Origin of the sequence: Mesorhizobium sp. Root102 (assembly GCF_001425625.1) — a bacterium.
Taxonomy (GTDB): Bacteria; Pseudomonadota; Alphaproteobacteria; order Rhizobiales; family Rhizobiaceae; genus Mesorhizobium.
The window spans coordinates 1-57,186 of sequence record NZ_LMCP01000018.1 but is presented as its reverse complement, the minus strand read 5'-3'; the positions used below and the strand labels follow the sequence as shown (position 1 = coordinate 57,186).

Annotated in this window: 50 protein-coding genes, 1 tRNA gene, 1 pseudogene and 1 riboswitch (1 of these 53 only partly in view); of the genes and pseudogenes, 28 read left to right on the top strand and 24 right to left on the bottom strand. The window is 63.0% G+C overall.

Features of this window, described 5'->3' with window-relative positions:
- The 4 genes from ASD12_RS17040 to ASD12_RS17025 form a co-directional block, all read right to left on the bottom strand.
- Positions 1–386, bottom strand: partial view of an Hsp70 family protein gene (locus ASD12_RS17040; protein ID WP_056588381.1) — the start only. The gene continues 871 nt to the left of window position 1, outside the view; 386 of the gene's 1,257 nt are visible here — the first part of the coding sequence; its start codon is at positions 384–386; its stop codon lies beyond the left edge, outside the window.
- A gap of 169 nt (positions 387–555) precedes the next feature.
- A complete protein-coding gene (locus ASD12_RS17035; RefSeq protein WP_056588379.1) occupies positions 556–1,347 on the bottom strand; it encodes a TIGR02186 family protein in 792 nt (263 codons plus the stop codon).
- Positions 1,347–2,270: a sulfite exporter TauE/SafE family protein gene (locus ASD12_RS17030; RefSeq protein WP_056588376.1), complete on the bottom strand. Its 924-nt coding sequence runs from the start codon at positions 2,268–2,270 to the stop codon at positions 1,347–1,349. The genes ASD12_RS17035 and ASD12_RS17030 overlap by 1 nt, the downstream gene beginning before the upstream one ends.
- A 192-nt stretch (positions 2,271–2,462) precedes the next feature.
- The gene (locus ASD12_RS17025) at positions 2,463–6,524 is read right to left on the bottom strand and encodes a peptidoglycan-binding protein (RefSeq protein WP_056588373.1); all 4,062 of its coding nucleotides are present in this window, start codon (positions 6,522–6,524) and stop codon (positions 2,463–2,465) included.
- 455 nt (positions 6,525–6,979) lie between these two features.
- Between ASD12_RS17025 and ASD12_RS17020 the strand changes: the two genes are divergently transcribed.
- The 8 genes from ASD12_RS17020 to ASD12_RS16985 all read left to right on the top strand — a co-directional run bounded on the left by ASD12_RS17020 (position 6,980) and on the right by ASD12_RS16985 (position 16,533).
- Entirely contained in the window at positions 6,980–7,438 is a 459-nt protein-coding gene (locus ASD12_RS17020) for a MerR family DNA-binding transcriptional regulator (RefSeq protein WP_082525488.1), read from the top strand.
- A 273-nt stretch (positions 7,439–7,711) separates the two neighbouring features.
- On the top strand, positions 7,712–9,502 hold the full coding sequence (locus ASD12_RS17015; protein ID WP_056588366.1) for an acyl-CoA dehydrogenase: 1,791 nt from the start codon (positions 7,712–7,714) through the stop codon (positions 9,500–9,502).
- Between the two features lie 121 nt (positions 9,503–9,623).
- On the top strand, positions 9,624–10,793 hold the full coding sequence (locus tag ASD12_RS17010) for an acyl-CoA dehydrogenase family protein (protein WP_082525487.1): 1,170 nt from the start codon (positions 9,624–9,626) through the stop codon (positions 10,791–10,793).
- 86 nt (positions 10,794–10,879) lie between these two features.
- Positions 10,880–12,088 carry an acetyl-CoA C-acetyltransferase gene (locus ASD12_RS17005; RefSeq protein WP_056588363.1) on the top strand — a complete coding sequence of 403 codons (1,209 nt, stop codon included), beginning with the start codon at positions 10,880–10,882 and terminating at the stop codon, positions 12,086–12,088.
- 14 nt (positions 12,089–12,102) lie between these two features.
- Positions 12,103–14,322 (top strand): 3-hydroxyacyl-CoA dehydrogenase NAD-binding domain-containing protein, encoded by a 2,220-nt coding sequence (locus tag ASD12_RS17000; RefSeq protein WP_056588360.1) that lies wholly within the window; start codon positions 12,103–12,105, stop codon positions 14,320–14,322.
- A gap of 10 nt (positions 14,323–14,332) precedes the next feature.
- On the top strand, positions 14,333–14,878 hold the full coding sequence (locus tag ASD12_RS16995; RefSeq protein WP_056588357.1) for a thioesterase family protein: 546 nt from the start codon (positions 14,333–14,335) through the stop codon (positions 14,876–14,878).
- 125 nt (positions 14,879–15,003) lie between these two features.
- Positions 15,004–15,672, top strand: a complete 669-nt coding sequence (locus ASD12_RS16990) for a helix-turn-helix transcriptional regulator (protein ID WP_056588353.1) — start codon at positions 15,004–15,006, stop codon at positions 15,670–15,672.
- Between the two features lie 9 nt (positions 15,673–15,681).
- Entirely contained in the window at positions 15,682–16,533 is an 852-nt protein-coding gene (locus ASD12_RS16985; protein ID WP_348271722.1) for a thermonuclease family protein, read from the top strand.
- Here the strand turns inward: ASD12_RS16985 and ASD12_RS16980 are convergent.
- Positions 16,499–18,145 carry a lysine--tRNA ligase gene (locus ASD12_RS16980; RefSeq protein WP_056588350.1) on the bottom strand — a complete coding sequence of 549 codons (1,647 nt, stop codon included), beginning with the start codon at positions 18,143–18,145 and terminating at the stop codon, positions 16,499–16,501. The two genes, ASD12_RS16985 and ASD12_RS16980, sit on opposite strands and share 35 nt — an antisense overlap.
- Positions 18,146–18,313: 168 nt before the next feature.
- On the opposite strand from ASD12_RS16980, the gene ASD12_RS16975 reads away from it, so the two are divergent.
- Positions 18,314–18,721, top strand: a complete 408-nt coding sequence (locus tag ASD12_RS16975; RefSeq protein WP_082525486.1) for a tellurite resistance TerB family protein — start codon at positions 18,314–18,316, stop codon at positions 18,719–18,721.
- Positions 18,722–18,734: 13 nt separating this feature from the next.
- Here ASD12_RS16975 and ASD12_RS16970 read toward each other — a convergent pair whose 3' ends face one another.
- Entirely contained in the window at positions 18,735–19,583 is an 849-nt protein-coding gene (locus ASD12_RS16970) for a transporter substrate-binding domain-containing protein (protein WP_056588347.1), read from the bottom strand.
- Positions 19,584–19,853: 270 nt separating this feature from the next.
- Between ASD12_RS16970 and ASD12_RS16965 the strand changes: the two genes are divergently transcribed.
- The 3 genes from ASD12_RS16965 (at position 19,854) to ASD12_RS16955 (ending at position 22,085) form a co-directional block, all read left to right on the top strand.
- Positions 19,854–20,585, top strand: a complete 732-nt coding sequence (locus tag ASD12_RS16965; protein ID WP_056588344.1) for a LuxR family transcriptional regulator — start codon at positions 19,854–19,856, stop codon at positions 20,583–20,585.
- A 97-nt stretch (positions 20,586–20,682) separates the two neighbouring features.
- Positions 20,683–21,321, top strand: coding sequence for an acyl-homoserine-lactone synthase (locus tag ASD12_RS16960; protein ID WP_056588341.1), 639 nt, complete (start codon positions 20,683–20,685; stop codon positions 21,319–21,321).
- Positions 21,322–21,335: 14 nt separating this feature from the next.
- Positions 21,336–22,085: an enoyl-CoA hydratase-related protein gene (locus ASD12_RS16955; protein WP_082525485.1), complete on the top strand. Its 750-nt coding sequence runs from the start codon at positions 21,336–21,338 to the stop codon at positions 22,083–22,085.
- A 54-nt stretch (positions 22,086–22,139) separates the two neighbouring features.
- Here the strand turns inward: ASD12_RS16955 and ppk2 are convergent, their stop codons facing one another.
- Complete coding sequence (gene ppk2 / locus ASD12_RS16950) at positions 22,140–23,048, bottom strand: polyphosphate kinase 2 (protein ID WP_056588335.1); 909 nt, start codon at positions 23,046–23,048, stop codon at positions 22,140–22,142.
- Positions 23,049–23,270: 222 nt separating this feature from the next.
- Here ppk2 and ASD12_RS16945 point away from each other — a divergent pair, with 222 nt between their 5' ends.
- The 3 genes from ASD12_RS16945 (at position 23,271) to ASD12_RS16935 (ending at position 26,478) form a co-directional block, all read left to right on the top strand.
- Positions 23,271–24,536: an ATP-binding protein gene (locus ASD12_RS16945; RefSeq protein ID WP_056588331.1), complete on the top strand. Its 1,266-nt coding sequence runs from the start codon at positions 23,271–23,273 to the stop codon at positions 24,534–24,536.
- Between the two features lie 113 nt (positions 24,537–24,649).
- Entirely contained in the window at positions 24,650–25,375 is a 726-nt protein-coding gene (phoU, locus tag ASD12_RS16940; RefSeq protein WP_056588329.1) for a phosphate signaling complex protein PhoU, read from the top strand.
- Between the two features lie 92 nt (positions 25,376–25,467).
- Positions 25,468–26,478 carry a magnesium and cobalt transport protein CorA gene (locus ASD12_RS16935; RefSeq protein ID WP_056588325.1) on the top strand — a complete coding sequence of 337 codons (1,011 nt, stop codon included), beginning with the start codon at positions 25,468–25,470 and terminating at the stop codon, positions 26,476–26,478.
- A gap of 95 nt (positions 26,479–26,573) precedes the next feature.
- Here the strand turns inward: ASD12_RS16935 and ASD12_RS16930 are convergent, their stop codons facing one another.
- The gene (locus tag ASD12_RS16930) at positions 26,574–27,092 is read right to left on the bottom strand and encodes a GcrA family cell cycle regulator (RefSeq protein WP_056588322.1); all 519 of its coding nucleotides are present in this window, start codon (positions 27,090–27,092) and stop codon (positions 26,574–26,576) included.
- Positions 27,093–27,449: 357 nt separating this feature from the next.
- Here ASD12_RS16930 and ASD12_RS16925 point away from each other — a divergent pair, with 357 nt between their 5' ends.
- The 3 genes from ASD12_RS16925 (at position 27,450) to ASD12_RS16915 (ending at position 30,705) form a co-directional block, all read left to right on the top strand.
- On the top strand, positions 27,450–28,649 hold the full coding sequence (locus tag ASD12_RS16925) for an aspartate aminotransferase family protein (RefSeq protein WP_056588320.1): 1,200 nt from the start codon (positions 27,450–27,452) through the stop codon (positions 28,647–28,649).
- Between the two features lie 17 nt (positions 28,650–28,666).
- Complete coding sequence (gene argF / locus ASD12_RS16920) at positions 28,667–29,578, top strand: ornithine carbamoyltransferase (RefSeq protein ID WP_056588317.1); 912 nt, start codon at positions 28,667–28,669, stop codon at positions 29,576–29,578.
- 119 nt (positions 29,579–29,697) lie between these two features.
- A complete protein-coding gene (locus ASD12_RS16915) occupies positions 29,698–30,705 on the top strand; it encodes an Hsp33 family molecular chaperone (RefSeq protein WP_056588418.1) in 1,008 nt (335 codons plus the stop codon).
- Positions 30,706–30,743: 38 nt separating this feature from the next.
- On the opposite strand, the gene apaG is transcribed toward ASD12_RS16915, so the two are convergent.
- Positions 30,744–31,136, bottom strand: coding sequence for a Co2+/Mg2+ efflux protein ApaG (gene apaG, locus ASD12_RS16910; protein ID WP_056588314.1), 393 nt, complete (start codon positions 31,134–31,136; stop codon positions 30,744–30,746).
- A 243-nt stretch (positions 31,137–31,379) separates the two neighbouring features.
- On the opposite strand from apaG, the gene ASD12_RS16905 reads away from it, so the two are divergent.
- Entirely contained in the window at positions 31,380–32,531 is a 1,152-nt protein-coding gene (locus tag ASD12_RS16905; RefSeq protein WP_056588311.1) for a ceramide glucosyltransferase, read from the top strand.
- 8 nt (positions 32,532–32,539) lie between these two features.
- On the opposite strand, the gene ASD12_RS16900 is transcribed toward ASD12_RS16905, so the two are convergent.
- Entirely contained in the window at positions 32,540–33,727 is a 1,188-nt protein-coding gene (locus ASD12_RS16900) for an O-succinylhomoserine sulfhydrylase (protein ID WP_056588308.1), read from the bottom strand.
- 57 nt (positions 33,728–33,784) lie between these two features.
- Positions 33,785–33,862: riboswitch (SAM riboswitch) on the bottom strand.
- 78 nt (positions 33,863–33,940) lie between these two features.
- Between ASD12_RS16900 and ASD12_RS16895 the strand changes: the two genes are divergently transcribed.
- Positions 33,941–35,035: a 2'-deoxycytidine 5'-triphosphate deaminase gene (locus ASD12_RS16895; RefSeq protein WP_056588305.1), complete on the top strand. Its 1,095-nt coding sequence runs from the start codon at positions 33,941–33,943 to the stop codon at positions 35,033–35,035.
- A 21-nt stretch (positions 35,036–35,056) separates the two neighbouring features.
- Here ASD12_RS16895 and ASD12_RS16890 read toward each other — a convergent pair whose 3' ends face one another.
- The 5 genes from ASD12_RS16890 to chvE form a co-directional block, all read right to left on the bottom strand.
- Entirely contained in the window at positions 35,057–35,386 is a 330-nt protein-coding gene (locus ASD12_RS16890) for a hypothetical protein (protein WP_162256679.1), read from the bottom strand.
- A 147-nt stretch (positions 35,387–35,533) separates the two neighbouring features.
- Positions 35,534–36,526: an AraD1 family protein gene (araD1, locus tag ASD12_RS16885; RefSeq protein WP_056588415.1), complete on the bottom strand. Its 993-nt coding sequence runs from the start codon at positions 36,524–36,526 to the stop codon at positions 35,534–35,536.
- A gap of 206 nt (positions 36,527–36,732) precedes the next feature.
- Positions 36,733–38,025, bottom strand: a complete 1,293-nt coding sequence (gene mmsB / locus ASD12_RS16880; RefSeq protein WP_056588298.1) for a multiple monosaccharide ABC transporter permease — start codon at positions 38,023–38,025, stop codon at positions 36,733–36,735.
- Entirely contained in the window at positions 38,022–39,554 is a 1,533-nt protein-coding gene (gene mmsA, locus ASD12_RS16875) for a multiple monosaccharide ABC transporter ATP-binding protein (RefSeq protein WP_056588295.1), read from the bottom strand. Before mmsA ends, mmsB begins: the two co-directional genes overlap by 4 nt.
- 122 nt (positions 39,555–39,676) lie before the next feature.
- Complete coding sequence (chvE, locus tag ASD12_RS16870) at positions 39,677–40,747, bottom strand: multiple monosaccharide ABC transporter substrate-binding protein (RefSeq protein ID WP_056588292.1); 1,071 nt, start codon at positions 40,745–40,747, stop codon at positions 39,677–39,679.
- A 313-nt stretch (positions 40,748–41,060) separates the two neighbouring features.
- Between chvE and ASD12_RS16865 the strand changes: the two genes are divergently transcribed.
- Positions 41,061–42,050, top strand: a complete 990-nt coding sequence (locus ASD12_RS16865) for a LysR family transcriptional regulator (RefSeq protein ID WP_056588289.1) — start codon at positions 41,061–41,063, stop codon at positions 42,048–42,050.
- A gap of 197 nt (positions 42,051–42,247) precedes the next feature.
- Positions 42,248–42,484, top strand: coding sequence for a hypothetical protein (locus tag ASD12_RS16860; protein ID WP_056588413.1), 237 nt, complete (start codon positions 42,248–42,250; stop codon positions 42,482–42,484).
- A gap of 2 nt (positions 42,485–42,486) precedes the next feature.
- On the opposite strand, the gene ASD12_RS16855 is transcribed toward ASD12_RS16860, so the two are convergent.
- The 4 genes from ASD12_RS16855 to ASD12_RS16840 form a co-directional block, all read right to left on the bottom strand.
- Positions 42,487–42,560, bottom strand: a tRNA-Gly gene (locus ASD12_RS16855).
- A 74-nt stretch (positions 42,561–42,634) separates the two neighbouring features.
- Positions 42,635–44,125, bottom strand: coding sequence for a hypothetical protein (locus ASD12_RS16850; RefSeq protein ID WP_056588286.1), 1,491 nt, complete (start codon positions 44,123–44,125; stop codon positions 42,635–42,637).
- A gap of 14 nt (positions 44,126–44,139) precedes the next feature.
- Positions 44,140–44,541 carry a GtrA family protein gene (locus ASD12_RS16845; protein WP_244482871.1) on the bottom strand — a complete coding sequence of 134 codons (402 nt, stop codon included), beginning with the start codon at positions 44,539–44,541 and terminating at the stop codon, positions 44,140–44,142.
- 74 nt (positions 44,542–44,615) lie between these two features.
- The gene (locus tag ASD12_RS16840) at positions 44,616–45,605 is read right to left on the bottom strand and encodes a glycosyltransferase family 2 protein (protein ID WP_200950972.1); all 990 of its coding nucleotides are present in this window, start codon (positions 45,603–45,605) and stop codon (positions 44,616–44,618) included.
- A gap of 286 nt (positions 45,606–45,891) precedes the next feature.
- On the opposite strand from ASD12_RS16840, the gene ASD12_RS16835 reads away from it, so the two are divergent.
- Positions 45,892–46,155 (top strand): DUF6460 domain-containing protein, encoded by a 264-nt coding sequence (locus ASD12_RS16835; RefSeq protein ID WP_056588280.1) that lies wholly within the window; start codon positions 45,892–45,894, stop codon positions 46,153–46,155.
- On the opposite strand, the gene ASD12_RS16830 is transcribed toward ASD12_RS16835, so the two are convergent.
- On the bottom strand, positions 46,156–47,061 hold the full coding sequence (locus ASD12_RS16830) for a histone deacetylase (protein ID WP_056588279.1): 906 nt from the start codon (positions 47,059–47,061) through the stop codon (positions 46,156–46,158).
- A gap of 133 nt (positions 47,062–47,194) precedes the next feature.
- Between ASD12_RS16830 and ASD12_RS16825 the strand changes: the two genes are divergently transcribed.
- Positions 47,195–48,535 (top strand): MATE family efflux transporter, encoded by a 1,341-nt coding sequence (locus ASD12_RS16825; RefSeq protein ID WP_056588278.1) that lies wholly within the window; start codon positions 47,195–47,197, stop codon positions 48,533–48,535.
- Here ASD12_RS16825 and ASD12_RS16820 read toward each other — a convergent pair.
- Complete coding sequence (locus ASD12_RS16820; protein WP_056588276.1) at positions 48,528–49,607, bottom strand: quinone-dependent dihydroorotate dehydrogenase; 1,080 nt, start codon at positions 49,605–49,607, stop codon at positions 48,528–48,530. The genes ASD12_RS16825 and ASD12_RS16820 overlap by 8 nt on opposite strands.
- A complete protein-coding gene (locus ASD12_RS16815; RefSeq protein WP_056588410.1) occupies positions 49,604–49,954 on the bottom strand; it encodes a DUF952 domain-containing protein in 351 nt (116 codons plus the stop codon). The genes ASD12_RS16820 and ASD12_RS16815 overlap by 4 nt, the downstream gene beginning before the upstream one ends.
- 107 nt (positions 49,955–50,061) lie before the next feature.
- On the opposite strand from ASD12_RS16815, the gene ASD12_RS16810 reads away from it, so the two are divergent.
- Positions 50,062–50,490, top strand: a complete 429-nt coding sequence (locus ASD12_RS16810) for a hypothetical protein (protein ID WP_056588273.1) — start codon at positions 50,062–50,064, stop codon at positions 50,488–50,490.
- A 124-nt stretch (positions 50,491–50,614) separates the two neighbouring features.
- The gene (locus tag ASD12_RS16805) at positions 50,615–51,274 is read left to right on the top strand and encodes a response regulator transcription factor (protein WP_056588407.1); all 660 of its coding nucleotides are present in this window, start codon (positions 50,615–50,617) and stop codon (positions 51,272–51,274) included.
- A 3-nt stretch (positions 51,275–51,277) separates the two neighbouring features.
- Here the strand turns inward: ASD12_RS16805 and ASD12_RS16800 are convergent, their stop codons facing one another.
- On the bottom strand, positions 51,278–54,766 hold the full coding sequence (locus ASD12_RS16800) for a PAS domain-containing hybrid sensor histidine kinase/response regulator (protein WP_056588270.1): 3,489 nt from the start codon (positions 54,764–54,766) through the stop codon (positions 51,278–51,280).
- 357 nt (positions 54,767–55,123) lie between these two features.
- On the opposite strand from ASD12_RS16800, the gene mscL reads away from it, so the two are divergent.
- Positions 55,124–55,546, top strand: a complete 423-nt coding sequence (gene mscL, locus ASD12_RS16795) for a large conductance mechanosensitive channel protein MscL (RefSeq protein ID WP_056588266.1) — start codon at positions 55,124–55,126, stop codon at positions 55,544–55,546.
- A 110-nt stretch (positions 55,547–55,656) separates the two neighbouring features.
- Entirely contained in the window at positions 55,657–56,823 is a 1,167-nt protein-coding gene (locus ASD12_RS16790; RefSeq protein ID WP_056588263.1) for a pyridoxal phosphate-dependent aminotransferase, read from the top strand.
- Between the two features lie 149 nt (positions 56,824–56,972).
- Here the strand turns inward: ASD12_RS16790 and ASD12_RS16785 are convergent.
- Positions 56,973–57,186: pseudogene (locus ASD12_RS16785) on the bottom strand (5-aminolevulinate synthase); the annotation flags it as partial.

The following is a 57,186-nucleotide window of genomic DNA, read 5'->3' as shown; positions in this document are numbered from 1 at the left end:
ACGAATTGCACCGGCCGGCCAAGCACGACGGTCTCTACCGTATCGCCGACAGCTGCTTCCAGCCTCTTCTTGAGATGGCCGAGGAACATGCCGACGATCTCCATGAAGCCGATCGAGCGCGCCTTGATGCGGGTCTTCTCGTGGGCCAGCGAACTGCCGAGCACGCTCTTCAGCGAACGCATCAGCCGGCCATCGATGCTGTCGGTGTAGTTGGCGATGGCGTCGCGGCCAAAACAGGTGCGGTTGTCCTCGAAGTTGAAGAACACCGCACTTGGCAGCGTGACCTGGCCGTCCTCAAGCGCGACAAGGCGCGGCTGCCCGTTACGGACCACGCCAACGGTAGAGTTTGAAGTGCCGAAGTCGATACCGCCGAATGCTGGTCGCAAAGCAGCCTCCTGTCTTCTCCAGGCATCGGATCGGCGCTCGCCGGGAGACGTGCGCCTCAGTCCGGGCAACCGGACCACTCTGCCGAATTGAATTGTGCGTGTTTGCCCGTCGGGCGGGGAGGTGCGGTCTATAGCATGATCGGCGAAAGGGAAACCCCTTTTGGACGCCTCAGTCCTTTCGGAAGATCACTCTTCCAAGCCAACCCGTCAGCATGGCCAGCGATATCGCGAAGATGCCATAGAGGAAGGAATAATTGTGGGCGACACGGAAGATCGACTGTTCGAAACCGGACTTGCGGATTTCGAGCTGGGCCGAGCTTTCCTTGATGAACAGGCCGCTCTTGAACAGGAAGGCGCGCGCCTTGTGGGTGCCGACCGGAACATTCGGCGCCAGCCTGACGGTGGCGCGGAACAGGTTCTGCGACAGGAATTGCACGCCGCCGACATTCTCGCTGTAGAGGCCGGTCGCCGACTTGCGCTCTCGCAACGCAGCGGTGAATTCCTCGATCGTCGCCGGGCTGTCGCCGGCGTCGGCGGGCTGCATGTAGAGGTTGGAGGCGCCGAGCGACAGCTGCTTGTAGCTGTTGGGCTCGGTGATGTCCTGCAGCGGCCGCGTCGTCGCCACCGAATAGGACATCGGCACGTTCTCGAAGGTCTCGGAGTCCAGATTGACCCAGACGCCGAGCACCCGGTCCTTGCGGCGTACCACCACCGGCTTGGGCGGGCCTTCGAGCACGACGATGACATCGTAGCGGCCCTGGCGCGCGACGAGTGGATCAGGATTCTCCAGCGAACCGAAGATGGTCAGGTCGGCGCCGGAAAAGCCGGCGGTGATGGCGACATTGTCGGTGGAGAGCCCGATCTGGATGCCTTCCGTCAGCGGGGTCTGCGCCTTCGCCGGCGCGGCGGCCGCAAGCAACGACAGGAAAATAGCGGTTGCGAATGCGTTCGGAGCCCTCATCAGTTGAGGTCCAAGGCAGACAGCGAATAGAGATTGGGTGGGGTGACGAAAAGATCGATGGCCAATCGTATCGCCACCGCCAGCACTAGCAGCGCCAGCAAGGCCCGGAGCTGCTCGCCGCGCAGCCTCTGACCGGCCTTGGCGCCATATTGCGCGCCGGCGACGCCGCCCGCCATCAGCAGGAAGGCCAGCACGACGTCGACCGTCTGGTTGGTGGTGGCGTGGACCAGTGTCGTATAAGCGGAGGTGAAGATGATCTGGAACAGCGAGGTGCCGATGACCACGTTGGTCGGCACTTTCAGCAGATAGATCAGCGCCGGCACCATGATGAAGCCGCCGCCGACACCCATGATCGACGACAGGAAGCCGATACCAGCGCCAAGGCCGAGCACCGGGATGACGCTGACGAACAGTTTTGAGGCCCTGAAGCGCATCTTCAGCGGCAAGCGGTGGATCCAGTTGTGCTGGCCGGATTTCTTCAGCACCGGTGCCGCACCGCTGCGCGTGGCGCGCAGCGCATTGACGCTCTCGACCAGCATCAGCCCGCCGACAGTGCCGAGCAGCACGACGTAGAGCAGCGAGATGAACAGGTCGAGCTGGCCGAGCCTGCGCAGGAAGGCGAAGACGTAGATGCCGCCGGTGGAACCGACAATGCCGCCGGCCAGCAACACCCCACCGAGCTTGAAGTCGAGCGTCCCTCGCTTCATGTGCGAAAGGACGCCGGAGACGGAGGAGGCGATGACCTGGTTGGCGCCGGTGGCGACCGCGATCGCCGGGGGTATGTTGTAGAAGATCAAGAGCGGCGTGATGAGGAAGCCGCCGCCGACGCCGAACATGCCCGACAGGAAACCCACCGCCGCACCCATGGCCAGCAGGACGAAGACGTTGACGGAAATTTCCGCGATCGGGAGATAGATGCCCACCCGTCAGTCTCGATCAGTTCTGCCTGTTGGCGAATGCAACCGTTGCGGGCATCTTGGACCGACAAGCCAATTCGTTCTTGCGCCGGAGGTGCCGCGAAGTCAAACCGCGCTACGCCGCCGAAACAAAAAACATCTCAATCAGTTAACAGGCAAATGTGTGGCAAGGGCGTCGTGGAAGCGACGCCTCTGCCGTTATTTGCGCGCCAGCAGCGCCTTGACCAGTTTTTCATCGACCTCGCCGGTCGCCGCCATCTTGTTGTCGGTCTGGAAAGCCATGATCGCGGTCTTCGTCTTCTGGCCCATCTTGCCGTCGGCGCCGCCGGCGTCATAGCCGTTCTTGTTGAGAATGCGCTGGATGTTCTGGACGGCCTTCTTCATGTCGATGCTGGCGGTCGTCTGCGGTGCGCCGTCCTGCCAGGACTCGGGAATGTCGGCCGAATTGGCTGCCGCATCCAGCGGCTTGGCCTTCCACAGTTCGGTCGCGGCGCGGGCGCGTTCGAGCTGCTCTGGCCGCAGCGCATTGGCGATCTCGTCACGCTTGGCCGCGGCATCCTTGTCACCAGTCTTGGCGACGAGCGCGAACCATTTGTAGGATTCCTCGAGGTTCTGCTTCATGCCGACGCCCTTGGCGGCGAGGATGCCGAGATTGAACTGGCTGTCCTTGACGCCGACATCTGCCGCCGCCTGGAACCAGTGCGCGGCCGATTCATTGTCGGTCACGCCGTCTGCGGCCATGGCGAACAGCACGGCCAGATTGTGCATGCCGCTGGCGTTGCCCTGCTCCGCGGAAAGCTGGTACCAGGTCTTCGCCTTCTTGATGTCGCGCGCGACGCCGATGCCCTTTTCGTAGAAATTGCCGATGCGGTATTCGGCCGGCGCGAAGCCGAGTTCCGCTGACTTCTCGTACCATTTGGCCGCTGCCACCATGTCTTCCTTGACGCCGCGCGCATCGGCATAGCGCGAGCCGATCTCGAACAGCGCCTTGGCATCGCCGCCGGCGGCGGCATCGCGCAAGGCGACCGGGCCGGCGTCGGCGGGAATGTCGAACTTTGCCGTCGCTGCCGCCGGCGAAGCGTCCGCCGGCGGAACCGCGCCTGTGGTGTCCCCGGCGGTGGTCGGCTGAGCCGCCATCGGCCGGGTGGTGGTGTCGGTTGCTTCAGCGGAGGTCGCAGCAGCCGGGGCAGGCACAGCAGAAACTGTCGTGTCGGACGCCGCCGCGTTCGCATCGGCGAGCGCAGCCGAAGCGAACGGTGCAGCAGCCGGCTGGGCTGGCGGCGCGGCGGCATCCATCGACGGCTCAGCGCCCGGCGGCGAGGCCATCGGGGTTTGCGATGCCATATCGTCCTTGGTTAGCGGTTCGGACGGTTCGGCCTGTCTGACGACCCGGTCCGGCGCGCTTTCTGCTGCCGGAGGCTGAATGTCTGTCTTTGGCTGGCCAGCGGCCTCGAATGAGGCGGTTTTCATCGGCCGTGAGGCGACGATCGGCGCGACGTCGTTGCTCGCCACTTGGCCAGGTTCGGCGAAGAAGGCCTTGCCCAGTTGCAGGGCACCCAGCGCCAGCAAGATCGCGGTTGTCCCCATCAGGATCGGCTTGCGCCGTGCCCTGAGCAAATCGCCGATCCGCAGCGCCTTCACCGGTCCCGTTATCGTCGACTGGCGCTTCAGCGCATCGGCCTCGGCGGCCGCGGCCTGTGCCGCGCGTCGGGCCGCGGCGATGAAATCCGATTTCGCTGCGTCGGTATCGCTGGGCTTGGCCGGCTGGCCGCGCTCGTCGCGCACGCGCTTCATGATGGCATTGAGGTCAGGTGCGCCGGAGCCGGGCTCCAACGGCCGGTTGGCCATTTTCGGATCGAGCGGCTCGTCGAGATCGACGCTCGGTACAGAAGCATTCGACGCCGAGCCGGCCAGCGGCGGAATGTCCGCCTCCTTCTTGCCCTTGAAGGCGCGGGCCAGCCCGCCGAACAACGATTTACGCCCGCCCGCCTGGTCGTTCTTCTCGGCAATCGTGTCGGAACCGAGCGCAGCCATGGCCGCGGCAGCGGCAGCCTCGGCGGGCGTGCGAGTGCCCAGGCCGCTATGCGTGCCCAGGCCGCTATGCGTGCCCAGGCCGCTATGCGTGCCCAGGCCGCCATGCGCGCCGAGGTCGCTGCGAGCAACCGGCTCATTGCGCAGGATGGCGGCGGCGCGGCCATCGAGATCGGCCATGTCCCCAGTCAATGGCTGGGGCTGATCGATATCCATCGACGGCGCGTCTACAGCCATCTTGGGTCGCCGTGCACCGCGCCAGTTGCTCGGCTCGACCTGTGCCGCATCCAGCAGTTCGCTCATCGCCTCGACCGGCTCGCCGGGTTCGAGCGAACCCAGCCGGTCGACGATCTTGAGCAACGTGTCGTGGATGGCCTCGAATGTTCTCGAATTGCGCTCGTCGGAGCGCCGCGTCAGCGTTTCAAGCGTCTTCAAATCCTGGGCAAGGCCGGAAACGGCGGTCGTATTGGCGCTCGAACCGGCCAGCGATTGCACTGCGTTCTCGGCCGCTTCGCGCGCCGCGCCAAGGATGGAATCGCGGGTTCCAGCGAGCGACTTTTCAATTTCGTTGAGACGCGGGCTGATGTCCTCGAATTCCGGCAGCGGCGTGCTCGGCTTGGAAAGATGGGCGGACAGGCCGGCGACCTGTGCCTCCAGGCTGCGGATCAGCGCCGGATCGATGCCGGCCACCTGCGCGGCCGATGCGTCCAGCCGGCTTGAAATGTCTTCGAGCCGGCTTTCCAGGCCGCGGATCGCCGCTTCGCCTGCGGGATCGGGAACACGCGTTTCCATGCGCTTGGCAAGCGCGGTGAAGCGGGCATCGATGGCTTCCATGATGCCGGCGCTGTCGACCTGCGGCATGCGCTGGTCGAGCCTGTCGGCAACCTCGTCCAGTCGGCGTTCGAGATCGCGGAACAGCATGTTCCCCTGTTCGATGGCGTCACCCTGGCGGCGTTCCATCATGCCCGACAGCACGTCGAAGCGTTGCTCCAGCCCGTGGAAGATGTAGTCGGCGTCGGGCATGGCGGGCGCCTGATCGATTTTGTCGGCGATGAGTGCGATCTGCTTGGCCAGGCGCTCCATCGCCTGCTCGGGCAGATTGGCGCGGCCGGCAAGCTCGTCGACCCGGCTCGACAGCGTACCCAGCCGGTCCATGACCGCGTTGCCGGGCCGATCCTGCGCCACTTCCTCGATCTGATGGGCAAGCGAGTCGATCCGCTTTTCGATGCGCTCGAAAGCCTCGTGGTCGAATGAATTGGCTTGCGCCGCGACCGTCGATGCAACGATGGCGCGGGAAATCTCATCCAGCCGCTCGTCGATCATGCCAAGCGTGTCGCTGCCGCGGTTGTCTTGCTGGCTGGCGAAATGGTCGACGGCGCCGGCAAGCGTGCGCACCTTCTCCTCAAGCGAGCGCAACGATAGCGATTCAGGCAGGTTGTTGACGGCATTGCTGATCTGCTCCAGCCGGTCGGTCAGCATCGACAGGCCGGGGTCGTCCGAGCGCTTGCGCTGGTCGGCGTCGACGCGGTCCTCGAAAGCCGTCCAGCGGCGATCGAAATCGTCCCAGCGGCGGTCGACCTTCTGCACGCTCTCTTCGCGTGCCAGCGTCTCGAGCGCGGCTTTGACCTGTTCGAGCTCGAGCCGCAGCATGTTGACGCTTCTGTCGTCGCTCTTCTCGGCCAGCGTCTGGATGGCGCCGGAAAGCCGTTCGAATTCAAGACCGAGCTCGGCGCTGCCCTTGGCCGAAGCGCCGGGCCTGGCACCCGATTGGAAAGCCCGCTCGATGTCCTTGCGCAGCGCTTCGAATTCGCGCTGCAGCCCAGCAGTCATCTGGTGGCGCAATTCCTCGCGCATGCCGCGCAACTCGCCGGCGATCTTGCCGACCATGGCCACGCCGTCCTCCTGGCCGCGCACGCGATCGATGTCATGGGCAATGGCCTGGTAAGCGGTGGCTCCCTGCTGCATCGGGCTCTTCGGGCGCAGCGTCGGCTGCGGGTCCTCATACCAGCGCTGCTGGCCAGTGGGCCGGGCGGCGGGATAGCGCGCATCGGCGCCATATTGGCGGGGATCGGGTTGGCGGAGATCGGGACGTGCCATCGGATCCTCGCGCGTCCGCTCCAGCCGCTGCTCCAGCGTCTCCAGCGACTGGTTCAACTGCTCGAGCGTGGTCTGCGGCCTGCGCTGCCTGCCGGCGTTGAGTGTATCGAGATAGGACCGCTTGCTGTTCATAGGTGCGTCCGTCTTTCAGAATGGCTGGCTCGTGGCCAGTTCCCCAAGTCCCTGTCGGAACGAAGGCGACCTGCGGCTATGCCGCGGTGGAAGACGAGCTTCCCGGGTTCTCACCCGCGCTCCGAAAAACCGTGAAAAATTCGATACAGGATAAACACGGGTAGCCGACGCGCCCACATTTCGCCCAACGTGGTAAACAACGCGTTAACCAAACTTAAGAAGTTGAAAGGATGTTGGCTGCCGGCTTGACGGTGCGGCATAAAGCTCAGCCCGCAGAACGCCCTTGCGTCATGAGGCGGCTATCGGTATAGAATTGACGTAAACGTAAAAGGCGCATTGAGCGTGCTGTTTGCGATTTGTTTGTTGAAACCACGACGGGAAGCAAGCCCCCGCTTCCAGTCAGGCGACGCACGGTCCAGGACCGCGACGCCACCAGACGGGGAAAGCCAGTGACCATGAAGCTTATCTCGGCCGGCGAGACCGCGGCCAATACCAATATGTCTGTCGAAGCCGGCGAGGACCTTGTCCGCATCGGCGAGATGGCGAAGAAATACGGAGTGACGCTGCGCACGCTGCGTTTCTACGAAGACAAGGGCCTGCTCAACCCGCAGCGTGAAGGTTCGACCCGTCTCTACACGCGCCGCGACAAGGCCCGGCTGACGCTGATCCTGCTTGGCCGCAAGGTCGGGTTCTCGCTGCGCGACGTCAAGCAGATGATGGATCTCTACGATCCGACCGGTTCAAACACCAAGCAGCTCAAGCTCGCGCTGGACAAGTCGGAAAAGCAGCTTGCCCGCCTGCAGAAGCAACGGGCGCTGATCGACGACGCAATCAGCGAGCTGAGCGGCTCGATGTCGGCGGTGCGCCAGATGCTGGCCGAGCGCACGGCGCCGCAGGCGAGCGCAGCTAACTAATCATCTGCCAATTGCCTGACGATCAAAGCCGCGTGGCCCTGCCGCGCGGCTTTTCGTTGTCTTGGCCCACCCATATAGGCTTTCGGCACTGGCTTGCGCGACGTCGCGCCGCTACGCCCATTGCCGCAATGGGCGGGAAATCTAGTCGCATCGAATAAATTGACGTTTACGCAAACGTCAATTTTTGCTATTCCGCTCCCATCATGGGTTCGCATGCCGCCACTGGCTTGTCTTCGGGGCATTCGGACCGGGTTTGCAGGGTGGAGAAAAAGCATGCCGACATACAGGGCTCCGGTCCAGGATACGCTGTTCGTGCTCAACGAGGTGCTGGGTTATCAGCGCTATTCGAACCTTCCCGGATTTTCCGACGCCACGCCCGATGTGCTCGAGGCGATCCTCGCCGAAGGCGCCAAGCTCGCCGAAAACGTCATGCACCCGCTGAACCGTGTCGGCGACATTGAAGGCTGCGTGCGTCATGACGATGGCTCGGTGACCACGCCGAAAGGCTTCAAGGAGGCCTTCGACCAGTATCGCGAGGGCGGCTGGATGGGATTGGCCGCGCCGGTCGAGTTCGGCGGCCAGGGCCTGCCCTATGCCGTGCACACCGCCGTCGCCGAATATATGGTCTCGGCCAACATGTCGCTGATGATGTATCCGGGCCTGACGCAAGGCGCGATCGCCGCGATCATCACCCACGGCACCGACGAGCAGAAGGCAAGGTGGCTGCCCAGGATGATCGAAGGCGCCTGGACCGGCACCATGAACCTGACCGAGCCGCATTGCGGCACCGATCTCGGCCTGCTGCGCACCAAGGCGGTGCCGAACGGCGATGGCACTTACAAGATTTCAGGCCAGAAGATCTTCATCTCGGCCGGCGAACACGACATGTCGGACAACATCGTCCATCTGGTGCTGGCCCGCATCGAGGGCGCGCCGGAAGGCGTCAAGGGCATCTCGCTGTTCATCGTACCGAAGCTCATGCTCGACGCATCGGGCAATCCGGGCGCCAGGAACACCGTCTCCTGCGGCTCGATCGAGGAGAAGATGGGCATCCATGGCAATTCGACCTGCGTCATGAACTATGATGAGGCCCAAGGCACACTGCTCGGCGAGGCCAATGGCGGCCTCAAGGCAATGTTCACGATGATGAACGAGGCGCGCCTCGGCGTCGGCCTGCAGGGGTTGTCGCTGTCGGAGATCGCCTATCAGAACGCCGTCGCCTACGCCAAGGACCGCTTGCAGGGCCGCTCATTGTCGGGGCCGAAGGCGCCGGACAAGAAGGCCGACCCGATCATCGTCCATCCCGATATCCGCCGCAGCCTGATGACCATGAAATCCTTCAACGAGGCCGGCCGTGCGCTGGCGCTGTGGACGGCGATCAAGTCCGACATCGCCCACCGCTCCGGTGACGACAAGGACCGCCAGGCCGCCGACGACTACACCGGTCTGATGACGCCGGTGGTCAAGGGCGTGCTCACCGACAAGGGCTTCGACCACGCCGTCATGGCCCAGCAGGTGTTCGGCGGTCACGGCTATATCGAAGAGCATGGCATGAGCCAGTTCGTGCGTGATGCCCGCATCGCCATGATCTATGAAGGCGCCAATGGCATCCAGGCGCTCGACCTCGTCGGCCGCAAGCTCGGCCTGAATGGCGGCCGCGCCGTACAGGCCTTCTTCAAGGAGGTCGGCGAATTCTGCGAGGAGAACCGCGCCGACGAGAAGATGGCGCCGTTCACCAAGGCCTTGAAGAAGGGTCTCAACGATCTGCAGGCGGCGACCATGTGGCTGGTGCAGAACGGCATGGCCAAGCCCGACAATGCGGGCGCCGCCTCGACCGACTATATGCATCTCTTCGGCCTTGTCGCACTGGGCTACATGTGGGCGCAGATGGCCAAGGCGGCACTTGGCAAGACGGGCGCCAATGGTACTCAGTCCTTCTACGACAACAAGGTTGTGACGGGGCGCTTCTTCATGGAGCGGATCATGCCGGAGACATCAGCGCATCTCGCCCGCATTTCGAGCGGCGCCGATACATTGATGGCACTGCCGGCGGAAGCGTTCTAAGTTCGACCGGCGTCTCCCTCCCTCTTGAGGGGAGGGTGGCCCGAAGGGCCGGGTGGGGTCATGCGTGAAGTGCGCCAACCTCAATTCTACGCACGTGCCTCGGGAGGAGTACCATACAAACATGACCAGCCCCGCCGAAATCCTGAACCTCCCCAAGCCTGCCTGGGCGGCGGACGAGGTCGGCATGCTCTACGACATGGCGCATCGCTTCATGTCGGAGGAGATCGCGCCGCGCTACGACGAGTTCGAGAAGAACGAGATGGTCGACCGCGAGAGCTGGCTGAAGGCAGGTTCCGCCGGCCTGCTCTGCGCCTCGATGCCGGAAGAATATGGCGGCTCGGGCGGCACCTTCGCGCATGAGAGTGCCATCATCGAGGCCATCGGCCATGTCGGCGTCGATGGTTTCGGCATCGGCCTGCACAATTCGATCGTCGCCCCTTACATCCTTCACTACGGCTCCGAAGAGCAGAAGAAGAAATGGCTGCCGAAGCTGGCGACCGGTGAGTTGATCGGCGCCATCGCCATGACCGAGCCCGGCGCCGGCTCCGACCTGCAGGGCGTCAAGACGCGGGCGCAGAAGGATGGCAACCAGTACAAGATCAACGGCTCCAAGACCTTCATCACCAACGGTCAGTTGGCGAATTTCATCATCGTCGTCACCAAGACCGATCCGGAGAAGGGCGCCAAGGGCACCTCGCTGATCGTCGTCGAGACCGACGAGGTCGAAGGTTTTCAGCGCGGCCGTAACCTCGACAAGATCGGGCTCAAGGCCAACGACACGTCGGAGCTGTTCTTCAACGACATGCGCGTGCCGACCTCCAACCTGCTTGGTCATGAGGAGGGGCAGGGCTTCGTCCAGTTGATGCAGCAATTGCCGCAGGAGCGGCTGCAGATCGGCACTGGCGCCATCGCCATGATCGAGCGGGCGCTGGCGCTGACCATTGATTACGTCAAGGAGCGCAAGGCGTTCGGCAAGGCGATCATCGATTTCCAGAACACCCAGTTCAAGCTGGCCGAACTCAAGACCGAGGCCACAATCGGCCGGGTCTTCTACAATGATTGCGTCACCCGCCACATCGCCGGCGGCCTCGATCCGGTGACCGCGTCGATGGCCAAGTGCTGGCTCAGCGACCTGCAGGGGAAAGTCGTCGACGAATGCCTTCAATTGCATGGGGGCTATGGCTACATGAATGAATATCCGATCGCCCGCATGTTCCGCGACGCCCGCGTCCAGCGCATCTACGGCGGCACCAACGAGATCATGAAATTGCTGATCGGACGCTCGCTCTAATGCATGTCGCTCAAAAGCGGTCCCCGGTTTTGAGAAATCGACAGGCATCAGTCCAAAGCCGTTCGATAAACCCAAGGAGCAAAACGATGGCTGAAGCTTATGTCTATGACGCCGTGCGCACGCCGCGCGGCAAGGGCAGGAAGGACGGGTCGCTGCACGAGGTGCCGGCGGTGCGGCTTGCCGCCAAGACGCTCGAAGCGTTGCGCGACCGCAATGGGCTGGATACCGGCAATGTCGACGACATCATCTTCGGCTGCGTCGATCCTGTCGGCGAGGCGGGTTCGGTCATTCCGCGCGCTGCTGCCTTCGAGGCCGGCTACGACACCAGGGCGCCCGGCATGCAGATCTCGCGCTTCTGCGCTTCCGGGCTGGACGCCATCAATTTCGGCGCCGCCAAGATCGCGCAAGGCGCCGATGAGATCGTCATCGCCGGCGGCGTCGAATCGATGTCGCGCGTCGGCATGGGTGCTTCCGGCGGCGCCTGGTTCATGGATCCTTCGGTCGGCCTGCCTGGCTGGTTTGTGCCGCAAGGCATCTCGGCCGACCTGATCGCCACCAAATACGGCTTTTCCCGCGACGACGTCGACGCCTATGCGGTCGAAAGCCAGAAGCGTGCCGCAAAATCCTGGGCCGATGGCCGCTTCAAGAAGTCCGTCATCCCGATCAAGGACCAGAACGGCCTGACCATCCTCGACCATGACGAGCACATGCGCCCGTCGACCGACATGCAGTCGCTGGCCTCGCTCAACCCGTCCTTCGTCATGCCCGGCGAAATGGGCGGCTTCGATGCGGTTGCGGTGCAGAAGCATCCCGAGGTGGAGGAGGTCAACCATGTCCACCATGCCGGCAATTCGTCCGGCATCGTCGACGGCGCCGCCGCCGTGCTGCTCGGTTCGAAGAAGGCAGGCAAGGCGATGGGCCTGAAGCCGCGCGCCCGCATCCGTACCTTCGCCAACATCGGCTCCGAGCCGGTGCTGATGCTAACCGGCCCCGTCGACGTCACCGAGAAGCTGTTGAAGCGCGCCAAGATGAAACTCTCGGACATCGACCTGTTCGAGCTCAACGAAGCCTTCGCCTCGGTGGTGCTGCGCTACATGCAGGCGTTCGACATTCCGCATGACAAGATCAACGTCAATGGCGGCGCCATCGCCATGGGCCATCCGCTCGGCGCCACCGGCGCGATGATCCTGGGCACGGTGCTGGACGAGCTCGAGCGCCGCGATCTCAATACCGCTTTGGTGACGCTGTGCATCGGCGCCGGCATGGGCACCGCAACCATCATCGAACGCGTCTGACGGGGAGAAAAACGATGAGCTACACCAATTTCACCCTCGATATCGACGCCGACGGCATTGCGCTGGTCACCTGGGACATGCCTGGCCGCTCGATGAACGTCTTCACCGAGGAAGCGATGCGGGAATTGAACGCTATCCTCGACAAGGTGGCTGGTGACGCCGCCATCAAGGGCGCGGTGATCACTTCCGGCAAGGACACCTTCTCCGGCGGTGCCGACATCACCCTGCTGCAGAAGATGCTGACGACCTTCGCCACTGACAAGGGCAAGGACGCCGAAAAAGCCACGAAGGTGCTGTTCGACAATGCCGGCATCATGACCGGCCTGTTCCGCAAGCTGGAGACTTGCGGAAAGCCGTGGGTGTCGGCGATAAATGGCACCTGCATGGGCGGTGCCTTCGAATTGTCGCTCGCCTGCCACGGTCGTGTCGCCGCCGACAGCGACAAGGTGAAGATGGCGCTTCCCGAGGTGAAGATAGGCATCTTCCCGGGCGCCGGCGGCACCCAGCGCGTGCCGCGGCTGACCGATCAGCAGCAGGCGCTGCAGATGCTGACCTCCGGCCAGACGCTGTCGCCCCAGAAGGTCAAGTCGATGGGCCTGATCCATGAGATTGCCGAGCCGGCCAGGCTGGTCGACACCGCCAAGGCGATGATCAGGAACGGCCTGAAGCCAGTGGCGCCATGGGACGAGAAGGGTTTCAAGCTGCCTGGCGGCCCGATCTATTCGCCCGCCGGCTTCAATCTGTGGCCGCCGGCTATCGCCATCCTGCGTCGCGAGACCTATGGCAACTATCCGGCCGCCGCCGCGATCCTCAAATGCGTCTATGAAGGGTTGCTGGTGCCGTTCGACACCGCCTTGCGCATCGAGCAGCGCTATTTCACCGAGATCATGCAGACCAAGGAAGCGGCGGCGATGATCCGCTCGCTGTTCGTCTCGCTGCAGGAACTGAACAAGGGCGCCCGCCGCCCGGCAGGCGTGCCTGAAACCAAGTTCAAGAAGATCGGCATTCTTGGCGCCGGCTTCATGGGCGCCGGCATCGCCTACGTCACCGCCAAGGCCGGCATTCCGGTGGTGCTGCTCGACCGCGATCTGGAGTCGGCGACCAAGGGCAAGGCGCATTCCGACAGCCTGATCTCGGATCAGGTGAAGAAGGGCCGCGCCAAGCCGGAGGACAAGGACAAATTGCTGTCGCTGATCACGCCGACGGCCGACTATGCCGACCTTGCCGGCTGCGATCTGGTGGTCGAGGCGGTGTTCGAGGATTCGGCGGTCAAGAAGAGTGCGACCGAACAGGCGGAAGCCGTGTTGAAGCCATCGGCGATCTTCGCGTCGAACACCTCCACCATTCCGATCTCGTCGCTGGCCAAGAATTCGGCGCGGCCGAAGAACTTCATCGGCATCCATTTCTTCTCGCCTGTCGACAAGATGATGCTGGTCGAGATCATCTTGGGTAAGAAGACCGGCGACAAGGCGCTGGCCACGGCAATCGATTTCGTCCGTGCCATCAAGAAGACGCCGATCGTCGTCAACGACACGCGCGGCTTCTACGTCAACCGCTGCGTGCTGCGCTACATGTCGGAAGCCTACAAGATGCTGATCGAAGGTGTCCCGGCACCGATGATCGAGAATGCGGCGAAAGCCGCCGGCATGCCGGTCGGCCCCCTGGCGCTGACCGACGAGACGGCCATCGATCTTGCCCAGAAGATCATGAAGCAGACCATCAGGGATTTGGGCGACAAGGCGGTCGATCCGAAGCAGATGGCGCTGATCAACACCATGGTCGACGATCACGGCCGCTCCGGCCGCAAGAACGGCAAGGGTTTTTACGATTATCCGGCCAAGCCCGCCAAGAAGAAGCTGTGGCCGGGCCTCAAGGACCTCTATCCGCAGCTTGTGCCCGAGAAGGTCGATTATGAGGAACTGCAGCAGCGGCTGCTGGTCTCCATCGCGCTGGAGGCGGCCCGGGTGATGGAAGAGGGCATCGTCTCCGACCCGCGCGAGGCCGATGTCGGTTCGATCCTCGCCTTCGGTTTTGCCCCCTACACCGGCGGCGCGCTGTCCTACATCGACGGCATCGGCGCCAAGGCGTTCGTCAAGATCGCCAAGAACCTGCAGAAGAAATACGGCGCCGAGTTCAAGGCGCCCAAGCTGCTGCACGACATGGCGGAGAAGGGCGAGAGCTTCTACCAGCGTTTCGATCCCTATGCGAAAGGCGACGTGAAGCAGGCAGCCTGACGCCGACCCAATGTATGTCTGGGCTCGGATGGCGCGCATGATGGCCACGGCACGCCGCCGTGGCCCCTATATGATGGGTGGCGAAAGCCGCCTGGCCTTTCGCTGCCTGCCGACCGACATCGATTTCAACATCCATCTCAACAATGCGCGCTACATGATGCTGGCCGATCTCGGCCGCATCGACTTGTTTATGCGTGCGGGCCTCATCAGGCTGGCGAGGACAAATGGCTGGGCGCCGATGATGGGCGGGCTGCAGACGGTCTATGCGCGCGAGATCAGGCTGTGGCGTCGCTTCGAAGTGGTGTCTTCGATCGAGACCTGGGAAGGCACCCAGGTTATCGGCAAGCATCGTTTCGTCCTCGACAATGGCGAGACAGCCGCCTTGATCATGACGACGGCCGGCGTCTACGACCGTGGGGCTCGGCGGTTTCTCGACATTGACGAGGTCGTCGCCGCACTTGGCCGAGCGGCAAACCCGCGACCTCTGACCCAAGCAGAACGGATTTTCATGACGTCGCACCAGGGTCTGCGCAGCTTGGCCAAGGGTGTCGATTGATCCCGGGAATCGGAATTTGTGGGGCCACAACCTACGCGCGGGGTTGTGGTACGGACGGTGGACAAAACGGCATTCCAAGACTAGAAGGGAAAGGTATTTTTTCCTGCTTTGAAGGAGAGCAAGACGTGCTCTCGCATGACCGTGTCTGGGCCGCCATCGATGCTCTTGCCGAGCGCTATTCGCTTTCGGCATCGGGTCTGGCCAAGCGCGCGGGGCTCGATTCCACCGCCTTCAACAAGTCTAAGCGTTCGTCGTCGGATGGCCGGCCGCGCTGGCCCTCGACCGAATCGCTTGCCAAGATCATCGAGGCGACAGGCGCTTCACTCGACGAGTTCACCGGTCTGATCGAAGGCCGGCCCGGGACCGGCAATGGTGCTTCGACCGGCCATACCGCTTCGGTCGCCCGCAGACGCTCCGTGCCGTTGCTCGGCTTTGCCCAGGCCGGCGCCGGCGGCTTCTTCGACGATGCCGGCTTTCCGGCCGGGCAGGGCTGGGATCTGGTCGAACTGCCGGCGCAATCGACCGAGAGTTCCTATGCGCTGCAGGTGCAGGGCGATTCCATGCTGCCGCTCTACCGCAATGGCGACGTCCTCATTGTCGAACCGGGCGCCATCACCCGCAAGGGCGATCGCGTCGTCGTCAAGACCACCGCCGGCGAGGTGATGGCCAAGGTGCTTGAGCGCCAGACCGTCAAGTCGATTGCACTGGTCTCGCTCAATCCCGATCATCCCGACCGCGACATTCCCATGCGCGACGTCGAATGGGTGGCGCGGATTGTCTGGGCAAGCCAGTAGGTCCGGTCGGTGCGGCTCCTTCATCATGCGCTGGCGGTCCTGATGGTCCCGGTGATGGCGGCCATGGTCGTCGCTGGCGGTCGCACGCTGAAAGGAAGCGACAGCGTCGTCACGGTGGATCAGCTCGATCCGGGCGCCGATACGATCGCGCAGGAAGGCGCCGAGACGGTGCCCGCAGAGCCGGCGACATCGGCCATAGCAGCTCCACAGCCGCCAAAGCCGGCGCTGCATTCGAGGGCGATCGATCCCGAAATCGTCGCGCCACCGGAACTGTCCGCCGAGGGGCTTGAACGGGTCGAGCCGCGCGAGCCGTTGAGCAGGCTTGCGCTGGCCGTGCCGCCCAAGCCGAAAATGCCTGACGACTGGAACGGCACAAAGCTGTTCCAGCCGGTTGCGCCGGCCGCCGGCCTGATCGAAGCGAAGGGCTACTCGGTCGCGGTTTCCGGCATCGACATCGTCAGGCAGGACGAGACCTGCAGCGAGGACGGCAAAACCTGGCCATGCGGTGTCCGGGCGCGGACGGCGTTCCGCGCCTTCCTGCGCGGCCGCGCGGTGGTCTGCACCGTGCCGCCCGAGGGCGGCCGCGACCTGATCGCCGCCGAATGCCGGATCGGCAATCAGGATGTCGGCCAATGGCTGGTCGACAACGGCTGGGCGCGCGCCGCCAAGGGCGGGCCCTATGTCGAGGCCGGCGACAAGGCACGTACGGCGAAGAAGGGCATTTTCGGGTCGGCGCCTGATCTGTCCGGCATGCCGGCGATGCTGGCCGCACCAAGCCCGGCGCCTCAGGCGCCGAGTTCGATTCTGGAAGAGTCCGGCGGGGTGGTCAAACCAGCTGACCAGCCAGCGCCCGCTCAATGAGCGCCCGCGTCTCGGCAATGCCATAGAGCGCGGCGAACGATCCGAAGCGCGGGCCGCGCTCCTGGCCGATCAGCACCTGATAGATCATCTGGAAGAAGGCACCCGAGACGCCGGGGCCGCCTTCCGGGCTCTGCTTGGAATGATCCTGGTAGCGTTCGATCCTGCGCGCGACGTTGAGCGAAGCGTTTTGGATCGCTTCGCCATTGGCGTCCGCCGGCAGCGCGCCAAGCGCCGTGTCGAGGGCTTGCAGCGCCTCGCGCTCGACCTCGTCGGCCGGGCGGAAGGTTTTCGTCGGCTTCACGAAATCGTCGAAATAGCGGATCGCATGGCCGACCAGCTGGTCGAGCTCGGGATGCGTCCTTGGCGTCACGCCTTGCGTGTGGCGTGAGATGAAGCCCCACAGCACATCCTTGTTCTGCGCGTTGGAAGCGCTGACCAGATTGAGCAGCAGCGAGAACGGCACCGGCATGTCGATGGCGGGCGGGTTGCCGTCATGCATATGCCAGACCGGATTGCCTAGCCGCTCCTTCCAATCCTGCCGGGGATAGGCGGCGAGGAAGGTATAGTATTCGTCCACAGCCCGCGGGATGACGTCGAAATACAGCTTCTTGGCCTGCCGCGGCCGCTGGTACATGTAGAGCCCGAGGCTTTCGGTCGGCGCATAGGTCAGCCACTCGTCGATGGTCAGCCCGTTGCCCTTCGACTTCGAGATCTTCTGGCCGTTCTCGTCGAGGAACAGTTCGTAGACGAAATGCTCCGGCGCCCGTCCGCCCAGAATGTTGCAGATGCGGTCGTAGACCACCGCATTGGTCTGATGATCCTTGCCGAACATTTCGAAATCGACGCCAAGGGCTGCCCAGCGCATGCCGAAATCCGGCTTCCACTGCAGCTTCACGCGGCCGCTGGTGATCGAAAGCGTGGTCTCGGTTCCCTCGTCGTCGAAGGTGATGGTGCCGGCCTTGGCGTCGACGTGCTTCATCGGCACGTAAAGCACGCGGCCGCTCTTCGGCGAAATCGGCAGGAACGGGCTATAGGTCGCCTGCCGCTCGGGGCCGAGCGTAGGCAGCATCACCGCCATGATCTGGTCATAGCGTGCGGCGGCGCGCAGCAGCATCGCGTCGAAACGGCCCGACTTGTAGTATTGCGTCGCGCTGGCGAACTCGTAGTCGAAGCCGAACGTGTCGAGGAACCGGCACAGCATCGCGTTGTTGTGATCGGCGAAGCTGGCATAGTCGTCGCCGAACGGATCGGGGACCGACGACAGCGGCTTGTGCAAATGCGGCTCGAGTGCGGCGCGATCCGGCACGCTGTCGGGTATCTTGCGCATGCCGTCCATGTCGTCGGAAAAGCACAGCAGCTTGGTGGCAACCTTGTCCTGCGTCAGGACGCGGAAGGCATGGCGCACCATCGACGTGCGCGCCACCTCGCCGAACGTGCCGATATGCGGCAGGCCGGACGGTCCGTAGCCGGTCTCGAACAGGACTGTTTGCGGAAAGTCGGTGCCTTTGTAGCGCTCGATGATCTTTTTGGCTTCCTCGAACGGCCATGCCTTGCTCTCGGCCGCGGCCGCCAGCAGCTCGGGATTGAGATCGATGATGTTTGATCCCGCCATGTCACTGTTTTCCAAATCATTCGCCGGCCCATTCGAAGGCGGGCCGGAGCAGAGGTTTTCAACCGGTCTCTAGGCGTGCATCGCCGGAGCGTCAACGCATGCGGCGCTTTTTCCTTGCGGCGCGGATTTAGCGTTCCTACCTTCGAGGTTCGGTTCAAGGAGAAAAAATTGCCGACACCGCATGAAGCGCTGATCTACCTGATGGTCATCACCTCGGCCTCCGATCGCGACATGACCGACGTCGAACTGGCGCGGATCGGCGAGGTCGTCCGCTCCTGGCCGGTGTTCGAGGACTTCAACCATGACAGACTGGTCGGCGTCGCCCAGGCCTGCCAGAAGCGCCTGCACGAAAAGGACGGACTGGAAGGCGTGCTGGCTGAGGTCGCCGAGGCCTTGCCCGAGCGGTTGCGCGACACCGCCTATGCCGCAGCCTTCGAGGTTGCCGCCGTCGATCTCGAAATGCGCATGGAAGAAGTGCGGGTGCTGCAGCTAATTCGGCGTCAGCTTGATCTCGACACGCTGACGGTCGCTGCCATCGGCCGCGCGGCCAAGGCGCGGCTGCGCACGCTCACCTGAATATCAGCAGCCCCTAGAAAAAACTGACCGGGAAATAGCGCAGATAGAATTCGGCGAACGTGCCTTTCATCGAAATCTCCTGCAGCGCGTAGTCGAACGCGGCGGCCAGCGCCGGATTGTCCGCTTTGGTGGCGATGGCCATGCCAGTGCCCAGATATTCGGGCGCCAGATAGGGCCCGCCGGCAAAGCGGCAGCAGCCCGCCGCATCCGAGCCGCCCAGCCAGAAGGCCAGGCGCATGCCGTCGCCGAAGGCCGCGTCGACCTTGCCGGCCTTGAGATCGTTGTAAAGGTCTTCCGGTCTGTCGAAAGTGACGACCTGCACGGTGTTGAAATAGTCGCGCAGCATGCGCTCATGCGCTGAGCCCAATATGACGCCGACACGCTTGCCGTGCAATTTGTCAAAGACGGGTTCGGTCAGGGCCTTGCTCTTCGGCATGATAAAGCGTGCCGGAAACTGCAGATAGGAGCGCGAGAAGGCATAGGTCGCGCGCGATTCCGGCGTTGCGGCGATGCCGGCGATGATCGCCTCGCCCTCGCCTTTCTGCAATGCGCCTTCCAGCTCGCTCCAGGGCAAGGCCTGGATCTGGCATTTTTCGACGATGCCAAGCTCGGCGCAGATGGCGCGTGCCAGATCGATGTGGAAGCCGGACAGCTTTCCCGAGCCGTCGAGGAAATTGAAGGGTGGGAAATCTGTCGCGGTCAGGAATCTCAGCCGGGGCAGCGCCGAAAGGTCTGGCTTGGGCAGCCGCTCCTTGGCATCCCACAGAACCGGAACCTGAGGCGCCGCGGCGCGCGCGCCATCGGCGACCGACAGCAACCCGATCAGCATCGCAAGGGCGAAGGACCTCCACCGGAACGCCAAGATAAAACTCCGCCACAGTCGTGCTCGCACCGGTTTTGGTACGAAAATGGTACAGGCACAATGGTTTTTGATTTCAACACGCCGATTTCAGGATATGATTCAGCCGGTTTGCAAATCAGCTTTGGCCGCCTTGGTGAGGGGATCAAGGTCGGAGCCACAGAATCAAGATAGAATATGAATGCGGTTTGCAATCCATGGTCGGTGGCGAAGTGTAAATCGGGCACGCATCATTGACCGCAATGCATGAGGCAACATGGGGTTGATGTTGCGATGAGTCAGTTCGATCGCACGCTGGAATTCATAGACCAACTGCAGCACGCCGCAACGGCGGCGGCGGTCTGCGAACAGCTGTTGGGCATAACGTCGGATTTCGGTCTCACCGCATTGATGGCGGGAACCGTACCGCAGCCAGGCACGCCGGCCGGCCAGCAAAAGCAGCATGTGCTTCTCTGCGATTGGCCTGGCGAGTGGCTGGAGCGCTATGTCGCGCGCAACTATGTCGATCATGACCCGGTCGTCAGCCACATGAAACAGCTGCAGGCGCCCTTCCAGTGGCGCGAGGCATCGCAGAGCATCCGCATAGACAAGAGCAGCGGCGAAGTGATGGGCGATGCTGGCGCCTTCAAACTGCGTGATGGGCTGGCCTTCCCGTTGATCACGCTCGACGGCCAGATCGTCATGGTGTCGCTGGGCGGCGAGGCCGTGGAATTGTCCGCTGCCGAGTTCGGCCAGGTGTCGTTGGTGTCGACCTATGCGGTTGGCCGCGCCATGCAACTCCACACCATGGCGAGCAAGATCATCGATCATATCGTGCTGACGCCGCGCGAACGCGAATGCCTGCAATGGGCCGCCGTGGGCAAGTCCGAATGGGAGATTTCGCAAATCCTCGGCATCTCCGAACACACCTCGGAGAAACATCTTCTTAACGCCAAAAGCAAACTCGGTGCCGTCAACCGGGTGCAAGCCGTCGCGGAAGCGATACGGCGCGGCTACATTAGTTAGGTCGGCCGTGCCGACCTAGAAATCCTTGCCTGCGCGATCACGCAATTTTCTCATCAAAGCACGGCCGTATCTTCCTCTGAACACAGGAGACGGCGGAATGCTTTTTTCCCTTACAACCCAGGAATTGATGGAACGTCCCGACCTTTGGGAGGCCGTCCATCGGCTGCGCTACAGGATATTCGTCGAGGAGATGGGATGGGAGGATCTCAGGCGGTCCGACGGGCTCGAACGCGACCAGTTCGATCATGACGAGGCCATCCATCAGATCGTCATCAGAGGGGACGAAGTCGCGGGCTATCAAAGGATGTTGCCGACCACGCGGCCTCATCTGCTGACCGAGGTCTTGACCGACCTTTCCGAAGGAACGCCGCCATCGGGCCCAAACATCTGGGAATTGACCCGCTATGCGGTGGCTCCCGGTTTTCGTGATGGGCGTCGTGGCGTCTCTACCGTCGGCACCGAACTGATCGCGGGATTCGTCGAGTGGGGGCTGAAACGCGGCGTCGACAAGGTGATCATAGAGTTCGAGCCAATGTGGGTGCTGCGCGCCTTGCAACTGCACTTCCTGGCGACCCCGCTGGGCTATCAGCGCACCTACGGCAACCAGCAGGTGGTCGCAACCCTGCTCACCTTCAACGAACACACCCTCGACGTGGTGCGGTCGCGCCGCAATCATTTTGCTCCCGTGCTGGCCAGGGGATATCCCGACATGCTTGGCCAAAGGCGAGCGTCATGAGGTCGGAGACGGTCATGAGCACACACCCGCAACCCGAACTCCGCAATCACACGCTGGTCGTCACCGTGTCGTCGAATGACGGCCGGCCGGTGCTGGACAGGAGAGCCTATGAAAGCCTGGCGAAGACCTTCCATGAAGCCGCCGACAATGAGGAGGTGCGCGTCGTCGTGCTGCGCGGCCTGGCAGGCTGTTTCTGCCTGGGCGGCGACTTCTCCGAATTCCTCGACGCCACCAAGCACCAGAAACTGATCGCCGCCGTCACCGACCTGTTCCGCACGCTGGCGACATTTCCCAAGCCCATCCTTGCCTGCGTCGACGGCGACGCCGTCGGCGTCGGCTGCACCATCCTGTTCCATTGCGACATGGTGATCGCGTCCGATGAAAGCACCTTCCGGGTGCCGTTCGTCGATTTCGGCCTGGTGCCGGATGCGGCGACCAGCATCCTGGCACCGCAGAAGCTCGGCTATGCCGGTGCTTTCCGCTTCTTCTGCCTCGGCGACACGCTTCGTGCCGAGGACGCCAGGGCGCTCGGCCTCGTCGCCGAGATCGTGCCGGGCGGCAGTGTCGAGGAAGCGGCGCTCGGCCGGGCGAGACAGCTTGCCAAGAAGCCGGTCGCCGCCTTGCTGCAGACGCGCGGCCTGCTCAAGGGGAACACCCAGGCGCTCTGTGATCGCATCGACCAGGAGATTTCTCTTTTCCAGCAGGCGCTGCAGGACGACACCACGCTGCGGCGATTGCAGCGCATAGCCCGGCTGGCGGCTTAGAAGTCGCGAGGAAAAGCATCGCCGCGCGGCCCTTGGCCGCGCGGCGCGGAAGCGTCAATCCTGCTTGCCGAGGAATGACGGCCCTTCGCCGATGATCTTCTTGTCCTCCTTGCCGATCACGTCGAGATCGCGCCCGTCATAGGGCAGCGACAACAGGATGCGCTGCATGACCGCCAGCCGCGCGCGTCGCTTGTCATTGGCCCGCACGATGATCCACGGCGCGAACTCCTTGTGAGTGCGCTCGAACATGGTGTCGCGCACCTCGGTGTAATCGTCCCACTTGGTAATGCCGGCAACGTCGATCGGCGAGAACTTCCAGCTCTTCAGCGGGCTGTAGCGGCGGTCGTGAAAGCGCTCGAGCTGCGTTTCCCGGCCGATGTTCAGCCAGAATTTGAAGAAGTGGATGCCCTCGTTGGAGATCATCCGTTCGAAATGCGGCGTCTCCTCAAGAAACTGCTCGTGCTGTTGGGGCGTGCAGAAACCCATCACCGGCTCGACGCCGGCGCGGTTGTACCAGGATCGATCGAAGGTGACGAATTCTCCGGATGTCGGGAAATGGTCGGCATAGCGCTGGTAGTACCATTGCCCCTGCTCGGTCGGGGTCGGCTTGGTCAGCGCCACGTTGCGCGCCGTGCGCGGGTTGAGGTACTGGCGCACCACGAAGATCGTGCCGCCCTTGCCGGCAGCGTCGCGGCCCTCGAACAGCGCCATCACCCGTTTGCCGGTCGACTGCAGCCAGGCCTGCGCCTTGACCAGCTCGATCTGCAATTTTTCGAGCGTCTCGTCATACTCGTTGCTTCTCATCTTCTTGTCGTAGGGATAGCCGCCGGCGGTCAACTTGTTGTCCTCGACCCAGTCGGGAAGCACGGGGTTTTCGATGTCGAACTCCCGCTCCTTGCCATCGATCCTGATCTTCAGCGGCCCCGAAGTCGGCGCGGCAGAACTTTCCTTAGCTTTTTTCATCAAGACGAACCCTTTCCAGCTTCCGGACTCATGCTATTGGGAGCCACTACAGCCCGCGCGTCCGTTTGGACGCGCAAAGGACGCTGTAGCACTTTTGATTTGCGCATGATCCTTTGCGAAAATCGATTCCCGATTTTCGGGGGCATGCGGCAACCGGTCCAGCGGAAGTTTCCGTCACCGTGCGGCCGGGTGCGAAGGCATGGGGTGCGGACCAGCGAGCGAATGACTGACCTGGACGCAGAGCAGAGAGGCATCGCGCAAACCATAGCCACACGGCTGTGGAACAGCCACTGGCTGCTTGCGGCCGGCATAGTCGCGGTCGTCGTTGTTTATGCCCTGGCCGCGATTTCAGCCTATGTCGTCCTCGCGGCGCTGCTCTTGCTGTTTGCCGCGGCAATGCTGCCGGTGGCCGGCGCGCGCCAATCCGCCGAGAGCGGCGCCGCCATAGAGGCCATCGGCTTGCAGCGGCTCTCCGGTGAATATCTTGCGGCCGCCGTCGCCGATCCGCTGATCATCTTCGACCGGACCGCCATCATCGTGCATGCCAATGCCGCCGCTTTCGCCGCCTTCGGCGGGATCGCGCCGGGCATGTCGCTGTCGTTGAAGTTCCGGGCGCCGGAAATGCAGGCTCTGCTGGACGGCGTGCTGTCGGGCGACGTCGCTTCCGATGTCATCGACTATACGGAAAAGCTGCCGGTCGAACGGGCTTACCGGGTGAGCGCCTCCTCGGTCGGCCACGCCACCGATCTCTATGTGCTGGTGTTCAAGGACCAGAGCGAAGCGCGCAGGATCGACCGCATGCGCGCCGACTTCATCGCCAATGCCAGCCACGAACTGCGCACGCCGCTCGCATCCATCGCCGGCTTTATCGAAACGCTGCGCGGGCCGGCCCGCAACGACCCGGCGGCGCGCGATCAGTTCCTGCAGATCATGCAGAGCCAGACCGGTCGTATGGCGCGTCTGATCGATGATTTGTTGTCGCTGTCGCGGCTCGAGATGAAGCCTTATCTGAAGCCGGGAACCGAGGTCGATCTGCGCGAGACCGTCGACAGCGTCATCGATTCGCTTGGACCGCTCGCCAGGGAAAACAGCGTTGTCATCGAGCGGGACTATGCCGATGGGCCGCTTGATGTGCCGGGCGATCGCGACGAGCTTTTCCAGGTGTTCGAGAATCTTCTGGAAAACGCCTGCAAATACGGGCAGTCGGGCGGGCGCGTCGTGGTGTCGATCGCGCACAGCGATGCCGGCTCGGAACCCGGCATCGACGTGACCATCCGGGATTTTGGCCCCGGCATTCCCGAGGAGCACATTCCGCGCATCACCGAGCGCTTCTACCGCGTCGATGTCGAGACCAGCCGCACCCAGAAGGGCACCGGCCTTGGCCTGTCGATCGTCAAGCATATCCTGACGCGCCACAACGCCAGGCTTTCGATCAAGTCCGAGGTCGGTCAGGGCGCCGCCTTCTCGGTTCATTTGCCGACGCACTGAAATCGCCCTAGTTTTCCACCTGACCGTTTCTTTTTTCTGTCATCCGGCTAGCGTATCAGCGGGGATTCGAGGAACGACTCAAAGTCAAAACACCCGTGGGAAGGCATTTTATCATGCAGTCCGTGCATACTATGAGCGCCTATGACGAGGAGCTGAAATATCTGTCGAAGCGCATCGCGGCCATGGGCGGCCATGCCGAGCGCATGGTTGAACAGGCGGTTGCCGCTCTCGTCAACGCCGACCCTGGCCTCGCCCAGAAGGTCATACGCGATGATGCCGTGCTGGATGAGGGTCAGCGCGAAATCGACGACAAGGCGATCATCATCATCGCCAGGCGCCAGCCGATGGCGACGGACTTGCGCGAGATCGTCGGCGCGATCCGTATTTCCGCCGACCTCGAACGGGTCGGCGATCTCGGCAAGAACGTTGCCAAGCGAGTGGTCGCCGTCACCGACGGACGCCAGCCGACGAGCCTGTTCCGCGGCCTTGAGGCCCTGGCCAACCTGGCGCTGACCCAGCTCAAGGAAGTGCTCGACGTCTACGCGTCTCGCTCGGTGGAGAAAATCGGCTTCGTGCGCGACCGCGACGACCAGATCGACGCCATGTACACATCGCTGTTTCGCGAATTGCTGACCTACATGATGGAAGATCCGCGCAACATCACGCCGTGCACGCATCTGCTGTTCTGCGCCAAGAACATCGAGCGCATCGGCGACCACGCCACCAACATCGCCGAGACCATCTACTACATCGTCACCGGCGAGCAGTTGCCGGCCGAGCGACCCAAGGGCGACAAGACCGACAAGATCGGTCTTTCCGAGACGCTGCCGGTGAAGTGAACAGCCGCCTCTCGAACCGTCACCCGAATTACGCTAAGCTTTCCGAGCTTTGCCTCTATCCTCGTCCGTGGATTTTGCTTCGGGAGGTTGTGATGGAAAATGTTCGGAACCTGACCCCGGCGTCTGCGCCGACATCCGGCATTATCGCTTGCGGCGTCTACACGGCCGGGCGCCGCATCGCCGACATCCCCATCGAGGAAGCCGGCGAATGGGCAAAAAAATCCGGACATGTCGTCTGGATTGGCCTGCTTGAGCCCGACCGCAACCTGTTGCTGCGCGTTCAGGCGCAGTTTCACCTGCATGAGCTGGCGATCGAGGATGCCGAGCACCCGCACCAGCGGCCGAAGATCGAGCAATATGGCGATGCCCTGTTCATCGTCGCCCGCACCGCGCAGCTGATCGACGGCCGGGTCACCTTTGGCGAGACCCATTTGTTTGTCGGCAGCGGCTACATCGTCAGCGTCAGGCATGGCCCGTCCACCTCCTATGCCGCCGTTCGCCAGCACTGGGAAAGCTGCCCGCATTCGCTGGCCAAAGGCGAGGATTTCGTCCTCTACGCCATTCTCGATTTCATCGTCGACAATTATATGCCGGTGCTCGAGCAGATCGAGGACGAAGTCGAGGTGATCGAGGACAGGGTTCTGCTGAAGCCGATGACCGGTCCCGACATCGAGCGGCTCTATATGCTGCGCCGCGATCTCTTGCGCCTGCGCAACGCAGCGCTGCCGCTGGTCGAAGTCTGCCGACGGCTGACCAGCGCCGACCTGCCGCAGATCCATACGGCCATGCACCCGCTGTTTCGCGACGTCACCGATCACATCCGCACCGTGCAGGAGAAGATCGACAGCCTGCGCGAGGTGCTGGCATTCGCTTTCGAAGCCAGCCTTCTGGTCGGCCAGAGTCAGGAAACGGCGATCTCCAAGAAGCTTGCCTCATGGGCCGCCATCCTGGCGGTGCCGACGGCATTCGCCGGCATCTACGGCATGAACTTCAGCGACATGCCGGAACTGAAGATGGAATACGGCTACCCGATGGTGCTGGCCACGATCGCGCTGATCTGCGCGTTTCTGTATTGGCGCTTTCGCAAGAATGGGTGGCTGTGAAAGAGAGCGAATAGCAAATAGGGAGGTAGCGAATAGCGAACACAAAAACGGCTTGCTTCCTCACAGACGCCAAGCCGTTTCGATTCGCTATTCGCTCAGCGACTCCGCCGCCGCTCCGATGCCGGCTGGAACGCCACGCGAGCGTGGTATTTGCAGTAGGGACCGGTTTCGGCGGCATCGTTGCCGCAGAAATGGAAGTCCTCGGACAGCGGATCGCCGTTCGGCCATTTGCAGGTCCGCTCGGTCAGCTCGACGAGTTGCAGGTGCCGCGAGATCGGCAACACGACATTCTCGACCGGGCGGATGTAGTGGCGTGCCACCGGTTCGGCGTCGAACTGCGTCTGCAAGGCTGTCGCGCCGATCGATGTCGTGACATGGCGCGTGGCCGTTGCGGCGCGCGATACCGATTTCTGAACGGTCGATCCTTGCGCCGCCTTCTTCTGGCGTGCCGGCGTGGCGGTCGAGCGTCCGCGGCCCGACAGTTTCAGCCGGTGCACCTTGCCGATGACCGCATTGCGGCTGACCCCTCCAAGCTGTGCAGCAATCTGGCTTGCGCTCAGACCCTCCGACCAAAGTTTCCTGAGAAGTTCTACCCGCTCGTCAGTCCAGTTCATGAGACCGCGCTCCTCTAAGCGTGCGGCAATCGGAATCCCTTCCCGACCCGGCAATATTTGCCGGGGCAGACACCACATATATCTGGTGATTAGGTCCGCCGCACGAAATCTAGTTATTTCTCGACTACAACTACTCTATGCGCTGACTCGGTGACAAGAGTCCCAAGTGCAACACGAATCGGTTTTTTCGGTTTTCCCCAACTTGCCCGGTCGCTTATGAGCCGGCGTCCTGTCAGGGGGCTTGCCGCGCGCCACTACGCGACGTTTTCGTTGACTTCATGGCCGAAAAACACGATAAGCCGCAAAGGCCGCCGCTTTGGCGGCTTTTTTGATTTTCCGGTACCGGAGACGCATATAATGAGCGGTTCGGCGCTTTACGAGACCTTTGCTCGCGCACCCCTGGCCTTCGACCGCGGGGAAGGCACCTGGCTGATTACCGACAAGGGCGAGCGATATCTCGATTTTGCCGGCGGCATCGCCGTAAACTCGCTCGGCCACAGCCATCCGCATTTGGTCACCGCACTCACCGAGCAGGCCGCCAAGCTCTGGCATGTTTCCAATCTCTATGAGATTCCGGGGCAGAGCCGGCTCGGCGAGCGGCTGGTCGACGCCACCTTCGCCGACAAGGTGTTCTTCACCAATTCGGGCGCCGAGGCGCTGGAATGCGCAATCAAGACGGCGCGCCGCTACCAGTTCGTCAACGGACACCCCGAGCGCTTCCGCGTCATCACCTTCGAAGGCGCCTTCCATGGCCGCACGCTGGCAACCATCGCGGCCGGCGGCCAGTACAAATATCTTGAAGGCTTCGGCCCCAAGGTCGAAGGTTTCGATCAGGTCGGTTTCGACGACATCGACGCCGCCGAAAAGGCGATTACGCCGGAGACGGCCGCCATCCTGATCGAGCCGGTGCAGGGCGAGGGCGGTATCCGTCCGGTGCCGACGCAATCGCTGAAGCGGCTCAGGCAATTGTGCGAGCAGCACGGCCTGCTGTTGATCTTCGACGAGGTCCAGTGCGGCATCGGCCGCACCGGCAAGCTGTTCGCGCATGAATGGTCAGGGGTTACGCCAGACATCATGGCGATCGCCAAGGGCATTGGTGGCGGCTTCCCGATGGGCGCCTGCCTTGCCACGGATGAAGCGGCCGTTGGCATGACCGCGGGCGTGCATGGCACCACATTCGGCGGTAACCCGCTGGCCATGGCTGTCGGCAACGCCGTGCTCGATGTCGTGCTGGAAGACGGCTTCCTCGAAGATGTCCAACGCAAGGCGCTGCTGCTGAAGCAGGGGCTTGCGTCGGTTGCCGACGAGTTTCCCGAGGTCATCGAGGACATCAGGGGTGCGGGGCTCATGCTCGGCCTCAAATGCGCCATGCCCAACACCAAGGTGAACATGGCGCTGCGTGACCAGCACCTGCTGGCGGTGCCGGCTGGCGACAACGTCATTCGCCTGCTGCCGCCGCTCACAGTCACCGATGCCGAGATCCACGAAGCGCTCAAGCGCATACGCGCCGGCGCCAAGGGCCTGGCGGAGGCGATCGCCTCCGCCGCCGCGAAGTAATCCCGGAACCATTGCTGATGTCAGTTCGCCATTTCACCGATCTTTCCGCCGTTTCCGAAGGCGACCTGCGCTTCATGCTGGACGACGCGGTGGTGCGAAAGGCCCGTCTTAAGGCCGGCGAGCGGACCAAGCCGCTCGAAGGTAAGGTGCTGGCAATGATCTTCGACAAGCCGTCGACGCGCACGCGCGTGTCTTTCGACGTCGGCATGCGCCAGCTTGGCGGCGAGACCATCATGCTGACCGGCACCGAGATGCAACTCGGTCGTTCCGAGACCATCGCTGACACCGCCAAGGTGCTTTCGCGCTATGTCGACGCAATCATGATCCGCACCACCTCGCATGAGCGGCTGTTGGAACTGACCGAGAACGCCACCGTGCCGGTGATCAACGGACTGACCGACGACACCCATCCCTGCCAGCTGATGGCCGATATCATGACCTTCGAGGAGCATCGCGGTCCGGTCGCCGGCAAGACCATCGCCTGGACCGGCGACGGCAACAATGTGCTGCATTCGCTGCTCGAGGCCTCGGCCCGGTTCCGCTTCAACCTCAACGTCGCCGTGCCCGAGGGCAGTGAGCCGGCGCAGAAGCATATCGACTGGTCGCAGGCACATGGCGGCAAGCTGCACTTCACCCGCTCCCCCGAGGAAGCCGTCGACCAGGCCGACTGCATCGTCACGGATTGCTGGGTGTCAATGGGCCAGGAGCATCGCGCCCGCGGCCACAACGTGTTCTCGCCCTATCAGGTCAACGCCAAGTTGATGGCGAGAGCCAAGCCTGACGCGCTGTTCATGCACTGCCTGCCGGCGCACCGCGGCGAGGAGGTGACCGACGAGGTCATCGACGGACCGCATTCGGTGGTCTTCGACGAGGCCGAGAACCGGCTCCATGCCCAGAAGGCCGTGCTCGCCTGGTGTCTTGGCGCATGAAGTGTCTGGGAGCTTGATCTGCGGAGGTGTGATGCCTATTTGCGCCGCATCACGCAAATCAAGCGCGTTTCGAGGCATGCTCCCGAGAGGGCGGCTTGGCCGCGCTCTGGAGCTTTGTCATGTTGGAAACCTATCAAGTGACTGAACATCACCCCAAACTCGGCGAATTCGGCTACGCCGGCGACGATCACGTCGTGCCGTTCGAGGTCGGCCCGCTCGACGTGCGCGGCCGCACCGTCCAGCTCGGGCCGATGCTCGACGCCATCCTCAGCCGCCACGATTATCCCGAGCCGGTCGCCCGCCTACTGGCGGAAGCCTGTGTGCTGACCGTGCTGCTCGGCACCTCGCTGAAGTTCGAAGGCAAATTCATCCTGCAGACTCGCACCGACGGGCCTGTTGACATGCTGGTCGCGGATTTTTCCACGCCCTCGGCATTGCGCGCCTATGCGCGTTTCGATGCCGACCGGCTGGAGGCGCTGGTCGCGGCAGGCGAAACATCGCAGCAGACCCTGCTCGGCAGCGGCGTGCTGGCGCTCACCATTGACCAAGGCGCTCATACGCAGCGCTATCAGGGTATCGTCCAGCTCGATGGCGAGACGCTGGAAGATGCGGCACGCACCTATTTCCGTCAGTCGGAGCAGATCCCGACCGATCTCAGGCTGTCGGTGGCCAAGCTGCTGACGCCCGGCCCCGGTGGCGCCCGCGAGCAGTGGCGCGCCGGCGGCATCCTGGCGCAGTTCCTGCCGCAGTCGCCCGAGCGCATGCGCGTGCCGGACCTGCCGGGTGGCGATGGCTATCCGCGCGAGGAGATCGACGATCCGGCCGACAATTCCTGGCAGGAGTTGCTGGCCCTGCTCGGCACCATCGAGCCGACCGAACTGATCGACCCGACGATCGGCGCCGAGCGGCTGCTCTACAGGCTGTTCCACGAGCACGGCGTTCGCGTCTTCGGCGGCGTTCCGGTCGCCGACCAGTGCTCGTGTTCCCGGGACAAGATCCGCGGCATCCTCGAGGGTTTTTCCGCGCAGGAGATCAAGGACAGCACCGAGGACGGCGGCATCCACGTCGCCTGCGAATTCTGCTCGAAGCAATATGACTTCGACCCAGCGGAATTTGCGGCTCAGTAGGAAAGTCTCCCTTCTCCCCGTTCACGGGGAGAAGGACGCTAATTCACCGTCCGCCGCGTCCCCGGCAGGTCGAGTGAGAAGGCGGGGATGGCGATGTCGAACGTCTCGCCCCGCTTGTTGCGCATCGTGTAGTGCCCGACCATGATGCCGGACGGTGTCGAAAGCGGACAACCGGACGTGTACTGGTAGCTGTCGCCGGGATTGAGTTCGGGCTGGTCGCCGACGACGCCGGCGCCGCGAACCTCCTCGACCCGGCCGGTGCCGTCGGTGATGTGCCAATAGCGCGACAAAAGCTGAACGAAATCGTCCGACTGATTGTCGATCGTTATCTGATAGCCCCAGACATAGCGGTTCTCTGAGGGATTCGAGCGATCCTCCAGATAGAACGGCCTGACCTGCACTTCGATGTTGCGCGTGACGGCGCTGTACATAAGCGGCTCCAAAAACAATCCGGTAACTCTCGGCGCTCGTTGCAGGCTGGTCAACGGTGCGCGTCCTTATTGCCGATCGAACGGCAGGTGGCGGCAAAGAATGTCATTTGAGTGACACATGACAATGATGGTGTGCGCCGACCAGTGCCGCGCGACTCGGGCGCTCTGTCGAACTGTTGAAATCGGTCGTCCTGCCAGCCAGATTGTTCTGGCGGACCGGTTTTCTGGAGTGACCGGATCTCGATGGAACTCACTCTCATAGCCGCCGCGCTTTCGACTGCCCTTATCCTCTCAAATCTCGCCAGCATCGTGCTTGCCGCTTCACGTCTGAAACGGCGCCGCATTATCGCGCCGCCGGCCGGCAAGCCGCGGCCAGTGTCGATTGTCGTGCCGTCGCGTGGCGTCGAGCCGTTCACGCGCGAGACGCTGGAACGTGCCTTCTCGCTCGACTGGCCGCACTACGAGCTGATCTTCTGCGTTGCCCATGCCGACGACCCGGTGGTCAAACTGATAAACAGGGCAATTGCCCGGTTCCCGAAGGTGCCGGCCCGGCTTCTGGTCGGCGACGACCGCATCAGCGCCAATCCGAAACTCAACAATTGCGTCAAGGGCTGGGAGGCCGCGCGGCACGACTGGGTTGCCCTGGCCGATTCCAACGTGCTGATGCCGAGGGATTACGTCCAGCACCTGATGGCTGCATGGCGGCCCGACACCGGACTTGTCTGCTCGACGCCGATAGGCTCGCGGCCGGCCGGTTTCTGGGCTGAAGTCGAATGCGCTTTCCTCAACACGCTGCAGGCGCGCTGGCAATATGCCGGCGAGGCACTCGGCCTTGGCTTTGCCCAGGGCAAGAGCATGCTCTGGAACAAGCCGATGCTCGACGCCAATGGCGGCATCCGCGCGCTGGCGGCCGAGATCGCCGAGGATGCCGCCGCGACCAAGCTGGTCAATGGCCTCGGCCTGCGAGTCAATCTCGTCGCCGCGCCCTTCGAGCAGCCGCTCGGCCGGCGCACGTTTGACGAGATCTGGTCGCGTCAGGCCCGCTGGGCGCGCCTGCGCCGCGTCACCTTCCCGCTGTTCTTCGCACCCGAGATCCTGACTGGCGCGGTGGTGCCGCTGGTGCTCGCGCTGATTGCGGCGGCAAGTGCCGGTGTCAGCCTCTGGGCAACCGCAATTGCCGTATTGGCCGCCTTCTATCTTCCCGAGTGCGCCCTGGCCTGGTCCAAGGGCTGGTACCTGTCGCCACGCATGGTTGCCGCGATCATGGCGCGCGACCTGATCCTGCCGGCAATGTGGGCGCGCGGCTGGCTCGGCGGCGCCGTCGACTGGCGCGGCAATGCGATGACCATCGGCACCAAGGCGGCCGAGCTGGAAGAGACGCCGTCCGGCGCCTGAAAGCCCTCTTATTTGGCCTTCAGCGCCTGTGCGATATCCTCTAGCAGATCGTCGGTGTCTTCCAGGCCGACCGACAGTCTGAGCGTGCCCGCCCCAATGCCAAGTTCGGCGCGCGCCTCGTCACTCAGATTCTTGTGCGTCGTTGTCGCCGGGTGGGTGATCAGGCTCTTGGCATCGCCGAGATTGTTGGATATCAGCACGATGTCGAGCGCGTTCTGCAAGGCGAAGGCCGCCTGCTTGCCGCCCTTGACGTCGAGGCAGATCAGCGTCGAGCCGCCCGACATCTGCTTCTTGACGATATCGGCCTGCGGGTGGTCGGCCCGCCCGGGATAGATGACACGGGCGATTTCCGGCCGCTCGGCCAGGAAGTCAGCGATCCGGCCTGCGCTTTCTGTCTGCTGGCGCACCCGCAGCGGCAGCGTTTCCAGGCCCTTCAGCAGCGTCCAGGCGTTGAAGGGCGACAGGCTGGGACCAGTGTGGCGGAAATAGTCGTGCAGGTTCTCATCGATCCACTTCTTGTCCGACAGGATGACGCCGCCGAGACAGCGACCCTGGCCATCGATATGCTTGGTCGCCGAATAGACGACGATGTGGGCGCCGAGTTGCAAGGGCTTCTGCTGCAGGGGCGTGGCGAAAACATTGTCGACGATCAGCCTGGCGCCTATCGAATTGGCAAGCGAAGCGACGGCGGCGATATCGACCACTTCCAGCGTTGGGTTGGTCGGGCTTTCCAGGAAGAACAGCTTGGTGTTCGGCTTGACCGCCTTTTCCCAGTTGGCGATGTCGGTGCCGTCGACCAGCGTCGCCTCGATGCCGTATCTCGGCGCAAGCGTCTCGACCACCCAGCGGCACGAGCCGAACAGCGCACGCGCCGCCACGATATGGTCGCCGCCCTTGGCGCTGCACAGAAGCGCAGCCGTCACCGCGGCCATGCCGGACGCGGTGGCGCGGGCGTCTTCCGCACCTTCGAGTGCGCACATGCGCTTCTCGAACATATCGACGGTCGGATTGGCGTAGCGCGAATAGATGAAGCCCGGCTCCTCACCCTTGAAACGGGCTTCGGCGGCCTGCGCCGTTTCGTAGACATAGCCCTGGGTGAGGTAAATCGCTTCAGACGTTTCGCCGAAACCGGAACGCAGCGTTCCGCTGTGCACGAGTGCTGTCTGAGGCTTCCAGTTGCGCTTATTGGTGCTCATCGCTCTTCTTCCAGACACAAAAAAACCGGCCGCGAAAGTCGCAACCGGTCCATACGGCCTTGCGGCCCGACGGTCCTTTAGCGACTTGTTTAACGTGGCTGCAAGCCGACCGGCCAAATCACCACGGGATAACGACCCTTTAGACCCGCGCCACGCTTGCGTCAATTGCCGGCTTCATTAAGAGGTTTGTACCAGCGGCTAAGGAGCGGAGCCTTGCGGCAGACAGGCATTCTTCCCGATCAGGACATCTCGGCGCTGTTCCAGTCCGGCGCGCTGAAGTCGACGCGCGCGCTCGATGCCGGCCAGATCCAGCCCGCCAGTCTTGATCTCAGGCTCGGCGACAAGGCCTGGCGGGTGCGTGCCTCCTTCCTGCCCGGCCCCAACCACAAGGTTTCGGAAAAACTCGATCGGCTGCAGTTGCACGAAATCGATCTTGCCGAGGGCGCGGTGCTGGAGACCGGCTGCGTCTACATCGTGCCCTTGCTTGAAAGCCTGGCATTGCCGGCAGACATTTCGGCCTCGGCCAATCCGAAGAGCTCGACCGGGCGGCTCGACATCTTCACCCGTGTCATGACCGATCGCGGCCACGAGTTCGACAAGATCGCCGCCGGCTATCATGGTCCGCTCTATCTGGAGGTCAGCCCGCGCACCTTCCCGATCGTCGTCCGCACCGGCTCGCGGCTGTCGCAGGTCCGTTTCCGCACCGGCAATGCGCTGCTCTCGGAAGCCGAGCTGTATGAATTGCATCGCGCCGAGATGCTGGTCGCCACCGAGCCGCCGAACATTTCCGGCGGCGGCATCGCGCTGTCGATCGACCTCAATGGCGATCAGAACGGCCTGGTCGGCTATCGCGGCAAGCATCACACCGGCCTCGTCGATGTCGACAAGCGCGCGGCACAGGAGGTCGTCGACTTCTGGGAGCCGATCCACAAGAGCGGCGCCGGCGAGCTGGTGCTCGATCCCGACGAATTCTACATCCTCGTCAGCCAGGAAGCGGTGCATGTGCCGCCGCTCTATGCCGCCGAGATGACGCCCTTTGATCCGCTGGTCGGCGAATTCCGCGTCCACTACGCCGGCTTCTTCGATCCGGGCTTCGGCCATTCGGCGTCCGGTGGCACCGGCAGCCGGGCGGTGCTCGAGGTGCGCAGCCACGAAGTGCCGTTCATCCTCGACCATGGCCAGATCGTCGGCAGGCTGGTTTACGAGCATATGCTGAAGCGGCCGCAGGCACTCTACGGCACCGATCTCGGCTCCAATTACCAGGCGCAGGGCCTGAAACTCTCCAAGCATTTTAGAGCGGCGCGCTAATCCTCGCCGCCGAGGCTGGTGTCAGCCGCGAAAGAGATATTCCTTCGCGGCGCCGAGGCAGGCGTGGAACTCACCGATAAAGAGCAGCTCGCGCACCGTCAGGCGCTTTTTGCCCCAAAATCCCTTGGTCTGTTTCTCGTCGTCGAGCGACGCGCTTGTGCCGTATTTCAACGGGAACAACTGCTTGTCGAGGCATTCAAGGACATAGGCCCGTGCAGACTCGATGCCGCAGGCTTTGGCTTTCTCGTTGAGCTTGTCGGCGCGCATCTCCGATGTCATGCGGTTCGCATTGCGCATCAGAAAGCCGACCTGCGTCTTCGAGTAACCGGTAGCCAGAAGCTGGCTGGTCATTGCCGACCGGGCTTCGCGATAGGATGCCGGGCTGCAGCGCGCCGCGCTGTAGGCCGTCGAGGAGAAACAGGCAAAGGCAAGCACCAGGCCGATGAATGCAATGCCAAGCCGTATCCGGTTCATTCCTCGTCCCAATTCTGCGCTAGCTCACAGGGCCTTCACCTCCACCTTCACCGGCTTTTCGATCTCAAGCGGGTTGCGTAGCGGCAGGCCGAAATCTCCGGCTTCGATCTCGAACACGTCGCCGGCCTCGGTCTTGATGCCGTCGGCGAAGGACAGCGTCGCCGTACCGAACATATGCACATGCACGTCGCCCGGCTGGCGGAAGGCCGCGTATTTGAAGTGGTGATGCTCAAGATTGGCGATTGTGTGCGACATGTTCGCTTCGCCGGACAGGAACGGCTTTTCCCACAACACCTCGCTGTCGCGCACGATGCGCGAGGTGCCACGGATATCGGAAGGCAGGTCGCCGATCAGGATTTCCGGGCCGAACGAAGCATTGCGCAGCTTGGAATGGGCCAGGAAGAGATAGTTCACGCGCTCGGTCACATGGTCCGAGAATTCGTTCGACAGCGTGAAGCCGACGCGGAAGGGCGCGCCGTCGTCGCCGATGACATAGATGCCGGCCACTTCGGGCTCTTCCCCGGCGTCCTTGGCGAAAGCCGGTGACAGGAGTGCGGCACCTGGCGCCACCGCCATCGTGCCGTTGCCCTTGTAGAACCATTCCGGCTGCACGCCGATCTGGCCTTTCGCGGGCTTGCCGCCCTCCAGCCCCATGCGGAACATCTTCATGGAATCGGTTAGCTGCTCCTCGCCATCGGCACTGAGCTTCTTGTGCATGGAGTCGCGTGTCGCGGCTGAGCCGAGATGCGTCAGTCCGGTGCCGGTCAGGTGCAGATGCGCCGGGTCGGGATGGTTGATCGGCGACAGCAGCCGCCCTTTCTTGTAGGCCGCTTCGAGATCGACCGTTTCGCCGAGCCCCTTGCGTTCGATCAGCGCGGCGAGGCCGACGCCGGTGCGGGCAGCCTCCATCGCCAGCGAATAGACGCTGCGGGCGCCGTTTATGATCCGGGTCTTGCCGCCGTTGCGGGCAACGACGCGGATGGTCTCGGCGTCGTCAAGGATCTGGGAGATCAGCATGATAAATCCTCTCTCATTTGCCTTGGCAGGGCTGCCAAAACAGCAAACCTTGCTCAGCGCGGCCGGGACGTCGTCCATGCCACGGTTGATATTCTCCGTTCGGATTGCGCTCGCGGGCCTGGTCCCTCAGGGGACTTCTTTACGCCGGCGGGTTTGCCGGCAGCGCCGCGATCGTATGCCTCCTGCTTGCCTCGACTAAAGTCTGTTCAAGCCTTGTTCTTGTTGTACACGTCGAAGATCACGGCACCGAGCAGCACCAGGCCTTTGACCACCTGCTGCCAGTCGACATTGACACCCATGATCGACATGCCGTTGTTCATGACGCCCATGATGAAGCCGCCGACCACCGCGCCGATGACCTGGCCGACACCGCCCATCGCCGAGGCGCCGCCGATGAAGACGGCAGCGATCACGTCGAGCTCGCTGCCGAGGCCCGCGGCCGGCACCGCCTGCCCAAGGCGGGCCGCGATGATCAGGCCGCCAAGCGCCGACAGAACGCCCATATTGACGAACACCATCAGCGTCAGCCGCTCGGTCTTGATGCCCGACAGCTGCGCTGCCTTGGCATTGCCGCCCATTGCATAGATGCGGCGGCCGATAGTCATGCGCTTGGTGACGAAGACGAACAGCGAAATCAGCACGCCCATGACGAGCAGCACCACCGGCAGGCCCCTGTAACTGGCGAACTGGTAGACCAGGAACAGCGCCAGCGCGCTGCCGACCAGCGTCTTGATGACGAACAGGGTAAAGGGTTCGGCCTCGTAGCCATGGCGTTCGCGTTTGCGTCGCGTCCTCAGCCCGAAATAGGCGTAGGCCAGCACAGCGATCAGGCCCAGCACGATCGTCGTCATGTGGAGGGTCAGGCCGCTGCCCATGATGGTCTTGCCGGCCGCGTTAACCGTCGGCGGGATAAGCGTCAGTGGCCCAATGACATCCGGGATGAAGCCGGAGCTGAGCGCCTTGAAGCCATCGGGCAGTGGGCCCACCGAGGAACCGCCGCCCAGCAGCGCCTGGCAGATGCCGCGGAAGATCAGCATGCCGGCCAGCGTGACGATGAAGCTCGGTATTCGGTGATAGGCGATCCAGTAGCCTTGCGCGGCGCCGATCGCGCCGCCCACGATGAGGCAAATGATCGACACCACCAGCGGATTGCTGAACGGGCCGAGCGGCCAGATGACCATCATCATCGCCGCCAGTGCGCCGATGAAGCCGGCGACGGAGCCGACGCTGAGGTCGATATGGCCCGAGACGATGACCAGCAACATGCCCAGCGCCATCACGATGATGAACGAGTTCTGCTGCACCAGATTGCTCAGGTTCACTGGCTTGAACAGCGTTCCGGAGGTGGTGAACTGGAAGAACACCATGATGGCGATCAGCGCCAGTATCAGGCCGTATTCGCGCAGGTTCGTCGCCAGCGCCGAGACGGCGATGCGTGGACGCTGCGGCACGTCTTCGGCGACTTTGCTTTGCGGGGCGGGGGCGCTTTCCGTGCTCATGCTGCTTTTCCTTCTCCCCGAACGATGGCGCGCATTATTTTTTCCTGGCTTGCGTCCGCCGCGGGCATTTCTCCGACTATGCGTCCTTCGTTCATGACATAGATACGGTCGGTGATGCCGAGCAGTTCTGGCATTTCCGACGAAATGACCACGATCGCCTTACCTTCGGCGGCAAGCCGGGCGATGATCGTGTAGATTTCGTACTTGGCGCCGACATCGATGCCGCGCGTCGGCTCGTCGAGGATCAGCACTTCGGGGTCCGCGAACAGCCATTTCGACAGCACCACCTTCTGCTGGTTGCCGCCGGAAAGATTGCCGGTCATCTGATAGACGCTGGAAGCGCGGATATTGGTCTTCTTGCGATAGTCGTTGGCCACGCTGAGTTCGCGCATGTCGTCGATCACGCTGTGGCGCGAGACGCCGCCGAGATTGGCCAGCGTGATGTTGTGCTTGATATGGTCGATGAGGTTGAGGCCGTAGGTCTTGCGATCCTCGGTCACGTAGGCGATTCCGTGTTCGACCGCCTTGCTCACCGAGGAAACATCGATCGGCTTGCCCTTGAGCAGCACCTCGCCGGTGATACGGCGGCCATAGGAACGGCCGAACATGCTCATGGCGAATTCGGTGCGGCCGGCGCCCATCAACCCGGCAATGCCCACCACCTCGCCCTTGCGCACGTTGATGTCGATGCCCTTGATGACGTGTCGCTCGGCATGGAGCGGATGATAGACCGACCAGTTCTTCACTTCGAACACGACCTCGCCGATGTCAGGCTCGCGCGGCGGATAGCGGTCGTCGAGCGAACGGCCGACCATCGAGGTGATGATGCGATCTTCCGAGATGTCCTTCTTGGCCAGCGTCTCGATAGTGCGCCCGTCACGGATCACGGTGACCTTGTCGGCAACCCGGTTCACCTCGTTGAGCTTGTGCGAGATCAGGATCGAGGTCATGCCTTGCCGCTTGAATTCGAGCAGCAGGTCGAGCAGCGCCTGGCTGTCCTTTTCGCTGAGCGATGCCGTAGGCTCGTCGAGGATCAAGAGCTTGACTTCCTTGCTCAACGCCTTGGCGATCTCGACCAGCTGCTGCTTGCCGACGCCGATATTGGTGATCAGCGTCTTGGGGTCCTCCTTGAGGCCCACCTTCTTCAACAGGGCGCTGGTGCGCGCCTCGTTGGCGTCCCAGTCGATGATGCCGAATTTCGCGTGTTCGTTGCCGAGGAAGATGTTTTCGGCAATCGACAGCATCGGCACCAGGGCAAGCTCCTGGTGGATGATGACGATGCCCTTGTGTTCGCTGTCATGGATGCCTTTGAAGTGGCATTCCTGGCCCTGAAAGATGATCTGGCCGTCATAGGTGCCTGTGGGATAGACGCCCGACAGCACCTTCATCAGCGTCGACTTGCCGGCGCCGTTCTCGCCGACCACGGCATGAATCTCACCTTCCTCGACGCTGAGGTTGACGTTCGAAAGCGCCTTCACGCCGGGGAACGTCTTGGTGATGTCGCGCATCTCCAAAATCGTCGAGGCCATGGGGACTACCGCTCCTTGCGAGGTCGGCAAACACTGCCGGCGAGGTCGGTAACAATACCGGGCTCGCTGGTGAACGAAAAGGGGCCCTGCGTTGCGCAGGACCCCTGACTTTGTAACCGAATTTACTTCAGTTCGTCGGCCTTGATGTAGCCGGAGTCGACGACCAGTGCCTGGTAGTTCGACTTGTCGACCTCATGCGGCGTCAAGAGGATCGAAGGAACGACCTTGACGTCGTTGTTGTAGGTCTTTTCATCGAGGCCGTCCGGCTTGCCACCCGAGAGCACCTTGTCGACGAGCTCGACAGTGGCCTTGGCCAGTTCGCGGGTGTCCTTGAACACGGTCGAGTACTGCTCGCCCGTGATGATCAGCTTGACCGAGGCGGTTTCGGCATCCTGGCCGGTCACGATCGGCCAGGGCTGTGCGTCCGTGCCGTAACCGACAGCGCGCAGCGAGGCGGTGATGCCGCGCGACAGGCCATCATAGGGCGACAGCACGCCATCGACGCGGCTGCCGTCCGAATAGTTGGCCGACAGCAAATTGTCCATGCGCGCCTGGGCGGTGGCGGCGAGCCAACGCAGCGTGCCGACCTTGTCCATGCCCATCTGGCCCGACTTGATCTTGATCGAGCCGTCGTCGATCAGCGGCTGCAGCACGGAAATCGCACCGTTGTAGAAGAAGAAGGCGTTGTTGTCGTCCGGCGATCCGCCGAACAGTTCGACGTTCCACGGCTTGGTGTTCGGGAAACGCTCCTTGAGGCCCTTGACCAGGGAATTCGCCTGGATCACGCCGACGCCGAAATTGTCGAAAGTGGTGTAGTAGTCGACATTGGCGGTCTTCTTGATAAGGCGGTCATAGGCGACGACGACGACGCCCGCATCAGCGGCCTTCTGCAGCGCATCCGACAAAGTGGTACCGTCGATCGAGGCGATGATCAGCGCCTTCGGGCCCTTCGTGATTTCGTTTTCCAGCTGGCTGAGCTGGTTGGGGATGTCGTCCTGCGCGTATTGCAGGTCGACAGTGTAGCCGAGAGCCTCGAGCTGGGACTTGACGGCGTCGCCGTCATTGATCCAGCGCTGCGAGGTCTTGGTCGGCATCAGCACGCCGACAAGACCCTTGTCGGCTGCGTGCGCCGAGTAGGTCATGGCAGCGATGCCAAGGGCCGCGACGGCGGCCAGTGTCTTGATGATTTTCAATGTAACTCTCCCTGGTTGATGGACGCGGCACCCCGGGGGTCGCGGGCCGCGCAATCGTGCAGAAGCGCCAAGGCACTGCTGCCGTCATATCGATCTCCGGTATCCTCCCATGGCCCCGAGGCACTGATTTCAATCGATACGATTTTTCTCGTCAGCGACCGTCGCGTCTCGGAACGCGCGAAAAATGGGGTTCTTTGCCATAACTGTCAAATGCGATCTTTGATAGTTGCTATATCATAATTGGTATATGGTGTTGCGACGTGACGGGCTGATCCCATACCGGCCCCTCCGCGAGCAGAAGAGAGGGAAAGCGATGGCGGCAATCGGGAATCCGACTGCAGTTTCAAATGGTTACAGAGAGATTCCAGGCGATGGCGAAACTCTGCTGCGCAGCGGTCTCAGCCTACGTCACATGCGCATGATCGTCGCGCTCGACGACCATGGCCGAGTCAGCGCGGCGGCGCAGGTGATGAACATTTCGCAGCCGGCGGCCTCGCGCATGATCAGCGAGATGGAGGCGGTGCTGGAGGTCAAGCTGTGCGAAAGACTGCCGCGCGGCATCACGTTGACACCCTACGGCAAGGCACTGGCCAGGCGCGCGCGCTCGATCCTGCTGGAGATGCGCGAGGTCGACCGCGAAATTTCCGAACTAAAGGCGGGCAAGGGCGGTTCGGTGTTCCTGGGTGCGGTGACGGCGCCGGCGATCGAACTGGCGGTGCCGGCAATTCGCGAGATTCGCCGCATCTATCCGCGCATCGAGATCACCATGCAGGTCGAGACCTCCAACGTGCTGGCGCGCGAGCTGATCGCCACGCGCCATGATTTCATCATCGCGCGCATCCCCGACGATCTCAATCCGCGGCTGTTCGAGTCGCGCGTCATCGGCGTCGAGAAGGCCTGCCTGATCGTGCGACGGGGGCATCCGCTCACCAAGGGCAAGGCGGTGCGGCTGGAAGAGACCGCCGCCTATGACTGGGTCTTCCAGTCGGGCGGCTCGCCCTTGCGCCAGGCGATGGAGAGCAATTTCCTCAACCGCAACATCGCTCTGCCGGACCGCATCCTCAACACCAGCTCGCTGCTCCTGACGCTGGTCATGGTCGCGCAGTCCGATGCCATTGCGCCGGTCTCGGTGCAGGTGGCGAAATTCATCCAGAATCCCGACGGGCTGGCCGGCGCCATCGACGTCGTCCAGACCGAATTCGACATCGAGGTCAGGCCCTACAGCCTGATCACGGTAAAGAACCGCGTGTTGTCGCCGGCCGCCAAGATGCTGCATGATTTCATTCTGAGGGAAGTGGGATGAGGGCTGGCTCGGGTAGGGCCGTCTGCCTGGCAAGATACGTCGATCGACTCCGCCGCGAGGGTGAAATCAGCCGACGGGGCGCGCAAAGTACATGAAAGAGCCGCCAGGCAGAGGCTAGCGAAAGCGAGCCGGGAACATTATTTCCTGCCGATGCGTTCATGATCTTGCAAGGGACGATTTTCTTCTGGAGGCTGAACATGCGCAGCTTCGAAATCATCGATCTGCTTTACGTGGTCGAGGCCTGCAAGCACGATCGATCGGTCGGGAATTTCGTGTCCATGGCTGAAAGCGTGGAAGAATTGCGGGTACTGACCGGCGATTTCGTCTCGTCGGATGACGTAGTAGCAAACGCCCTCGCAACGGTAGCGCTTGCGCGAGGCTGCTCGGTTTTGTTCGACGAACAGGCAGGCGCTGAAATGTCTCTAGCGCCTTAAGCTGGAGCGGGTAGCGGGAATCGAACCCGCGCGTTCAGCTTGGGAAGCTGACAAGCTACCATTACATCATACCCGCGTGAGCCCTCGATACCATGATGGCCCGGCTTCGGGCAATCGTCAAAGCGGCGCCCGTGCCTGCGCCAGGCAGGATCAGGCGCCGGGGAGGTAGATCACCGCGTAGTCGTCCGCATAGGCCCGCTTCCAGCCCAACTGGTCGAAGAAGGGGATGCGGCTGTCGCCGGCCGACAGCAGCGCCCAGCCGATTGCGTATTTCTTCAGCCGGGCTTCGAGGAGCGGTTTGCCGTCGCTGTGCCCCGTCTCGTCATCGGTTTTTGTGAAACCGCCCAGAAACAGCTGGTCCGTCCGTCCATCGATATAGGTCTTGATCCCGTGGAAGATCAGCGTGCCGCCGAAATTGTAGGAATTCAGCACATTGCCGGACAGATGATGGCTTTCGGCGAACGCCAGCGCCCCGCTGGCCGATGTCTTCGGGCTCGGAGCGACCTGATAGGCGCTGCCGAGCACGGCGACCGCGCCGATCACCAAAACGACCGCCGCGCCGCAGATCGCGTAGAACCGCCTGGCGAAGAATTTTTCCGGTCCGTCGCGCTTTTCCGCCAGCCATGCGATGGCTGAAAGTGAGGGGTATTGCAGCGCGACCTCGACCGCGATCACCAAGGGGACCAGCAGGAAGAACAGATACATGAAACGCAGATGGGCGAGATAGACATGCAAGGTGAAGACGACGAACAGCGCCTTGGCCCAGCCAATTCGCAACCGTGACACCAGAAGCGCGAAAAGCGCCAGCAGCATCGCAACTTCCTGGACGGGGTAGTCCTGCTGACTGAACGCTTTCCATTCCATGATCAGCGGCACAGCCTCATTGCCGTAGGCCACGGTCAGGGTCGCCAGGATGGCCTGGACGCCATAGGGGTGGATCAGGCTCACCAGCGGGCAAAGCAGACCGAATGCGACCCATTTCGCCAGGACGGCGGGTTTTGACAGGCCGGTGCGCGCCAGCAGATCGAGACCGGCGAACGCCGCGATGACGAAGCTCAAGGTGAAGGTGGCGTGCAGGTTCGCCCACAACACGACCAGCAGGAGCAGCCACCAGGGCGGCGCCCGTTCTTCCCGTGCCGCACGAAAGAGCATCTCCGTCGAGATGACGATGATCGGGAATGTGAAGACATGCGGACGCGCCGTGAAGATCGGGTTAATCAGGAACACCGCAGCGAAGGCCAGTGTAATCGCCAGGATCGGCTTCAGCCATGCGCTGAGAAACCACCCCATCAGGAAAACCGTCAGGGAAATCGAGGTGATGATCACAGTGACCACCCCGTTCCAGCCTCCTGTCCGGTAGGCAAGAGCCAGCAGAACCTGCCCCAGCCATTCCTTGGCAATCCATGGCTGACCGGCAAACGTGTAGGAATAAGGGTCGACCGTCGGAAATGTCCGGTTTGCCAGGAAATCCAACCCGACCTTGACTTGCCACCAGCTGTCGGGATCCTGCAGGGTGGCACCGGCCTGGGCAGCCAGTGCCCCCGCCATCGCCAAGGCCGCGAGCAGGCAGAAGACCAGCCGGGTGCGCTGTGCGTCCTCGATCGACAGCGTGGCCGTCAAGATTGCCTCGGTCTGGTTCATGTCGCGGCTCCAGGTCACTTCGCGTTCATTCCGGTCAAGGAATCGGGATCATCGGGGCCGCCGACGAACACGAAACGAGCCGAGCCGACATAGAAGATGACCGAGTAAAGGCAGTTTCCCGCCAGATGGACAAACGGGTTTTCGATGTAGCCGGCAGACATGGCGGTGACCACGACGCCCAGGTTGGCACCGTAGGCGATAAGGAAGGTGATCGCGTATCGCACGATCGCGCCTGGGCGAAAGCCACCGGCACGGCTGAACGTCCATTGGCGGTTGAGGAAGAAACCGAGGGTGAGGCCGGCGGCATAGCCCGCCGCGTTGGAGGCGATATCGCCGAGGCCCAGCGCCAGCCCTGCCAGAATGAGCGTATATCCGAGCGCCGTGTTGAGGAGCCCGACGGCACCAAATCGCAGCATCCGCGAGAAATCAGACGGAAGAGCCGATCGCATCCTGCCCATGCCGTTCCCGCTACGCCCGGTCGACCTTCGCCTCAACCACGCGCGGCCCTCTTTGCCATCTCCTGCAGGCGATGGACGGGCAGTTCCTTGTCCCCGGTTGCCTGGCTGCGCGAAACGATCTCGTTGACGAAGTAGAGCGGCCGCCGCTTTGTCTCCATGTACATGCGCCCGAGATACTCGCCGAAGATGCCAAGCACCATAAGCTGGACGCTGCCGAGGATCAGCACGATCGCGGCAAGGCTGGTCCAGCCGGGCAACACGTTTCCGACCGACCACTCGAACAGGGTGTAGCCGAGCACGACCAGCCCCAGAAGCCCGAACGTCATTCCGAGCAGCGAGGCGAACCGCAAGGGTACGATGGAGAAGCTGGTCATCGCATCGACCGCCAGAAGAACCATTTTCTTCAGGGGATAGTGCGTGGTGCCGGCAAAGCGCCGGTGCCGTTCATAGGGGAGAGCCACCTGTTTCAGCCCGATCCAGCTCACCATGCCGCGAATGAACCTGTAGCGTTCGGGCATCTCGTTCAGATGGTCGAGCGCGCGGCGGCTCATCAGCCGGAAATCACCGGTATTCGGGGCTATGTCGACATCGACCAGCCGGCGCAGCAAGCGGTAGAACATCGAGGCGGAAGCGAGCTTGAACCAGCTTTCGCCGTCGCGCGTCAGCCTCTGGCCGTAAACGACATCGAAGCCTTCGTTCATCTTCGTCATCATCGCGCCGAGCAGCTCAGGCGGATCCTGCAGATCGGCATCGAGAATGAGAATGCGCTGGCCGCGACAGAATTCGAGCCCCGCGCTCAACGCGATCTGGTGGCCGTAATTGCGGGCAAGATCGATAGCGACGATATGGTCGTCCTTTTCGGCCAGCTGGAAAATGGCCTCGCGCGTGCCGTCCGTCGCGCCATCGATGACAAGGACGATCTCGTAGGAAGGACCCTGTTCCAGGCATGCGGCCGTCACCCGCCGATGCAGTTCGGCCACCCCGCCCAGCTCATTGTAGCATGGGACGACCACCGACAGCATGACGGCGCGTCGCGCGGTGTTTTTCTCCGTCTCCACCAAAAGCCTTGCTCCCGCTATTCGATTGGAAATAGCGGCAATTGGTTAGAAAACAGATAAGCCAGCGGGATCGGCCGCGGTCGTCGGCCCGCGGTCCGCTATGCGCTTGGGCCTGCTTGTGGCCACGCCATGCAATCGCTCGGTGGAGGCCTTCGGCATCCAGCAAACTGTCGGCTTGAAGCCGGCAACCCAAGTGCGTATGTCTGGGCCGTCGCCCTCGAGTCTGGGTACCTCAATCTGGAGACGGGCCTTGTCCGCACTGACGCGCTTTCTCGGCGACTCGCCGCTCAAGGTGATCCTGAAACTGCTGGTCGTGTCTTTCCTCGTCGGCCTGGTCATGAATGCCTTCGGCTGGTCGCCGATGGATGTGTTCTACGGCATCCAGAAGTTCTTCATTGACCTGTGGAATCTGGGCTTCCACGCCATCGACCGTTTCCTTGGCTATATCTTGCTGGGCGCGGCCATCGTCGTGCCGGCTTTCATCCTGCTCAGGATCGCCAACTACCGCAAGTAGCTATCGGGCGTGGCCCGAGGCCACCTCGAACAGGATGGCATGGCGCGCGGCAAGCGCGGGCACGTCCGTGGAATAACCACCGCCGATGACGCCGCAGACCGGAATGCCCTGCGTGCGAAAGTGGCGGATGACCGTTTCGTCGCGGGTGCGCAGGCCGTCATCCGATAGTGAGAGCCTGCCAAGCCGGTCCTCGGCATGGACGTCGACGCCGGCATTGTAGAACACGATGTCCCAATGGGCTTGGGCGGACAGGTCCGGCAGGATCGCGGCGAGCCTCTCCATGTAAGCGGCGTCAACCGTGCCATCGGGCAGCGCGACATCGAGGTCGGAGGCGATCTTGCGCACGGGGTAGTTGCGGTCGCCATGCATGGAAAAGGTGAACACGCGCGGATCATCAGCGAGAATATCCGCCGTGCCGTCGCCCTGATGCACGTCGAGATCGACGACCAGGATGTTTTGTGCCGAGCCTTCCGCGAGCAAGACCAGCGCGGCGACGGCGACATCGTTGAAGGTGCAGAAGCCCGCACCTTGCGCGCGCCGGGCATGATGGCTGCCGCCGGCGGTGTTGCACGCAATGCCGTGGCGCAAGGCAAGCCGCGCCGCCAGCACCGTGCCGCCGGTGGCAAACTGCGCGCGCAGCGAGACGCGGGGCTCGATCGGAAAACCGATCTCTCGCTCGATCCTTTCGGGCACGCAGCAGCTGATGACCTGGTCGACATAGTCCGCCGCATGGGCAAGGCTCAGCCATGACGCCGGCGCCGGCTCGGCGGTGTTGAGCGTGTCGGGCCCGGCAAGTCCGCGTGCGCGCAACGCGTCCATCAGCAGCGGATATTTGCTCATCGGAAAGCGATGGTTGGTGGGGAAGCCGGCGTCGTAGTCGGGATGATGGACGATCTGCAAGGGCATGAACTGGATCCGACGGCCTCGCGCCAGACCGGGGATTTCGGTTGGCCGTCACGGGATGAGTGATTGCGCGGTGGCCGGAAAATGGGGCACACCGGCTGTTCGATCAAGCCGCAAACAGCAAGGCAGCAATCCTTTGAACAAGGGTGCAATCCCAGCCGACGCCAGATCCTTTGTCGTCACCAACCGTTCCGTGCTCACCATCGCGGTGCCGATGACGCTTGCCTATCTGACGACGCCGATGCTCGGCCTGGTCGATACGGCTGTCGTTGGCCAGTTCGGCGATGCCGCCCTGCTCGGCGGCCTGGCGGCGGGGGCACTGATCTTCGACGTCGTCTTCACCACCTTCAATTTCCTGCGCTCAGGCACCACCGGGCTCGTCGCCCAAGCGTTCGGGCGCGGCGACGCCCTGGAGGAACAGGCGGTGTTCTGGCGCGCCGTGCTGATCGCGGTCGTCGCCGGCATCGTGCTCGCGGCGCTTGCGCCGCTGGTCGCCATTGCCGGGCAGAAGTTCATGGGCGCCGAACCGCGCGTCAGCGAGGCTATGGGCGTCTACATCAGGATCAGGCTGCTCGCTGCACCCTTTTCGCTGATCAACTACGCCATCCTTGGCTACGTTCTGGGGCGCGGCGAGGGCGGGCTCGGGCTGATGCTGCAGCTGGTGCTGAACGGCATCAACATCGCGCTCTGCTTTCTGCTTGGCCTAAAGCTTGGCTGGGGCGTCGCCGGCGTCGCCTGGGCAACCGTCACCGGCGAATTCCTTGCCATGCTGCTCGGCCTGGCGATCGTGATCCGCCGGTTCCGGGCGGCCCCGTCCTTGCCGCGCCATAGGCTGCTCGACATGGCCGCCTTCCTGCGCATGCTGTCGCTCAACCGCGACATCATGATCCGCTCGTTCTCGCTGCTCGCCGCCTTCGCGCTGTTCACCCGCCAGGGCGCGCAGTTCGGCACGGTGACGCTGGCCGCCAACGCCGTGCTGATGAATTTCTTTCTCGTCGCCGGCTATTTCCTCGACGGCTTCGCCACCGCCGCCGAACAGCTGGCGGGCCGTGCCGTCGGTGCGCGTGCCGCCGCACCGTTCCGGCAGGCGATACGGCTGACGCTGTTCTGGGGTTTTGGGCTGGCGGGCGCCGCCACCCTCGTGCTGCTGCTGGGCGGCGCCGGTCTGGTCGCCCTCGTGACGACGTCGCAGGAGGTCCGCTCGGTGGCCGACATCTACCTGCCGTGGGCGGCATTCACCGCGCTGAGCGGTGTGCTGGCGTTCCAGATGGATGGCGTCTTCATCGGCGCCACTTGGTCGCGCGATATGCGCAACATGATGCTTTTGTCGTTCCTCGCCTTCAGCGCCGCGCTGCTCACTTTGGCGCCCGCTTTCGGCAACAATGGTCTGTGGGCGGCGCTACACGTCTTCCTGCTGGTGCGAGGCTTCAGCCTGCTCACCATTCTGCGGCTGCGGATGCAAACGGCGTTCAGCTAAGCGGCCTCATTGCCCATCGATCGAGATGGCTGTCGCGCAGCTCGCGAATGGATCTGAGCCGTTCCGTGTCGGCAAAGCGTGCCATCCCGGCGACAATCCGGCCCGGCAGTGCCGGTCCGGCATAGATCATGCTGGTGTAGAGCTGGACGAGATCAGCGCCCGCGCGGATCTTTTCCAGTGCCGTGTCGGTGGAGTCGACGCCGCCGACGCCGATGATGGCGCGGTCCGGGCCAAGCAGCTTGCGCATCTTCGCCAGCACGATGGTTGAGCGTTCGAACAAGGGCTTGCCCGAGAGCCCGCCGGTCTCGCGCGCGGTGCTGCCGCTGCGCAGCGGCGGTCGGGAGATGGTGGTGTTGGAGACGATGACACCCTCGATCCGCTTCTCGGTGACCTCGGCGGCGATGTCCTCCAGCTCCGCCTCGACCAGATCCGGCGCGATCTTGAGGAAGACGGGCGGCTGTGCCGTTGTCGTGGCGCGCGCGGCCATGACACGCGACAAAAGTTCGCCAAGCTGCTCGCGCGCCTGCATGTTGCGCAGGCCCGGCGTGTTGGGCGAGGAGATATTGACGGTGAGATAGCTGGCGTATTGCGCAAACCGGGCGACACCGCGCTCATAGTCGCCGATGCGGTCGCTGCTGTCCTTGTTGGCGCCGATATTGACGCCGATGATGCCGGAGCGCCCCTTGCGTGCGGCCAGGCGCTTTTCGGCGGCCGCATGGCCTTCATTGTTGAAGCCCAGCCGGTTGATCACCGCTTCATCCGCCGTCAGCCGGAAAATGCGCGGCTTCGGATTGCCGGCCTGCGGCAGCGGCGTGATCGTGCCGACCTCGGCAAAGCCGAAACCAAGGCCAAGCAAAGCGTCGGGCACTTCGGCATTCTTGTCGTAGCCCGCCGCCATGCCGAGCGGGTTCGGAAACTCGAGGCCGCTGACCGTCACCTTAAGCAGTGCGTCGAACGTTTTCCGCGCGCCGACCGGCAGGCCGCATCGCAGCGCCGCGATCGACATGCCATGGGCGGTTTCCGGATCGAATGTGAACAGCAGCTTCTGGCCAAGCCGGTCGAGCACGCTCATTGCCCCTCCAGTGCGGGGAACTGGTGCACCCCATCGGCGCCAAGCGGCAGCGGTCGGACCCACAGCACCGCTTTCAGGTCCAGCACGCCATAGAGATGCGGAAACAGCGCGCCGCCGCGCGAGACCTCGTATTTCAGCGCGGCGCCCAGGCTGGTCCCGTCGATGGCGACCAACAGAAGGCCGGTCTGGCCGGCAAAGTGCTTTGCCGCGGTTTCCCTGACCTGCGCCTCCGTGGAGAAATGGATGAAGCCGTCGACGACATCAATCGGCGCACCGGTGAAGCGGCCATGTGTTTCGGCCTCGCGCCAAGGCGCTTGCGGGGTTATCTTGTAGATAATCTGAGACATGGTTGCGCTATAGTCCGAACCAGCCACGCGGGAAAGGTCACGCCAAGGGTCTTCCCCATTTCCGGCGCAAACATGCGATATTTCAGGCCTTGGCCATGGAGGACAACATGCGTCTGCAGCACATCTTGATCCCCGCCGCGCTCGTTTCGCTGGTCGCGGCTTCAGCCTATTCGGAAGAAACCGACCGCTATCGGCTGGAAAAGTCTGATAACGGCTATGTCCGGATGGATACGCAGACCGGCGCCATGTCGATCTGCGAGGAACGCTCCGGCCAACTCGTCTGCAAGATGGCGGCCGACGAACGCGCCGCTTTCCAGGATGAGGTCGACCGCCTCCAGACCTCGATGAAGGCAATGGACGAGCGCGTCACCAAGCTCGAGAATTCGCTCTCCGCCCGCCTTGAATCGAAATTGCCGAGCGAGGAGGATTTCAACAAGACGATGAGCTACATGGAGCGGTTCTTGCGTGGCTTCATGGGCATCGTCAAGGATATGGACAAGGACAACGGCGCCCAGCTCAATTCGCAGAAGACCTGAGCACCCAAAGTAGGGAAAACGCGGCGCGCTGGCTTTGCCGCTTGAAAACAGCGCGCAGCCCCTCATAATCGTCCAACTGATCCCGAAAAGAGCAAAAATCATCGGGGGATTCGGGGAGGGACATTTGCCGGCCGGCTATTCTTTCGTCATCGCCGACGATCACCCGCTGTTTCGCGGTGCGCTACGCGAAGCGCTCGCCGGCATCGGCAATGTCGCCGCCATCCACGAGGCCGGCGATTTCGAGAGCGCCAAGGCGCTGGTCGTGGCCAACGAGGATATCGATCTGGTGCTGCTCGACCTGTCGATGCCGGGCGCCAGCGGGCTCTCCGGCCTGATCTCGCTGCGTGGCATCCATCCGGCGGTGCCGCTGGTCGTGGTGTCGGCGCATGACGATCCGGCGACCATCAGGCGGGCGCTCGATCTCGGCGCTTCTGGCTTCATCTCCAAATCGGCCAGCATGGAGGAGATCCGCAGCGCCGTGCAGTCGGTGCTTGCCGGCGACATTGCAGCACCGGTCGGCGTCGATCTCGGCGTCGAACGCGATCCCGAAATATCCGACCTGATCAAGCGCCTGCAGGCGTTGACGCCGCAGCAGACCCGCGTGCTCGGCATGCTGGCCGAGGGCCTGCTCAACAAGCAGATCGCCTATGAACTCGGCGTCTCCGAGGCCACCATAAAGGCGCATGTCTCCGCCATCCTGCAGAAGCTCGGCGTCGACAGCCGCACCCAGGCGGTGATCCTCCTGTCCAAGATCGGCAGCGACCCGTTGCGGGCAGCGGGTTGAACTCTATTCGGCCGCCGATGCCAGCGGCCTGACCCTGGCCATCATCGAGCGCAGCACCGCTGGTTTGAGTGGCTTGTTGATCACCGCGATCTCGAGCCCGCCCGCGGCCGTGCGCACCTCGTTGGAGCGGTCGGCGGTGACCAGCACGGCTGGCAGATTGTCGCCATGGATCGCGCGCAGCCTGACGATGAGTTCGAGACCGGTTTCGCCGTCGAGATGATAGTCGGCAAGGACGATGTCCGGGCGATGCATCGCGCCACTCTCCAGATCCCTTGAGCCGGACACGGTGTCGACATCGCAGCCCCAGCCTTCGAGCAGGAGCCGCATGCCTTCGAGGATACGGGTGTCGTTGTCGATGCACAGCACGTGCAGCCCGGCCAGCGAGGCGGTCGCGCGGGCCGGAGTTTTGGTTTCGATCTCGCGCCGCGGCTCCTGTACTGCCGCGACCGGCAGGATGACGGAAAAGCGCGTGCCCTTGCCCGGATTGGAAAAGATCCGGATCTCCAGGCGCAACACCCGGGCGATGCGGTCGACGATGGAGAGGCCGAGACCGAGGCCCTCGGCCTCGCGCGCACCTTCGTCCAGCCGGGTGAATTCGTGAAAGACTGTGTTCAGCTTGTCGCCGGCGATGCCGATGCCGGTGTCGATCACCTGGATCTCGGCCAGTTCGCCGCGCCGCCTGACGCCAACCAGCACGCGGCCGTGGCGCGTGTATTTGATGGCGTTGGAGACGAGGTTCTGGATCAGGCGCCGCAACAGGTTGCGGTCGGTCGTCACCGTCAGCGATGACGGCATGATCGTCAGCTCGAGTTTCTTTTCGGCGGCCAGCGGCCGGAAGTCGTTGCCGATCTGGCGCAGCAGTCCGTCGAGATTGAAGGCGGTATCGTCCGGCTTCATCGCGCCGGCGTCGAGGCGGGAGATGTCGAGCACGGCGCCGAGAATGGTCTCGACCGATTCCAGCGAGGATTCGATGTTGACCGCCGCCTTGCCGGCAGGCCCCTTGCCGGCTTTCTCGATCAGCGACGAGCAATAGAGCCTGGCAGCGTTCAGCGGCTGCAGGATGTCGTGGCCGGCGGCGGCGAGGAACCGCGTCTTGCCGAGATTGGCCTCCTCGGCCAGCATCTGCGCCTGCGCCAGTTCCTCGTTGACGCGGGTCAGCTCGATGGTGCGAGTCTTGACGCGCTGCTCCAGCGATTCATTGGCCCGCTTCAGCGCCAGGTCCTGCTCGACGCGTCCGGAAATGTCGGCATAGGTGGCGACGATGCCGCCGTCTGGCATCGGGTTGGACCGCAGTTCCAGGATGCGTCCGCTGGTCTTCAGCTCCATCTGCCATGGGCTGACGAAGCTGGTCAGCCGGTTGAGCATGGCCACGCGCTGCTCCGCCGGAATGTCGCCGCGCTCCGAGAGATGGCGCAGGATGCTGTCGAGCGAGACGCCGACCTGGCCCATCTCGTCGGGCAGGTCGAACAGGGCCCGGTACTGGCGGTTCCAGCAGATCAGGCGGAAATCGCGATCAAAGACGGTGATGCCTTGCTCCATCTGGTCGAGCGCGATCTGCAGCAGGTCGCGGTTGTGCTGCAGCGCCTCGGTGGCGTCGTCGAGCAAGCGGAAGGCATCCCTGGATTCGCGGTCATGGCGCCGAAACAGCAGCGACAGGATCAACCGCGCCGAAGACGAACCGACGGCGCTGGCCAGCAATTGCTCGGAAAAGCGGATGACGTCCATGCTCGCCTGCTCGTTGCCGTGCAGCGAGGTGCCGTTGGTCTTTTCGAAAGACTGGAAAGAGCGCTCGGTGCGCTCGACGCCGAGATAGCGCCCGATCGTGTCCTTGAGGTCGTTGACGGTGATGGCGGTTCGGAAGCGGCGCAGGCTGGGCATCGGGCCGGCATCGCGCGGCACGAAGATCGACGCCTGGATGCGCTCCAACGGCACCGATGCGCGGGAGAGGGAACCGAGCACAAAGAACACCGCGTTGATCGACAGGCTCCACAACACGCCGTGGTTCAGCGGTTCGGCGGCGGTGCCGAACAGAGCCTGCGGCCGCAATGCCTCGAAGCCAAACAGCCCGTGCACGATGATTTCGGTATCGGGGGCGGCAAGCGATGGAAACAGCAGCGTGTAACCCCAGACGAGGATGCCGGCGACCATGCCGAGTGCTGCGCCCCGGCCATTGGCGCCGCGCCAGATCAGCCCGCCGATCAGGGCGGGCGCGAACTGCGCGATGGCGGCGAACGACATCAGGCCGATCGACGACAGGCGCGCGCTGTTGGTGCTCTCGCGGTAATAGAGGAAGGCGATGAACAAAAGGATGAAGATCGCTCCTCGCCGCACATTGAGGATGAGCGTCGACCAGTCTTGGTTCTCGGATGTCGAGGTCTTGAGCAGGCGGCGCACGAACAGCGGAATGACGAGGTCGTTGGAGATCATGATCGACAGCGCCACGCTCTCGACGATCACCATCGCCGTCGCCGCCGACAGCCCGCCGATGAAAGCCGCCATCGCCAGCACATCATGACCGCTGAACAAGGGCAGCGACAGCACGTAGAGATCGCTGCTGGTTCCGGTGCCGACCAGCGACAGGCCGGCAAAGGCGATCGGCAGCACGAACAGGTTGATCGCCACGAGGTAGAGCGGAAACACCCATGTCGCGGTGCGCAGTTCGGCCTCGCCACGGTTCTCGACGATGGTGACGTAGAACTGCCGCGGCAGCATGATGATGGCAAAGCCGCTGAGGCCGGTCAGCACCAGCCAGGTGGCGAGCGAGGTGTTGTAGCTCATCGCCTGCCGAACCTGTGCGTTCTGGGCGAGATTGTCGAACATGTCGCTCGGTCCGCCGAAGATCAGGAAGGTGACCATCAGGCCGATGGCCAGGAAGGCGGCAAGCTTGACCACGGTTTCGACGGCCACCGCCAGCACCAGCCCGTCCTGGTGTTCGGTGGCGTCGGCGTGGCGTGTGCCGAACAGCACCGCAAACAGCGCCAGCAGCATGGCGACGACCAGCGAGATGTCGCTGACGAAGGGATCGAAGGAGGGCGGCGATCCCGTATAGTGCTCGACCATCAGGCTGACCGAACCGGAGATCGCCTTCAACTGCAGCGCGATATAGGGCACCGCGCCAATGGTGGCGATGAGCGTGGCGATCGCCGCCACAGTGAAGCTCTTGCCGTAGCGGGCGCCAAGGAAGTCGGCGATCGAGGTGATCTTCTCGGTCTTGGCCAACCGCACGATGCGGTTGAGCAGCGGGAACCCGAACACGAAGACCAGCACCGGGCCGGTATAGATGCCGAGGAATTCGAGGCCGCGTTCGGAAGAGAGGCCGACCGAGCCGAAGAAGGTCCAGGACGTGCAATAGATCGCGAGGCTGAGCGCGTAGATGAAGGGCCGCCCTCGGCTCGGCTCGGATATAGCCGAGCGGCGGTCGCCCAGGCTGGCGATGGCGAACAGCAGCGTCACATAGGCGATCGCGATGATGACGATGAACAAGCCCTGCACGCCGGCAGTATCCTCCCTGTGCCGAATTTCAACCCGGCTTGTCCAGACGCAATCACAGCTTGGCTTCCGAGTCCATCACGGCTTTGGGCGCATGAAGGCCGCGATTTCTGATGCATGTCGCCCAAAAGTGCGCAGCGGTTTTGGGGCAACGACATGCGCAAAACAAAAGACCCAAAGCGCGGCGCGTGAATCCGTTTCAGCGTGACGCACTTTGGGGACTGCCGCCAGGTAAGGAGAAACCGGTTGCTTTCTCCTTTTTGCCGATGTTGCAACCGCAGGTTTCTGTTATGTTGCCTCAGGTCGATTGCCCGCAAGGACGGAAGCGGCAGTTCGGCCGGTCATGACAAGGAGGGTCGAATGCTGAAAGAATTCCAGGAATTCATTTCCAAGGGCAATGTGATGGACCTTGCGGTCGGCGTCATCATCGGCGCGGCCTTCGGCAAGATCGTCGATTCCCTTGTCAATGACATCATCATGCCGATCGTCGGCGCGATTTTCGGCGGCTTGGACTTCAACAACTATTTCCTGGGGCTCTCCTCGGCCGTCAACGCCACCTCGCTGGCGGACGCCAAAAAGCAAGGCGCTGTTTTCGCGTATGGCAGCTTCATCACTGTCGCGTTGAACTTCCTTATTCTCGCTTTCATCATCTTCCTGATGGTCAAGGCGGTGAACAATATGCGCAAGCGGCTTGAACGCGAGAAGCCGGCTGCACCAGCCGCTCCGCCGCCCGCCGACGTCGCGTTGCTCACCGAAATTCGCGACTTGCTCGCCAAGAGATAGACAGATCAGGTTCTTCTGGACCAAAACCCCGGTCGTTCGCGGCCGGGGTTTTCTGTTTTCGCATCTGGTAAGGAGCGCGGATCAATGCCCGAGATCGGAACGGACCGCCCATGACTTTGATCGACAGCTTGCGCGCCGAAGCCCGCGCCGCGCCCGAAAGCGGCATTGTCGCCGTCGTCAATTACGGCCGCCTGCGCGAAGGCATGATCCCGCTCTGGGCCGGCGAGGGCGACTTGCCGACGCCTTCGTTCATCACCGATGCCGCGTCGAAGGCGCTGGCCAGCGGCGAGACGTTCTACACCTGGCAGAAGGGCATCCCCGATCTCAGGCAAGCGCTTTCCCGCTACTATGCCAGGCATTTCGGCAAGACGTTTCCCGAGGAGCAATTCATCGTCACCGGTTCCGGCATGCATGCCATCCAACTGGCGCTCGACGCGCTCGCCGGTGCCGGCGACGAGGTTGTCTATCTGTCGCCGGCCTGGCCGAATTTCGATGCCGCAGCAGGGATATCGGGAGCCGTTCCGGTGGCGGTCACGCTCGATCATTCCGGCAATGGCTGGTCCTGTGACGTCGAGAAGATCGCGGCGGCGATCACGCCGCGCACAAAAGCGCTGTTTATCAACACGCCGTCGAACCCGACTGGCTGGACCGCCGATCACGAGACCTTGCAGGCGATTCTCGATCTTGCGCGTGCGAAGAACCTCTGGATCATCGCCGACGAGATCTATTCGCTGTTCCACTACAGCCATGGCCGTGCGCCGTCCTTCCTCGACATCGCCATGGCGGAAGACCGCATCCTGTTCGTCAATAGTTTTTCCAAGAACTGGGCGATGACTGGCTGGCGCGTCGGCTGGATCAAGACCCACCCCGCCCTGCAGCAGGTGTTTGAGAACCTGATCCAGTATTCCAACTCCGGCGTCGCCCAGTTCATGCAGCGCGGCGCCGTCGCCGCCCTTGATGAGGGTGACGCCTTCGTTGCCGAACAAGTGGAGCGGGCGCGCAAGGCACGCGATCTGGTCTGCGGCATTCTCGGCGCCACAGGCCGCGCCCGGTTCACCGTGCCGCAAGGTGCATTCTATCTTTTCTTCACCGTCGACGGCATTACCGATTCACGCACTGCCGCCTTCGACATCGTCGACAAGGCCAATGTCGGCCTGGCGCCCGGCACCGCCTTCGGTCCTGGCGGCGAAGCCTTCCTTAGGCTGTGCTTCCACCGCCGGCTCGACCAGATAGAGGAAGCGGCGCACCGGCTGGCGAAATGGATGAAGAATGTCTGAGTCGCTGACGAAGCCCGAATTGAAAATCGCTCCGGCGAGCAGCAGGCGTGGTTTCGAGAACCGAAGCGCAGCGGAAATTCAGGTCCATGAGCACCGGAAGCGCAGAAACCTACGTCAGATGGGCGTCGGAGTAGATTTTCAAACGGGCTTCAGCCGCCTGACTTAGGCACCAGCAGGGGAATGATCCGGTCGCTCTTGGCGACGGATGGCCGACCGGCGGAGCCATAGGGAATGCCGAGTGCATCCCAGGTCTCGACCAGCGCATCCTGCAACTCGGCGATCAGTGCATCGGAGTGGAACGGCGTCGGCGTGATGCGCAGCCGCTCGGTGCCGCGCGGCACCGTCGGGTAGTTGATCGGCTGG

Excerpts from the sequence above, each read along its gene's own strand:
- ASD12_RS16945 (WP_056588331.1), top strand. The coding sequence starts at position 23,271 with ATGACTGACCTGGACGCAGAGCAGAGAGGCATCGCGCAAACCATAGCC.
- ASD12_RS16930 (WP_056588322.1), bottom strand. The coding sequence starts at position 27,092 with ATGAACTGGACTGACGAGCGGGTAGAACTTCTCAGGAAACTTTGGTCG.
- phoU (WP_056588329.1), top strand. The coding sequence starts at position 24,650 with ATGCAGTCCGTGCATACTATGAGCGCCTATGACGAGGAGCTGAAATAT.
- ASD12_RS16890 (WP_162256679.1), bottom strand. The coding sequence starts at position 35,386 with ATGACCAGCCAGCTTCTGGCTACCGGTTACTCGAAGACGCAGGTCGGC.
- ASD12_RS16900 (WP_056588308.1), bottom strand. The coding sequence starts at position 33,727 with ATGAGCACCAATAAGCGCAACTGGAAGCCTCAGACAGCACTCGTGCAC.
- ASD12_RS17035 (WP_056588379.1), bottom strand. The coding sequence starts at position 1,347 with ATGAGGGCTCCGAACGCATTCGCAACCGCTATTTTCCTGTCGTTGCTT.
- ASD12_RS16915 (WP_056588418.1), top strand. The coding sequence starts at position 29,698 with ATGTTGGAAACCTATCAAGTGACTGAACATCACCCCAAACTCGGCGAA.
- araD1 (WP_056588415.1), bottom strand. The coding sequence starts at position 36,526 with ATGCTGATCTCCCAGATCCTTGACGACGCCGAGACCATCCGCGTCGTT.
- ASD12_RS16995 (WP_056588357.1), top strand. The coding sequence starts at position 14,333 with ATGTATGTCTGGGCTCGGATGGCGCGCATGATGGCCACGGCACGCCGC.
- ASD12_RS16865 (WP_056588289.1), top strand. The coding sequence starts at position 41,061 with ATGGCGGCAATCGGGAATCCGACTGCAGTTTCAAATGGTTACAGAGAG.
- mmsA (WP_056588295.1), bottom strand. The coding sequence starts at position 39,554 with ATGGCCTCGACGATTTTGGAGATGCGCGACATCACCAAGACGTTCCCC.
- apaG (WP_056588314.1), bottom strand. The coding sequence starts at position 31,136 with ATGTACAGCGCCGTCACGCGCAACATCGAAGTGCAGGTCAGGCCGTTC.
- ASD12_RS17005 (WP_056588363.1), top strand. The coding sequence starts at position 10,880 with ATGGCTGAAGCTTATGTCTATGACGCCGTGCGCACGCCGCGCGGCAAG.
- mmsB (WP_056588298.1), bottom strand. The coding sequence starts at position 38,025 with ATGAGCACGGAAAGCGCCCCCGCCCCGCAAAGCAAAGTCGCCGAAGAC.
- ASD12_RS16955 (WP_082525485.1), top strand. The coding sequence starts at position 21,336 with ATGAGCACACACCCGCAACCCGAACTCCGCAATCACACGCTGGTCGTC.
- ASD12_RS16980 (WP_056588350.1), bottom strand. The coding sequence starts at position 18,145 with ATGGCGGGATCAAACATCATCGATCTCAATCCCGAGCTGCTGGCGGCC.
- ASD12_RS16935 (WP_056588325.1), top strand. The coding sequence starts at position 25,468 with ATGGAAAATGTTCGGAACCTGACCCCGGCGTCTGCGCCGACATCCGGC.
- ASD12_RS16965 (WP_056588344.1), top strand. The coding sequence starts at position 19,854 with ATGAGTCAGTTCGATCGCACGCTGGAATTCATAGACCAACTGCAGCAC.
- ASD12_RS17020 (WP_082525488.1), top strand. The coding sequence starts at position 6,980 with ATGAAGCTTATCTCGGCCGGCGAGACCGCGGCCAATACCAATATGTCT.
- ASD12_RS16860 (WP_056588413.1), top strand. The coding sequence starts at position 42,248 with ATGCGCAGCTTCGAAATCATCGATCTGCTTTACGTGGTCGAGGCCTGC.
- ASD12_RS17000 (WP_056588360.1), top strand. The coding sequence starts at position 12,103 with ATGAGCTACACCAATTTCACCCTCGATATCGACGCCGACGGCATTGCG.
- ASD12_RS16810 (WP_056588273.1), top strand. The coding sequence starts at position 50,062 with ATGCGTCTGCAGCACATCTTGATCCCCGCCGCGCTCGTTTCGCTGGTC.
- ASD12_RS17025 (WP_056588373.1), bottom strand. The coding sequence starts at position 6,524 with ATGAACAGCAAGCGGTCCTATCTCGATACACTCAACGCCGGCAGGCAG.
- ppk2 (WP_056588335.1), bottom strand. The coding sequence starts at position 23,048 with ATGAAAAAAGCTAAGGAAAGTTCTGCCGCGCCGACTTCGGGGCCGCTG.
- ASD12_RS16905 (WP_056588311.1), top strand. The coding sequence starts at position 31,380 with ATGGAACTCACTCTCATAGCCGCCGCGCTTTCGACTGCCCTTATCCTC.
- ASD12_RS17015 (WP_056588366.1), top strand. The coding sequence starts at position 7,712 with ATGCCGACATACAGGGCTCCGGTCCAGGATACGCTGTTCGTGCTCAAC.
- ASD12_RS16840 (WP_200950972.1), bottom strand. The coding sequence starts at position 45,605 with ATGCTGTCGGTGGTCGTCCCATGCTACAATGAGCTGGGCGGGGTGGCC.
- argF (WP_056588317.1), top strand. The coding sequence starts at position 28,667 with ATGTCAGTTCGCCATTTCACCGATCTTTCCGCCGTTTCCGAAGGCGAC.
- ASD12_RS16850 (WP_056588286.1), bottom strand. The coding sequence starts at position 44,125 with ATGAACCAGACCGAGGCAATCTTGACGGCCACGCTGTCGATCGAGGAC.
- ASD12_RS16830 (WP_056588279.1), bottom strand. The coding sequence starts at position 47,061 with ATGCCCTTGCAGATCGTCCATCATCCCGACTACGACGCCGGCTTCCCC.
- ASD12_RS16925 (WP_056588320.1), top strand. The coding sequence starts at position 27,450 with ATGAGCGGTTCGGCGCTTTACGAGACCTTTGCTCGCGCACCCCTGGCC.
- ASD12_RS16815 (WP_056588410.1), bottom strand. The coding sequence starts at position 49,954 with ATGTCTCAGATTATCTACAAGATAACCCCGCAAGCGCCTTGGCGCGAG.
- ASD12_RS16790 (WP_056588263.1), top strand. The coding sequence starts at position 55,657 with ATGACTTTGATCGACAGCTTGCGCGCCGAAGCCCGCGCCGCGCCCGAA.
- ASD12_RS16820 (WP_056588276.1), bottom strand. The coding sequence starts at position 49,607 with ATGAGCGTGCTCGACCGGCTTGGCCAGAAGCTGCTGTTCACATTCGAT.
- ASD12_RS17010 (WP_082525487.1), top strand. The coding sequence starts at position 9,624 with ATGACCAGCCCCGCCGAAATCCTGAACCTCCCCAAGCCTGCCTGGGCG.
- ASD12_RS16845 (WP_244482871.1), bottom strand. The coding sequence starts at position 44,541 with ATGCTGCGATTTGGTGCCGTCGGGCTCCTCAACACGGCGCTCGGATAT.
- mscL (WP_056588266.1), top strand. The coding sequence starts at position 55,124 with ATGCTGAAAGAATTCCAGGAATTCATTTCCAAGGGCAATGTGATGGAC.
- ASD12_RS16960 (WP_056588341.1), top strand. The coding sequence starts at position 20,683 with ATGCTTTTTTCCCTTACAACCCAGGAATTGATGGAACGTCCCGACCTT.